The organism is Vibrio sp. 2017_1457_13, assembly GCF_030851525.1.
GTDB classification, from domain to species: domain Bacteria; phylum Pseudomonadota; class Gammaproteobacteria; order Enterobacterales; family Vibrionaceae; genus Vibrio; species Vibrio metschnikovii.
On record NZ_VHTA01000001.1, the window covers coordinates 461,373 to 519,043 of the forward strand.

General features: G+C 43.4%; 55 protein-coding genes (2 of these 55 cut by a window edge). 21 read left to right on the plus strand and 34 right to left on the minus strand.

What is annotated here, in order from left to right; genetic code table 11:
- A protein-coding gene (locus tag FKN88_RS02105; RefSeq protein WP_306687163.1) for a sigma-54 dependent transcriptional regulator crosses the window boundary here: on the minus strand, positions 1–1,255 show its 5' portion. It extends 191 nt beyond the left edge of the window; the window shows 1,255 of its 1,446 coding nt (coding positions 1–1,255); it begins with the start codon at positions 1,253–1,255; its stop codon lies beyond the left edge, outside the window.
- Positions 1,256–1,477: 222 nt separating this feature from the next.
- Between FKN88_RS02105 and FKN88_RS02110 the strand changes: the two genes are divergently transcribed.
- Genes FKN88_RS02110 through FKN88_RS02135 form a run of 6 tightly spaced genes read left to right on the plus strand, consistent with a single transcriptional unit; the run spans position 1,478 to position 6,378 of the window.
- Entirely contained in the window at positions 1,478–2,293 is an 816-nt protein-coding gene (locus tag FKN88_RS02110) for a substrate-binding domain-containing protein (protein ID WP_154168175.1), read from the plus strand.
- A gap of 6 nt (positions 2,294–2,299) precedes the next feature.
- Positions 2,300–2,998 carry an ABC transporter permease gene (locus FKN88_RS02115; protein ID WP_004395256.1) on the plus strand — a complete coding sequence of 233 codons (699 nt, stop codon included), beginning with the start codon at positions 2,300–2,302 and terminating at the stop codon, positions 2,996–2,998.
- 13 nt (positions 2,999–3,011) lie between these two features.
- Positions 3,012–3,725: an energy-coupling factor ABC transporter ATP-binding protein gene (locus FKN88_RS02120; protein ID WP_154168173.1), complete on the plus strand. Its 714-nt coding sequence runs from the start codon at positions 3,012–3,014 to the stop codon at positions 3,723–3,725.
- Positions 3,703–4,290: a molybdenum cofactor guanylyltransferase MobA gene (gene mobA / locus FKN88_RS02125; protein ID WP_154168171.1), complete on the plus strand. Its 588-nt coding sequence runs from the start codon at positions 3,703–3,705 to the stop codon at positions 4,288–4,290. The genes FKN88_RS02120 and mobA overlap by 23 nt, the downstream gene beginning before the upstream one ends.
- On the plus strand, positions 4,287–6,074 hold the full coding sequence (locus FKN88_RS02130) for a bifunctional molybdopterin-guanine dinucleotide biosynthesis adaptor protein MobB/molybdopterin molybdotransferase MoeA (RefSeq protein WP_306687164.1): 1,788 nt from the start codon (positions 4,287–4,289) through the stop codon (positions 6,072–6,074). Before mobA ends, FKN88_RS02130 begins: the two co-directional genes overlap by 4 nt.
- Before the next feature lie 28 nt (positions 6,075–6,102).
- Positions 6,103–6,378: a DUF2960 family protein gene (locus tag FKN88_RS02135; protein ID WP_154168167.1), complete on the plus strand. Its 276-nt coding sequence runs from the start codon at positions 6,103–6,105 to the stop codon at positions 6,376–6,378.
- 86 nt (positions 6,379–6,464) lie between these two features.
- On the opposite strand, the gene nagK is transcribed toward FKN88_RS02135, so the two are convergent.
- Together nagK and FKN88_RS02145 are read right to left on the minus strand one after the other, a co-directional pair.
- On the minus strand, positions 6,465–7,373 hold the full coding sequence (gene nagK / locus FKN88_RS02140; RefSeq protein WP_154168165.1) for an N-acetylglucosamine kinase: 909 nt from the start codon (positions 7,371–7,373) through the stop codon (positions 6,465–6,467).
- A 157-nt stretch (positions 7,374–7,530) separates the two neighbouring features.
- Positions 7,531–8,307, minus strand: coding sequence for a tRNA-uridine aminocarboxypropyltransferase (locus FKN88_RS02145; RefSeq protein ID WP_154168163.1), 777 nt, complete (start codon positions 8,305–8,307; stop codon positions 7,531–7,533).
- A gap of 111 nt (positions 8,308–8,418) precedes the next feature.
- On the opposite strand from FKN88_RS02145, the gene FKN88_RS02150 reads away from it, so the two are divergent.
- Both FKN88_RS02150 and FKN88_RS02155 read left to right on the plus strand, forming a co-directional pair.
- Complete coding sequence (locus FKN88_RS02150) at positions 8,419–9,204, plus strand: sterol desaturase family protein (protein WP_154168161.1); 786 nt, start codon at positions 8,419–8,421, stop codon at positions 9,202–9,204.
- A 10-nt stretch (positions 9,205–9,214) separates the two neighbouring features.
- Positions 9,215–9,697 carry an NlpC/P60 family protein gene (locus FKN88_RS02155; RefSeq protein WP_154168159.1) on the plus strand — a complete coding sequence of 161 codons (483 nt, stop codon included), beginning with the start codon at positions 9,215–9,217 and terminating at the stop codon, positions 9,695–9,697.
- A gap of 68 nt (positions 9,698–9,765) precedes the next feature.
- On the opposite strand, the gene FKN88_RS02160 is transcribed toward FKN88_RS02155, so the two are convergent.
- Positions 9,766–10,107 carry a DUF3802 family protein gene (locus FKN88_RS02160; RefSeq protein WP_154168157.1) on the minus strand — a complete coding sequence of 114 codons (342 nt, stop codon included), beginning with the start codon at positions 10,105–10,107 and terminating at the stop codon, positions 9,766–9,768.
- Between the two features lie 384 nt (positions 10,108–10,491).
- Between FKN88_RS02160 and FKN88_RS02165 the strand changes: the two genes are divergently transcribed.
- Positions 10,492–11,358, plus strand: a complete 867-nt coding sequence (locus FKN88_RS02165; protein WP_154168155.1) for a fructosamine kinase family protein — start codon at positions 10,492–10,494, stop codon at positions 11,356–11,358.
- Between the two features lie 97 nt (positions 11,359–11,455).
- On the opposite strand, the gene FKN88_RS02170 is transcribed toward FKN88_RS02165, so the two are convergent.
- On the minus strand, positions 11,456–11,770 hold the full coding sequence (locus FKN88_RS02170; protein WP_154168153.1) for a heavy metal-binding domain-containing protein: 315 nt from the start codon (positions 11,768–11,770) through the stop codon (positions 11,456–11,458).
- 95 nt (positions 11,771–11,865) lie between these two features.
- On the opposite strand from FKN88_RS02170, the gene FKN88_RS02175 reads away from it, so the two are divergent.
- Positions 11,866–13,806, plus strand: a complete 1,941-nt coding sequence (locus FKN88_RS02175; protein ID WP_187985772.1) for an ATP-binding protein — start codon at positions 11,866–11,868, stop codon at positions 13,804–13,806.
- Positions 13,807–13,910: 104 nt separating this feature from the next.
- On the opposite strand, the gene FKN88_RS02180 is transcribed toward FKN88_RS02175, so the two are convergent.
- Genes FKN88_RS02180 through FKN88_RS02190 form a run of 3 tightly spaced genes read right to left on the minus strand, consistent with a single transcriptional unit; the run spans position 13,911 to position 17,062 of the window.
- Complete coding sequence (locus tag FKN88_RS02180) at positions 13,911–14,681, minus strand: ABC transporter substrate-binding protein (RefSeq protein ID WP_187985771.1); 771 nt, start codon at positions 14,679–14,681, stop codon at positions 13,911–13,913.
- 43 nt (positions 14,682–14,724) lie between these two features.
- Positions 14,725–15,483 (minus strand): ABC transporter substrate-binding protein, encoded by a 759-nt coding sequence (locus tag FKN88_RS02185; RefSeq protein WP_187985770.1) that lies wholly within the window; start codon positions 15,481–15,483, stop codon positions 14,725–14,727.
- A gap of 31 nt (positions 15,484–15,514) precedes the next feature.
- A complete protein-coding gene (locus tag FKN88_RS02190; protein WP_187985769.1) occupies positions 15,515–17,062 on the minus strand; it encodes a DUF3369 domain-containing protein in 1,548 nt (515 codons plus the stop codon).
- 184 nt (positions 17,063–17,246) lie between these two features.
- Here FKN88_RS02190 and FKN88_RS02195 point away from each other — a divergent pair, with 184 nt between their 5' ends.
- A complete protein-coding gene (locus FKN88_RS02195; RefSeq protein ID WP_040904293.1) occupies positions 17,247–17,450 on the plus strand; it encodes a CPXCG motif-containing cysteine-rich protein in 204 nt (67 codons plus the stop codon).
- 58 nt (positions 17,451–17,508) lie between these two features.
- Here the strand turns inward: FKN88_RS02195 and FKN88_RS02200 are convergent, their stop codons facing one another.
- Positions 17,509–18,117, minus strand: a complete 609-nt coding sequence (locus FKN88_RS02200) for a riboflavin synthase subunit alpha (protein ID WP_187985768.1) — start codon at positions 18,115–18,117, stop codon at positions 17,509–17,511.
- A 142-nt stretch (positions 18,118–18,259) separates the two neighbouring features.
- Between FKN88_RS02200 and FKN88_RS02205 the strand changes: the two genes are divergently transcribed.
- Together FKN88_RS02205 and FKN88_RS02210 are read left to right on the plus strand one after the other, a co-directional pair.
- A complete protein-coding gene (locus FKN88_RS02205; protein ID WP_158143866.1) occupies positions 18,260–19,630 on the plus strand; it encodes an MATE family efflux transporter in 1,371 nt (456 codons plus the stop codon).
- A 114-nt stretch (positions 19,631–19,744) separates the two neighbouring features.
- On the plus strand, positions 19,745–20,779 hold the full coding sequence (locus FKN88_RS02210) for a DUF3080 family protein (protein WP_158138470.1): 1,035 nt from the start codon (positions 19,745–19,747) through the stop codon (positions 20,777–20,779).
- Here FKN88_RS02210 and FKN88_RS02215 read toward each other — a convergent pair.
- The 16 genes from FKN88_RS02215 to FKN88_RS02290 all read right to left on the minus strand — a co-directional run bounded on the left by FKN88_RS02215 (position 20,776) and on the right by FKN88_RS02290 (position 36,517).
- Positions 20,776–21,639, minus strand: coding sequence for a DNA ligase (locus FKN88_RS02215; protein ID WP_158138471.1), 864 nt, complete (start codon positions 21,637–21,639; stop codon positions 20,776–20,778). The two genes, FKN88_RS02210 and FKN88_RS02215, sit on opposite strands and share 4 nt — an antisense overlap.
- Positions 21,640–21,882: 243 nt before the next feature.
- On the minus strand, positions 21,883–23,076 hold the full coding sequence (locus FKN88_RS02220) for a lipopolysaccharide assembly protein LapB (RefSeq protein ID WP_158138472.1): 1,194 nt from the start codon (positions 23,074–23,076) through the stop codon (positions 21,883–21,885).
- Positions 23,073–23,693, minus strand: coding sequence for an energy transducer TonB (locus tag FKN88_RS02225; RefSeq protein WP_187985767.1), 621 nt, complete (start codon positions 23,691–23,693; stop codon positions 23,073–23,075). Before FKN88_RS02225 ends, FKN88_RS02220 begins: the two co-directional genes overlap by 4 nt.
- On the minus strand, positions 23,693–24,097 hold the full coding sequence (locus tag FKN88_RS02230; protein ID WP_158138473.1) for a biopolymer transporter ExbD: 405 nt from the start codon (positions 24,095–24,097) through the stop codon (positions 23,693–23,695). Before FKN88_RS02230 ends, FKN88_RS02225 begins: the two co-directional genes overlap by 1 nt.
- A complete protein-coding gene (locus FKN88_RS02235; protein ID WP_040904289.1) occupies positions 24,094–24,639 on the minus strand; it encodes a MotA/TolQ/ExbB proton channel family protein in 546 nt (181 codons plus the stop codon). Before FKN88_RS02235 ends, FKN88_RS02230 begins: the two co-directional genes overlap by 4 nt.
- A 9-nt stretch (positions 24,640–24,648) precedes the next feature.
- Positions 24,649–26,019 (minus strand): MotA/TolQ/ExbB proton channel family protein, encoded by a 1,371-nt coding sequence (locus FKN88_RS02240; protein ID WP_187985766.1) that lies wholly within the window; start codon positions 26,017–26,019, stop codon positions 24,649–24,651.
- Positions 26,019–26,786 (minus strand): DUF3450 domain-containing protein, encoded by a 768-nt coding sequence (locus FKN88_RS02245; protein WP_158138475.1) that lies wholly within the window; start codon positions 26,784–26,786, stop codon positions 26,019–26,021. The genes FKN88_RS02240 and FKN88_RS02245 overlap by 1 nt, the downstream gene beginning before the upstream one ends.
- Before the next feature lie 243 nt (positions 26,787–27,029).
- A complete protein-coding gene (locus FKN88_RS02250) occupies positions 27,030–28,124 on the minus strand; it encodes a chemotaxis response regulator protein-glutamate methylesterase (protein WP_004395233.1) in 1,095 nt (364 codons plus the stop codon).
- Positions 28,125–28,201: 77 nt separating this feature from the next.
- A complete protein-coding gene (locus tag FKN88_RS02255) occupies positions 28,202–29,041 on the minus strand; it encodes a protein-glutamate O-methyltransferase CheR (protein ID WP_158138476.1) in 840 nt (279 codons plus the stop codon).
- Positions 29,042–29,051: 10 nt separating this feature from the next.
- Positions 29,052–29,573: a chemotaxis protein CheW gene (locus FKN88_RS02260; protein WP_110166926.1), complete on the minus strand. Its 522-nt coding sequence runs from the start codon at positions 29,571–29,573 to the stop codon at positions 29,052–29,054.
- 9 nt (positions 29,574–29,582) lie between these two features.
- Positions 29,583–31,193 carry a methyl-accepting chemotaxis protein gene (locus tag FKN88_RS02265; protein ID WP_187985765.1) on the minus strand — a complete coding sequence of 537 codons (1,611 nt, stop codon included), beginning with the start codon at positions 31,191–31,193 and terminating at the stop codon, positions 29,583–29,585.
- A 66-nt stretch (positions 31,194–31,259) separates the two neighbouring features.
- Entirely contained in the window at positions 31,260–33,398 is a 2,139-nt protein-coding gene (locus FKN88_RS02270; RefSeq protein ID WP_306687165.1) for a chemotaxis protein CheA, read from the minus strand.
- Between the two features lie 21 nt (positions 33,399–33,419).
- Positions 33,420–33,734: an STAS domain-containing protein gene (locus FKN88_RS02275; RefSeq protein ID WP_004395228.1), complete on the minus strand. Its 315-nt coding sequence runs from the start codon at positions 33,732–33,734 to the stop codon at positions 33,420–33,422.
- Between the two features lie 10 nt (positions 33,735–33,744).
- Positions 33,745–34,113, minus strand: coding sequence for a response regulator (locus FKN88_RS02280; RefSeq protein ID WP_004395227.1), 369 nt, complete (start codon positions 34,111–34,113; stop codon positions 33,745–33,747).
- A 32-nt stretch (positions 34,114–34,145) separates the two neighbouring features.
- Positions 34,146–35,324 (minus strand): methyl-accepting chemotaxis protein, encoded by a 1,179-nt coding sequence (locus FKN88_RS02285; protein ID WP_004395226.1) that lies wholly within the window; start codon positions 35,322–35,324, stop codon positions 34,146–34,148.
- 422 nt (positions 35,325–35,746) lie between these two features.
- Entirely contained in the window at positions 35,747–36,517 is a 771-nt protein-coding gene (locus FKN88_RS02290; RefSeq protein ID WP_004395225.1) for an MBL fold metallo-hydrolase, read from the minus strand.
- A gap of 229 nt (positions 36,518–36,746) precedes the next feature.
- Between FKN88_RS02290 and FKN88_RS02295 the strand changes: the two genes are divergently transcribed.
- The 4 genes from FKN88_RS02295 (at position 36,747) to ugpC (ending at position 41,049) form a co-directional block, all read left to right on the plus strand.
- On the plus strand, positions 36,747–38,039 hold the full coding sequence (locus tag FKN88_RS02295) for an extracellular solute-binding protein (protein ID WP_158143857.1): 1,293 nt from the start codon (positions 36,747–36,749) through the stop codon (positions 38,037–38,039).
- A gap of 118 nt (positions 38,040–38,157) precedes the next feature.
- A complete protein-coding gene (locus FKN88_RS02300; RefSeq protein WP_004395223.1) occupies positions 38,158–39,039 on the plus strand; it encodes an ABC transporter permease subunit in 882 nt (293 codons plus the stop codon).
- A gap of 23 nt (positions 39,040–39,062) precedes the next feature.
- Positions 39,063–39,905, plus strand: a complete 843-nt coding sequence (gene ugpE / locus FKN88_RS02305; RefSeq protein WP_158138483.1) for a sn-glycerol-3-phosphate ABC transporter permease UgpE — start codon at positions 39,063–39,065, stop codon at positions 39,903–39,905.
- Positions 39,906–39,954: 49 nt separating this feature from the next.
- Positions 39,955–41,049 carry a sn-glycerol-3-phosphate ABC transporter ATP-binding protein UgpC gene (gene ugpC / locus FKN88_RS02310; protein ID WP_187985869.1) on the plus strand — a complete coding sequence of 365 codons (1,095 nt, stop codon included), beginning with the start codon at positions 39,955–39,957 and terminating at the stop codon, positions 41,047–41,049.
- Between the two features lie 23 nt (positions 41,050–41,072).
- Here ugpC and maiA read toward each other — a convergent pair whose 3' ends face one another.
- Genes maiA through hppD form a run of 4 tightly spaced genes read right to left on the minus strand, consistent with a single transcriptional unit; the run spans position 41,073 to position 44,936 of the window.
- On the minus strand, positions 41,073–41,711 hold the full coding sequence (gene maiA / locus FKN88_RS02315; protein WP_154168118.1) for a maleylacetoacetate isomerase: 639 nt from the start codon (positions 41,709–41,711) through the stop codon (positions 41,073–41,075).
- A gap of 3 nt (positions 41,712–41,714) precedes the next feature.
- Complete coding sequence (locus tag FKN88_RS02320; protein WP_187985763.1) at positions 41,715–42,731, minus strand: fumarylacetoacetate hydrolase family protein; 1,017 nt, start codon at positions 42,729–42,731, stop codon at positions 41,715–41,717.
- Positions 42,728–43,870: a homogentisate 1,2-dioxygenase gene (locus FKN88_RS02325; protein WP_154170643.1), complete on the minus strand. Its 1,143-nt coding sequence runs from the start codon at positions 43,868–43,870 to the stop codon at positions 42,728–42,730. The genes FKN88_RS02320 and FKN88_RS02325 overlap by 4 nt, the downstream gene beginning before the upstream one ends.
- On the minus strand, positions 43,863–44,936 hold the full coding sequence (gene hppD, locus FKN88_RS02330) for a 4-hydroxyphenylpyruvate dioxygenase (RefSeq protein ID WP_154168116.1): 1,074 nt from the start codon (positions 44,934–44,936) through the stop codon (positions 43,863–43,865). Before hppD ends, FKN88_RS02325 begins: the two co-directional genes overlap by 8 nt.
- A 503-nt stretch (positions 44,937–45,439) precedes the next feature.
- Between hppD and FKN88_RS02335 the strand changes: the two genes are divergently transcribed.
- Positions 45,440–46,933, plus strand: coding sequence for an EAL domain-containing protein (locus FKN88_RS02335; protein ID WP_154168114.1), 1,494 nt, complete (start codon positions 45,440–45,442; stop codon positions 46,931–46,933).
- A gap of 27 nt (positions 46,934–46,960) precedes the next feature.
- On the opposite strand, the gene FKN88_RS02340 is transcribed toward FKN88_RS02335, so the two are convergent.
- Both FKN88_RS02340 and FKN88_RS02345 read right to left on the minus strand, forming a co-directional pair.
- The gene (locus FKN88_RS02340; RefSeq protein ID WP_154168112.1) at positions 46,961–47,449 is read right to left on the minus strand and encodes a GNAT family N-acetyltransferase; all 489 of its coding nucleotides are present in this window, start codon (positions 47,447–47,449) and stop codon (positions 46,961–46,963) included.
- 118 nt (positions 47,450–47,567) lie between these two features.
- Entirely contained in the window at positions 47,568–48,980 is a 1,413-nt protein-coding gene (locus FKN88_RS02345; protein WP_154168110.1) for an MDR family MFS transporter, read from the minus strand.
- Between the two features lie 200 nt (positions 48,981–49,180).
- On the opposite strand from FKN88_RS02345, the gene FKN88_RS02350 reads away from it, so the two are divergent.
- A complete protein-coding gene (locus tag FKN88_RS02350; RefSeq protein WP_154170641.1) occupies positions 49,181–50,083 on the plus strand; it encodes a LysR family transcriptional regulator in 903 nt (300 codons plus the stop codon).
- Between the two features lie 106 nt (positions 50,084–50,189).
- Here FKN88_RS02350 and FKN88_RS02355 read toward each other — a convergent pair whose 3' ends face one another.
- Positions 50,190–50,669, minus strand: coding sequence for an outer membrane beta-barrel protein (locus FKN88_RS02355; RefSeq protein WP_072669170.1), 480 nt, complete (start codon positions 50,667–50,669; stop codon positions 50,190–50,192).
- Positions 50,670–50,849: 180 nt separating this feature from the next.
- Entirely contained in the window at positions 50,850–54,773 is a 3,924-nt protein-coding gene (hrpA, locus tag FKN88_RS02360; RefSeq protein ID WP_154168108.1) for an ATP-dependent RNA helicase HrpA, read from the minus strand.
- Positions 54,774–55,002: 229 nt separating this feature from the next.
- Here hrpA and FKN88_RS02365 point away from each other — a divergent pair, with 229 nt between their 5' ends.
- Together FKN88_RS02365 and FKN88_RS02370 are read left to right on the plus strand one after the other, a co-directional pair.
- Complete coding sequence (locus FKN88_RS02365) at positions 55,003–55,350, plus strand: hypothetical protein (protein ID WP_004395210.1); 348 nt, start codon at positions 55,003–55,005, stop codon at positions 55,348–55,350.
- A 134-nt stretch (positions 55,351–55,484) separates the two neighbouring features.
- A complete protein-coding gene (locus tag FKN88_RS02370) occupies positions 55,485–55,934 on the plus strand; it encodes a TerB family tellurite resistance protein (RefSeq protein ID WP_040904279.1) in 450 nt (149 codons plus the stop codon).
- Between the two features lie 137 nt (positions 55,935–56,071).
- Here the strand turns inward: FKN88_RS02370 and FKN88_RS02375 are convergent, their stop codons facing one another.
- A protein-coding gene (locus FKN88_RS02375) for a methyl-accepting chemotaxis protein (protein ID WP_154168106.1) crosses the window boundary here: on the minus strand, positions 56,072–57,671 show its 3' portion. Its footprint extends 476 nt past the window's final position; only the last 1,600 of its 2,076 coding nucleotides appear in the window; its start codon lies beyond the right edge, outside the window; it ends in the stop codon at positions 56,072–56,074.

A 57,671-nucleotide genomic window follows, 5' to 3' on the forward strand; every position in this document is an offset into this window, starting at 1 on the left:
TTGGTTCAACCCTCGCCGATGGCTTTGGTGACATCGTCACTTTATTGTCACTGTTTTGACCATCACGTGGTAATGGCTGCCAGTAATGCGCTAACGGTTGACCAATTAATAAACAGCGCTCAATGAGGTTTTTTAATTCGCGAATATTCCCCGGCCAGTCGTAATCAAACAGTGCATTAATATCTTCATGAGCCCATTTAGGCGTCGGCAGCGACAGCTCTGCACACAAGGTTTGAGTAAAAAAAGGCACCAGCTCATGCAAATCGGCTTTGCGCGCTCGTAGCGGCAAGACCTCAATTTTGAGTACATTTAATCGATAATAGAGATCGGCTCGAAAGCGGCCTTCTTCTACCTCCTGAAACAGATTTCTATTCGTCGCTGCCACAACTCGTACATCAACTGGCAGCTCTTTTTCTGAGCCAACCGGACGGATCGCTCGCTGCTCTAACACTCGCAACAAAGATGATTGCATACTCAGTGGCATCTCACCGATTTCATCTAAAAACAGAGTTCCACCATGAGCAACCCGAAAAAGGCCTTCACGATTTTTCTTAGCGCCAGTAAAAGCGCCCTGTGTATGTCCAAACAACTCACTCTCTAAAAGCTCTGGAGCAATGGCGCCACAATTCACAGGCACAAATGGCCCCTGCCTTTCACTGGCTTCATGAATGCCGCGCGCCACCAACTCTTTGCCGGTACCAGATTCGCCTTCAATCAACACAGAGGCACGAGAAGGAGCAAATTGCATAATCAATTGTTTGAGTTGCTCGGTCTGTGGCGATTGCCCCAAAATTTGGCTAACACAATGACGTTGAACGTCACGTTGTAACGCATATTGCATGCGTTGATGTAACCGCTTATCCATGCAGCGTTCAACGGCTTTGAGCATCTGTTCAAGGTTAAACGGTTTGAGAATAAAATCCGCAGCGCCTAACTGCAATGCATTGATGGCTGTTTCTAAGTCGGCGTAACCCGTCATGAAGATCACATCGGGTCGCTGATCTTGTTCAGCGAAGATCGCTTCCCATTCAATCCCCGAGCGGCCGGGTAAATTAATGTCCAAAATAATCAAATCATAATGGGTCGTTGCGCGTAGTACTTCTGCTTCATCAATGCATCCAGCACAATCTACTTTCGAAAACCACTTACGTAATGCTTTTTGTAAAATAGACTGCATGCCCGTTTCATCATCCACCACCAAGACCGAAAAAGCGTGATAGTGTTGCGCAGATTTGTGATCGCTTAAATAAGCCATAATTTCCCTTTAGTGCGTTGTAAATGGAGAGACAAAAAACCTTATCGTTTATCAGGATAAGTTGAGACATTTTGTCTTAGCTTACACAGATTGTCACGGGGTCTTAGTCAAAGGAATAGCAACTAGCTGAAATTATTGATGTTTAGTAAGCCATTTTAATACTCAATATTGGCACCGACTTTGCTTATCTACCATTCACAGCCACCAAACATTGATAGAAATATGAACCAGACTTTACTGCGCTTGCTTACTTGCTTGTTATTGTTAAGCAATAGCCACTTCACTTTCGCCGATCCTTCGCTACGCATTCGTTTAGCCACCACTACCAGTACTTATCACTCCGGTCTCTTGGACTATTTACTGGATGAATTTAAAAAAGACTCAGGCTATACAGTCGATGTTTTAGCAACAGGCACGGGAAAAGCATTAAAACTGGGTGAAAATGGAGATGTGGATCTCGTGATGACTCATGATCCAAAAGCTGAAGCGCAATTTATCGAGAAGGGTTATGGTATTTTGCCGCGTAAAGTTATGTATAACGATTTTGTTTTAGTCGGTCCTAAAAATGACCCCGCTAAAGTCAGCGAACAAGACAATATCCAACAGGCTTTTAGCGCAATTGCCGAGCATAACCATTTGTTTATTTCTCGCGGAGATGAATCAGGGACCCATAAAAAAGAACTGATGATTTGGCAAGAAAATCAAATAACGCCGATTTTTTCTCACTATCGCTCAGTGGGTCAAGGTATGGGACCTACCCTGACCATGGCATCGGAAATGCAAGCTTATACCCTAACCGATCGAGGAACGTGGCTAGCTTATCAAAATAGACTTGACCTTGTGATCCTGTATCAAGTCGATCCCTTGCTGTTTAATCCGTATCAAGTAATTTTAGTGAACCCAGAACGCTATCCAAACACCCATTATCAAGGTGCCAAAATACTCAGTGATTGGTTAGTCAATCCTAGAGGTCAGCAACTAATCAATCAATTTCGCGTCCATGGCCAAGCGCTATTTGTCGCCAATGCCAATGAGTAAGCCGTAATGAGTCTTTGGCAAACGACACTCGATGCATTAGCACTCTTGCTAAGTTTTGATGCTGATCTTTGGCACATTGTCGCGGTCTCTTTTAGTGTTTCTTTAGCGGCCGTTGGGTTAGTTTTGCTGCCTGCATTATTACTGGCTTTTGTCTTAGCCTACAGTCACTTTCCGGGCAAATGGTTACTGCTTTCGCTGATCAATACCTTACAAGCCGTCCCCACCGTGGTGATTGGTCTACTGCTGTATATGTTACTGTCTCGAGCAGGACCGCTCGGTGATTGGCAACTACTGTTTACCCAAAAAGCGATGATTTTAGGTCAAATGCTCATCTGTCTGCCAATTTTAGTGTCCATGATGCACGGCGCGTTACAATCGAGTGATCGGCGTTCAGTCGAAACCGCGATGACCCTAGGAGCATCACTACCACGGATAGCTCTGACCATGATGTGGGAAACTCGCTTTCCACTTTGTGCCGCCGTGATCGCTAGTTTTTCGCGTATTGTCACCGAAGTAGGCTGCTCGATGATGGTCGGCGGGAATATTATGGGGTTAACGCGTAATATTCCGACCGCGATTGCGATGGAAAGTCAAAAAGGCGCGTTTGCACAAGGAGTGGCACTCGGAATGGTATTACTCAGTTTAGCACTCCTTCTGAATTTTTTGCTCTCTAGCATGCGAGGTAAAGGCTATCTACGCGCATAATAAAAGAGGTCACATGCCGATATTACTCACTGCTCATCAGTTATCCATGCGTTTTAAAGAACGAGGCTTATTTCATATTCCAGCTTTAACATTAGGTCCTCATGAAGCGGTTTATCTTAAAGGTGATAATGGCGTTGGCAAAACCACGCTATTAAAGATCCTCGCAGGTTTACTGAAACCAACCACCGGTTCGGTCTCTCATCATCGTTCTTGGTGGCAACGCCTATTAGGTCGCCGTGCTGATCAGCACATCATTTATCTTCATCAAACGCCTTATTTATTTGATGATACCGTCTATCGTAATATTGCTTATGGGCTTCGTTTTTGTGCTTTATCAAGCCAAGAAAAACGTTGCCAAGTGATCACGGCCTTACGCATGGTCGGGCTAGAAAGCTTAGCGAACGAACACGTGTCTGTACTTTCTGGCGGAGAGAAACAACGTGTGGCAATGGCCAGAGCATGGATTTTAAATCCTGCGATTTTATTAATGGATGAGCCTAGCGCCTCACTGGATGAAGAATCTATCGCCAGATTGGTTATAATGGCCAACGATTTATTGAATCGTGGCTGCAGCTTGGTGATCACCAGCCATCAAAATAATCCATTAACCGAATTGTGTCATAAACAATGGTGGATAAAAGAACATCAGCTGTTTGAATCACCACGGCTACACGTTATTTCACCGATTACCAAAGAGAATTGTTATGTTACCTCCATCTCACACTAGCTGGGTCATTTTAGCCGGCGGTCAGGCTCGCCGTATGGGAGGGGAAGATAAAGGATTAATTACCCTTAATGGGCAACCATTGATTGACCATGTAATTGCAAGACTACGCCCACAGACCACGCAAATTTTTATCAATGCCAATAGAAATCAAACGCAGTATCAACAGTATGCACCGGTGATCAGTGATATCGTTAAAGACTTTCCTGGCCCACTGGGCGGGATTCATGCTGGATTAACTCATTCTCCAACCGAGTGGGTAGGCTTTGTACCTTGCGACAGCCCATTGATTAACGATGATCTGGTCGAGAGGTTCTGCGCTGCCGTCAATCAACAAAGTGAGATTTTAGTCGCCTTTGATGGCCAGCATCAACAACCTGTCTTTACTCTATTTCATCGACGAGTATTGCCTAAACTCGATACCTTTTTAGCACGCGGCGATCGCAAAATCATTTTACTCTACGATGAATGCCATACCCAACAGGTTGACTTTAGTGACTCGCCTGCCTGCTTTTTTAATTTAAATACGCCACAAGAACTGACTCAATTTGGAGCGTTAAATACATGACAACGTCACGTCCTTCTCTGCCGATACTGGGATTCGCTGCTTATTCGGGAACGGGAAAAACAACATTACTGGAAACCCTGCTCCCCCACCTTACTCAACAAGGACTGCGTATCGGAGTATTAAAACACGCTCATCACGATTTTGATGTCGATGTGCCCGGTAAAGATAGCTATCGCCTGCGTAAGGCTGGTGCATCACAAATGCTCGTTGCTTCGCGAAAACGTTACGCATTGATGACCGAAACGGTCGATGCTGAGGCAACATTTGATGACCTTTTGCAGCGTTTTGACTCACAACAACTCGACTTGATTCTGGTTGAGGGATGCAAAAACGTTGCTTTTCCCAAAATTGAACTCCATCGAGCAACACTGGCTAAACCTTGGCTCTATCCAAATGATCACAATATTATTGCCATTGCCGCCGATGAAACCGTCGATACGTTGTTACCGCAAATGAACATCAATGATATTGAAGCGATAAGTCAGTTTATTTTGCGCTATGTCTCCCATTATCAACCAGACAGTCAACCAAAGCTTACAAAACCTTCGGTAGTAAATTGCGATACCTTATCGCCCGCCTCTCTCTCGGTAGAGCAAGGTCTCGAAAAAATTCTTTCTGCCGTCTCATCTTTAAGTGACGTTGAAACCATTGCGGTCAGTGAGTCTTATGGAAGAGTCCTTGCTGAGTCAGTTTTTTCACCGGTGAACGTCCCTGCTTATCGTAATTCCGCGATGGATGGGTATGCTATCCGCAGTGATGATTTACAGCGCAAACACTATACACAGGTCGCAGAAGTGATGGCGGGCTATCGTTATACCTCCCCTTTGGCGTTAGGTGAATGTGTAAAAATCATGACTGGAGCGGCAATGCCCGATGATGCCGATACTGTGGTGATGCGTGAACAAGCGGTCGTTGAATCATCCTCTATCTCATTTCCTCACGCCTCGATTCAAGCTGGGCAACATGTGCGTCAAGCAGGGGAAGATATCGCTTTAGGCAGTCGCGTTTTTTCATCAGGACAGCGTGTTCAATCGTCCGAAATGGGCTTATTAGCCTCACTGGGTATGACCGAAGTCTCGGTGTTTCGCCGCCTCACCGTCGCAGTCTTCTCCACCGGAGATGAAGTACAAGCCCCCGGCACTCAAGCCACACCAGACACTATCTTTGATGCCAATCGGTTTACGTTGCTTGGCTTACTGACTCATCTTGGTTGTCATGTTATTGATCTTGGTATTTTCGACGATGATCAAGTACTCATAACACACGCTCTTGAGCAAGCCGCCAATCAAGCTGATGTTGTTATCACGTCTGGCGGCGTTTCTGTTGGTGACGCGGACTTTATTAAGTCAGCATTAAATGCATTAGGACACATCGATTTTTGGCGGATTAATATGCGTCCGGGTCGTCCGTTTGCTTTTGGTCATATCTCGACACGCCCTTTCTTTGGCTTACCCGGAAATCCTGTCGCGGTCATGGTTTCATTCATGCAATTTGTCGAACCTGCACTGCGTAAAATGCAGGGTGAAACGGACTGGCAACCGTTAAAAATTAAAGCCATCGCCAGCGAGATGCTACGTTCGCGGCAAGGACGCAGTGAGTTTAGCCGAGGCATTTACCATATTGACGACAATGGACAGTTAACCGTACGAACAACGGGGCAACAAGGCTCTGGAATTCTTCGCTCGATGAGTGAGGCCAACTGTTTAATTGAAATTGAACCCGCGATAGACAAGGTTAATATCGGTGAAAGCGTGACAATCATCCCACTTCAAGGCAGAATTTAGCCCATGACAATTCGTTCAAGAGCAAAACATGGTTCGTACGATCATTTATACCTATAAAGAACAGCAAAAAACCTTAACTTTTTCTTATCAAAAGCACCGTAATATTCATGAAGCGGTTGCGGAAGCCGAAGGGATTGATATCTCAGACTATTTAAAAATGGAACTGCAGCTAGAGGCGATATCGGATACTAAAGCGGTACGTAATTACCGTGATAATTATTTTAAGAAGCTCGGTTTTGGGATCATCACGTTACAAGCAAAAGAGAATCATGGCGTTGGTAAAAAGCCAAAGAAAACCAATTAGCGCTTTTGTAAAAACAACGACTCTATAAATAAAGTGGGCTTGTCGAATGACAAGCCCACTTTATTTGGATGATTAACAATCAGCAATTACTTAATGTTGAGAAAAGCAGCGCCTCTAACACCACCGGAATCACCATGTTTCGCTTTAATGATTTTTGGACATTTTGCGATGGGTAGAAGGTATTTAGGTACACGTTTAGGCATTTCTTGATAAATCAACTCAAAGTTTGAAAGGCCGCCACCCAAAGCGACAACATGCGGATCATTGGCCGTGAAAAGATTAGCGAAGCAGATAGCTAGCAGTTCCATAAAACGCTCAACATGTTCAACCGCTTTGGCTTCACCGGCTTCATTGGCATGGATAATATCGATCGCTTTTTTCTGTTCACCATAATAGTGTTGATAAAGTAACTCAAAACCACGACCAGAGAGATAACTGTCTAAACAGCCTTTTTTACCACATCCACAGCCAAGTAGTGGTGCATTGTCTCCTAGATGAAACCAAGCATCGATCGGTAGGCGCATGTGGCCTACTTCACCTGCTACATGGTTGCGACCAGAGAATATCTTACCGTCATAAACTAAACCGCCACCAAACCCCGTACCGAGAATTAATCCCATCACTGATGGTTCATTTTTCAACTCTTCGTCCCAAGCTTCAGAAAGAGCAAAACAGTTGGCATCGTTTTCAATTTTGACCGTACGCCCAATTCTTGCTTCTAAATCTGCTCGTAAAGGTTTGTTTTTTGCCGCGGGAATATTAACCGTCAATACATTCCCTGTATCGGCTTCCTCGGACCCCGGTAAGCCAAGACCAATTTTACCTTCAACCGCAAATTGAGCATCGTATTTCGCCACTAATCCAACCAGCGTATCGACCAATAAAGCGTAGTCTTCTGTCGGAGTTGCGACACGTTCTGTCGCTACGCGTTGTAAATTCTCATCAAAAGCACCAAACTCAATTTTTGTGCCACCGACATCAAAGCCGTAATACATGCTTATCTCTCCTTCAACACCCAACCTTGGGTTAAAATATCAAAAATAAAAACGCCGATATTATCCATCATAGCGATGGTTTTATCCGTGACTCACCCCCGAGTTTATCGTTTTCTGTTGCTCGTTTGCACAGGAAACCAACACACATTGTACAACGTTAGAGGCAGTTCACTTTATTATGATCAGTATCCAGTCTCATCAATACTGAACTTGAATAATCTTGCCACTGCTGCAGAGCTGGCCTTTCGCCTTTGAAGTGAATCAGGTTTTGAGATTTGCCGAGCAGATAACTCTCTTTAAATGCTTCAAACCACAGTTGTAATGTTTCTGCAGCTTGCTGATCCTCACAAAGGGAGAGCACTAAACTCGCGACTTCGGCTGTGGCAAGATATTGATCCTTACTGGCTTTACGCATTAAGTAACTAGAGACTTTTTCAGGCTCAATCGATAACAAAGGCAAGGTGGCTAAATAGGGAGATTTACGAAAAATTCGCTTGGCTTCTCGCCAACTACCATCAATAAAGATCAATAAAGGTTTACGTGTTCCTCTATTCTCGGCCACGGTAGTCAGTTGACGTTGTTTATCTTGATCGGTTTGGGCTGGAAAAACGACAATAGGAAAAAATGTCGGATCAGCCAATAATGATAGCAACTGAGGATCGGGGTCAGTTCGATGCCATTGATACACATAAGTTTCTTTCACCGTATCAGCGATCAAACGACCGGTATTACTCGGTTTAAATACTTCATTGTCAGAGACTAAAAGTATCACCGCGACTTGAGTCTCTATATTCGGTTGAAAATCACACAAACAGTATTGTTGCGCGACCTGACAAAACGAGCAACGAGAAATTTTTGAACCACGGGCAAGGAAAGGTTTGGTTGATTGCTGCAGGCGTTCCTGATACAAACGGTGAAAAGCGTGGACTCTCATAACTCGCACACAATGATAAAATAGGGGCGGCGATTTTACCGCTCACGACCATGAGCCGCTAGTCTTTTACGATAAGAACACCCAGTTTCTCACTTAAGGAGCCTCTTAAGCATGCAACCAGAAACGGTTCGTTTGATTATTTTCGGCGTCGTACTGATCAGTTGTGCGATTTGGGAAGTACTCTATCCTCGGAAAATGCTCACGCAAAATAAATGGCTACGCTGGGTCAATAACCTTGGCTTAGTTGGACTCAACGGCTTGCTGATTATGCTGTTAATGCCTATCGTCGCGTTTTCTGCAGCCCAGTGGGCACAAGAACATCAGATAGGTGTTTTCAACTACTTAGGGCTGCCTTCATGGTTGGTTATTCTGCTGTCATTACTCCTATTAGATGCGATCATTTATGGTCAGCATGTCTTATTTCATCGCGTACCTTATCTCTGGCGCTTACATCGCATGCATCACGCAGATCAAGATATTGATGTGACGACAGGCGCACGCTTCCATCCCATTGAAATATTGTTATCGATGTGGATAAAAATTGGTGCGGTGTTATTACTCGGGATTCCACCTAGCGCGGTCTTACTGTTTGAAATAATCCTTAACGCAAGTGCTATGTTTAATCACAGTAATGCTAAGCTGGCGTTAAAGGTTGACGATTGGTTACGAAAGTGGCTAGTAACACCAGATATGCATCGCGTCCATCACTCGATTATTCCTAAAGAGACTCATGCTAATTTTGGCTTTTGTTTATCAATTTGGGATCGATTATTTGGGACTTATCGCGCTCAGCCTGAACATGGGCACGATAAAATGACGATTGGCTTACCCCTTTTTCAGCAACGTAGAGAACAATGGCTGGATAAAATGCTCAGTCAGCCTTTTCGTCGTGATTAAGAGGAGTTCTATGAGATTCAAAATAGTTGGACTGATGGCCCTGTTGCTTATCAGCGGATGTGCATCACAACAAGAGCAAATAAACCAAAGCACATCGGATTGGCAACAGGCAGAGCAATGGCCTGACACTTCATTATTTAACGTGTATCAAGAGTGGCGAGGTGTCCCTTATCGATTGGGGGGAAACGGCAGAAATGGCATTGATTGCTCAGCTTTCGTACAAGTTGCCTTTCGCGATGTCTGGCAACACCATTTACCGCGCACCACATGGTTACAGAGCCAGCAAGGTAAAGCTGTCGCCTACCGCGATGCACAATACGGTGATTTGGTTTTTTTCAAAACCTCCCCGTCCACTCGCCATGTCGGGGTGTATTTAGGAAATAAAAGCTTTGTCCATGCCTCTACCTCGCAAGGCGTAACCATATCGAGATTAGATAACCCTTACTGGGCAGCAAGGTTTTGGCAAATAAGAAGAATAGAAAAGCCACTTTAGTTATCAGTGGCAAGTTGATCTCAGGTCTAGTTTATATACTCAATGCAAGTCGTTTTAAAACCATGGGGTTAATCGTACTTACTCACCGCAGTATCAAACAAGTTTTTAACTAAAGCGACATACTCATCGAGAAATAAAATTTGTTCGTTGGTCGCAGGTTTATACCAAACACTGGTCAGGACTTCGCCTAAATCATCAACCACCAAATCCGCTTCTTTTAGCAAGCGGAAACGAACACTTGAGTGTAGCTCTGGATTTTGCTCGAAAATCGCCATAATGTTACTGGCAATCATATCGGTAATGACATCTTCGACGCTCTCTTGCCCAATGTCACCATCACGGGTAAAGATATCCATGTTCATCGCCAAATGTTCGATCAGAGCTAAATAACCATCGGTTTCTACAACCACTTTTCTTCTCCGTTTACCGCTTATTGCCAGAATCAACGTTGCCTTGAGTAATATTAAGTCATGAACACGCTTTTTCACAGTCTAATGACCGAGAATCTTTGCGTTATTTCTTGCCTCATCTGAAACTGCAGGCGAGTTTTGGTGTTGATGATTGCCCAACCACAACAGCGTGGCAAGCTTTAAGATACGACATTATTGTATCTTAAAGCTGGTGTACAGTTAAATGTGCTGCGGGTTATGATTAGGAAACTTGACTGTAATCACATTTATTCCTTTTTACTTCATCCAAAGGCTAACTAAATGAAATTATGTGCATTTGAAGTCTGAAATGTTGGTTTATTTCATCTAGACTATCGGTAACTTCATCGGCATGGGAATAGCATTATGTGGCAAGCCATCACGCAACAGCTCTCAGCAACCCTAACGTTCCAATTTGATCTTGTTGAAAGAAGCAAATTAAATGCTGGTGATATTCATGATTGTTACATGATTTCTAATGGCAACGAACGCTATTTTGTCAAAGTTAATCATCGTGACAATTTGCCTCTTTATGAAGCGGAGGCAAATAGCCTGCGTCTGCTCGCGGAGAGTCAATCCGTCTTGGTTCCACAACCGATTGTCGTCGGAGTGACCAAAAATCACTCCTTTATTATCTTAGATTATTTGCCAACCAAACCATTAGATGACCTCAATAACCAATATCGATTCGGTCAACAAATGGCGAAACTTCATCAGTGGGGAGAACAAAAAGAGTACGGCTTTGATGAAGATAATTATCTCGGTGAAGTCCTTCAGCCCAACCCTTGGAATAAAAAATGGCATCTGTTCTTTGCAGAGCAGCGTATCGGCTGGCAACTACAATTACTCAAAGAAAAAGGGATATTTTTAGTTAACATTGATGAATTTGTCGATGTGATTAAACAACAACTGACCTCTCACACGCCTAAACCTTCTCTTTTACATGGTGCTCTTTGGTTTAGTAACGTTGCCCATTCCGTTACCGGCCCAATTTGTTATGATCCGGCTTGTTATTGGGGGGATCGTGAATGTGATATTGCAATGACAGAGTTAATGACTGGATTCCAAGATGAATTTTATCAAGGCTACCAAAGCCTACTTCCTCTAGACAATAAGTACCAACAACGTAAAGAGATTTATAATCTTTACCATCGTCTTAATCATTGTAATCAATTTGGTGGGCACTATTTAAATCAAGCCGATGATGCGATACAGAGAATCCTCGCTTTTTAAATTCAAGGTAGGAATAAAACCTCCCTATCTAACGAACCCACTCATCCCAACACGGCATGCTCTAAAACATACCGTGTTGCTTTTAAACCTCAAATGATCACTTTAGTTTGACCGCCGTACCAAAAGCTAATACCTCCGAAGAGCCATTCGTAATCGCACTGGTGGTAAAACGAACACCAACCACAGCATCCGCTTTGAGTTGTTTTGCTTCTATCAATAACCGCTCAATCGCTACACCGCGCGCTTCGGTAAGCAGTTCAGTATAGCCATGCAACTCACCACCAATAATGCCCTTTAAATTGGCCATAATATCTCGCCCTACATGCTTAGACTGAACGACATTGCCCATTACAACACCAAGAATGTCAACAATCTCTCGACCAGGAATGGTTTCTGTTGTGGTGTAAATCATCAAATACCTCACTATTTATCTATTTGCTTTCACACAGATTAATTAAATTTACCAGCTATACTTTATAAAGTCGCTGACTATTTGGAAGGTATGTAATGACACAACAATACACTGATGCCGTAAGCAATCCTTTTTCAAGTCGGATAGGCAGACGTATCATTATCATTATGGTGATCTTGAGTGGTATTTTAACCCTCACGACAACATTGCTACAAATCTACTGGGACTATAGACAAGAGATCAATGACATCAACCAAAAACATTATGAAGTAGAAAATGTACATTCCGAGCTTCTCGTTAGCTCACTATGGTCTTACGATTTAGCGCTATTACAACAGCATCTCGACCTATTGGTTAATCTCCCAAAAATTCAATACTTAGAAATACAGTCGGTCCAAACGGTATTAAGCGCCGGAGAAAAAGTGGAAAACTATCCAATCACCGATACTTATCCATTGGTTTATTTCAATCTACCCGATCAGAGCTTTGAAACCATTGGTACGATTTATGTTGAGTCTAATGCAGAAGAAATTTATACCGCCCTCTTTCAACAATTTTTAACGACTTTAGCGATTAACGCGTTTAAAACTCTTTTTGTGTGTGGGATATTATTAATAGTTTTCCATTCCAGCATTAACCAGAGAATATTTCAAATCGTTGAGTATTTACGCCGCTACAATCCAAGGCACCCCGATTTACCTTTACAGTTAAATAATCATAAATGGGTGATGGAAAAAAATGATGAACTTGATCTTCTTGGTTACGAAGCGAATCGTATTACGGCTAATATCACTAAGCTCTATCAAAATATCCAACAAGAAAAAGAACGACTGGCTGATTTCACACAAGTCTCATCAGATTGGCTATGGGAGACTAATCAACAAGGAGAATTAATTTATTGCTCAGAAAGCATGATAAATACCTTAAGAATCGATCTCGAACAAAAACCTACTTTTAATGACATTGACTGTTTTTCTAAAACTAATGACTTATTGATTGCTCTCGAACAACAACGAAATTTTAATCACTGTGAAGTCACTATAGAACAAGCTTCTGGAAAGCAATATCTGATGTTACAAGCCATCGCCCGTTATAAAGATGAGATTTTTATTGGTTTTCGTGGTACTGCATTAAATATTTCCTCACTCAAAAACACTCAACTTCAATTGCATGAGTTAAATGAAAGTCTTGAACAACAAGTCGCCATTAGAACTCACGATCTCGAACTGAGTATGGCGCAATTGAAAGCTACACAAAAACAACTGATTGAAGCTGAAAAATTATCAGCATTAGGAGGCTTGGTTGCCGGTGTTGCCCATGAAGTGAATACCCCTCTTGGTATCTCTGTGACAGCTGCATCCATCATCAACGAAACAGCGATAGCACTCAATCAAGCGTTTTCTAATCAAACGTTGACCAGCACTGAATTTTCAGAATTAATGCAAAGAATGACCTCAAGCGGTAAAATGCTCGAAAACAATTTAAATCGAGCGGCAAAATTGATCCGAGATTTCAAACAAACTGCGGTAGATCAAGTATCTGAAAGTCGCTGTGAGTTTGAACTTGTGCAAACCTTAGATGCTTTAATGGCCAGTTTGCATTCCGAGACTAAGAAAATCCCAGTTGAACCGGAAATTATCAGCCCTAGCGGTCCAATAAAAATGAACAGTTTACCGGGTGTGATTACGCAAATTGTCACTAATTTAGTACTCAATAGTGTCAATCATGCTTTCGAGCAGCAACCTAATGCAAAAATCTCGATTCAGTTATCAGAAATCGAGGATAGTGTATTAATTGAATATCAAGACAATGGTTGTGGCGTAGCTCCCCATTTACATCACAAGATATTTGAACCTTTCTATACCAGTAAAAGAGGTTATGGTGGTTCAGGCCTAGGGTTAAATTTAGTCTTCAACTTGGTCAAGCAAAAGTTAAACGGTGATCTTAAATTTGAATCTGAGATTAATCATGGTGTTAAATTTATTATTCGCATACCTAAAAAGCTACCATTAATTATTGATAATGGTAAAAATTAATAGTTTAAAAATATAACATATGGAAGCAAATAAATATTATTTTAAAAAATAAAATCTGGTTAAAATTATCATGCCAATTTTAACCAGATTCATTAAACCAGCCATTATTCAATATATTTCCCTATTATTCTATCAAGCTCACCAGATACTCGTAATTGTTTAATATGTTGATCAAATATAGATTTAAGCTCTAGACCATCAGGTATCGAGCGTGAAATAAGCATGTGGAATTTATCACCACTAATTCCCGGAATGCTCACGGATTTTAGTCCATTGGCGAGATGATCAATACCTTCTGAAGCTTTAAAGCCAGCCAATATTTCATGACGAGCAAGAAAAACGTCACATCGATTCGCTTCTAACATTTTCACGACCTGATCAAAGGTTCTACCATTTTTACGAACCTTACTATCGTCAACACCGAAGCCGGTATAGTTATACCCCTGTAGCCCGCAGGTTCTTAAGTAATCGAGATCTTGCGCAGTTCGGATAGGCAAACCCTCAGGATAAGTAATTGATGAATATACATAACTAGGTTGAAGAGTATAATAATAATCGGTTAAAATATAATCTCTATCCCGCTCTTCACTATAAGCAGCACTTAAAGCAATATCATATCGACCTAATTTTGTTTCACGTAAACAACGTTGCCATGGTGGTAGATCTACCGTTATCGTTAGGCCTAGTGGCGAGAAAATCGCCTCTAACACATCGATATCATAACCAATTACTTTTCTCTCTTTTTCAAAATGATAAGGTGGCCAACTTCCACCATCACCACAGACTGAAAGTGACGTTCTTACTTGCGCCATTGTGGATATGGATAAAGTTATACCAGAAAATAATATTAATACTTTTATTATTTCTCTCTTCATATCCTATATTCTCTCTAATCGTATATTTTAAGACATTTAAGTATTAAAACTGCCAATCATCATAAGGTAGATGGATCTTTTTATAAATAGCCTCTAACTCACCACTTTCTTTAAGTTTATCAATCATTCTTGTTAAATAATCATCAATCCAATCACCTTTAAGCCCTTTGGGAATGATGAATACATCCTCATGGTCATAGAAATGCTGGCGATAAATATTTGTCAGGTTTAGACTTCTTAGAGCAATATCGGCTTCTTCTTGTGCCCAAACAAACCCATCAATACGACCAGAAGATAATTTAAGTAATGATGTATTTATACTATTAGAGCGCATTACTGGAAAAGGCATATCATCAGGAAATGCCTCGATTGTATAATGATTAGGGTTAGCCCAAAGCTGATCGACGCTAAATGGTTTATCCTTATTTGTATAAAGAACAGAGGCAACCAGACCAAAAGAACGACTACTAAACCGGTAAGTCAGTTTGTCATCCGGATCATCTACTCTAACCGCTGGTAATGCAAAGTCAGCTTGACCATTCACAACACCATAAATAGCACGATGAAGTGGATAAACATGAATAATAATATTTACATTAGGATCAATTGCATCAATACGTCGTACTAAATCAACAAAAGGTCCACTACCATCAGCATTAATCAATCCCGGAATTTCACCCAAATGAGCAATAATTTCACTCCTAGAGTATTCTTTCTCTTCTGCATGAATAGAAAATAAAAGAGGAAAGAAAATAAATGATGAACATATAAAAAATCGATTGAAATCCATTAAAACACTCATAACAACACCTACGCTTAATAAGTAAAGAAACTTAATCTGGGTACTGTTCACGAATAGCGATAAAATGCTCCCAATTATCAATTAATAAAGTAACTAAAGTCGGGTCGAAATGTTTACCATTTTGGCTGATTAATTCATTTTTAATATCATCTTCCGACCAAGGCTCTTTATAACTGCGTTTTGATCCTAAAGCATCAAACACATCCGCTAACGCGGTGATACGGCCACTGATGGGTATCTGCTCGCCAGCCAATCCATTTGGATAACCGCTGCCATCCCATTTTTCATGATGACTACCTGCAATTTCTTTTGCTTTCACAATCAGTGGACGATTGGATTTACTGAGTATTTCAACACCATAGTCAACGTGCTTTTTCATGATTTCCCATTCATCAGCCGTTAATTTACCTGGTTTATGCAAAATACTATCCGGTATTGCTACTTTGCCTACATCATGCAGTGGTGAACCATTTTTTATCATGTACACCTCCTGCTCGGGCAAGCCACACAAATCGGCCAGTTTTTCAGCAATCAGTGAAACACGCTGTACGTGTGCGCCCGTTTCTTTACTTCTTGCTTCTACCGCATTAGCTAGGTTGTAAACCAACTCTTTGGACGTCTCTCGTAAATCAAGCTGTAAATTCAGGTTATTAAAAGTCAGCGCAATATTTTGCATATAGATTTCGAGCAACTGAGCATCCGCTTCTCTCAACTCTTCTAATAAGTTGATATATAATAAGTTTTCAGTCCCTCGACTATCGAGCATATAAAGAATAGCCGCATCATGAAAATTTTCAGAACGTTGGTTATTTAATACTTGCTGACATCGCCGTGCGACTTCATTGGGTAAATGTGAAAAATCACATTCACTAGAGAGATCAACAAACCCACCTATCGCCGCTAGAGTTAACGCATAAGTTGCGGTACCGTCGGCTTTCGGACGCACCACGCAATAAAAACCAGAAGCAGGTAATTTTAATAGTGACGTAAGCTGATGAAGAACCGATTCGGCATACGCTTTTAATGTTGTGGTATTTTGTACTTGTGCCGATGCTTGAATCACTCGCTTTAATCCCTGTTTTTGTTCTTCGATTAAGCATAAATCGCGATAAGAACGTAGCATCGAATACATTAAAGTACGCAATTTTTGAGTCGTTAATTCGGTTTTTTCTTTATAGTCATCAATCTCATATTGCTGAATGACTTTATCTTCTGGCGCTTGCCCTGCTTGCCCAGTACGTAACACTAAGCGGATATTTTTATTACTGCATTCTCGGCGAATGTACTCCACCAAATCCAACCCCGCGTGCTCTGTCTCCATAACAACATCAATCAGCGCTAGAGCGATGTCTGGGTTATCTTGAAGAACCTGCTTCGCTTCTTTAGCCGATAATGCAGAAAGCAGCTCTAACTTTCTGGATTGAAACGTAAAACCGGACAAAGCAATTTGCGTGATCTGATGGATTTGCTCATCATCATCGACGAGCAATACTTGCCAAGGCTTTATGCTTGCCGTAATCGGGCTTTTTTTCTCGGCACCGGAATTGTCTTGGGAACGATAATCAGCAAATAGATCCATAATAACCATCTTATTGTTTAACGACCTACTTATAGGTTTAGCACATCAACGATGATTTTATATACTCAGAATCCTTCTTAGATAAAGAAGTCTCGATGAGAGCAAACTTTGCACTTAATTTTCTGTTTTAAGCAACTTTACTGGCTAAGATTAACGGTGTGAGAGTAACAGTAAGGAAAGCGATATGAAGAATTTTACGGAGAGAGCGGTACTGTGCCCACACTGTGGGCACACCATTCGCATCACTTTAGATTCCAGTAATGGCAGCCAAGATTTTTATGATGATTGTCCTGCGTGCTGCCATGCTATTCACCTTAATATGCAAGTTAACGAACAGCAAGATTGCATTGATCTTTATATTGATGCTGATGACGAGCAGATTTTTTAATCGAGTGGCTTTACCTTGCTTAAGGGCGTGACCTTCAACACGTCCTTAACATTAATGACTAAGATTTTGTAGCCAATACGCGCTCAACAGTATCCACAATCGCTTGCGTCTGCGGATCAATTTCAAGATTAATTTTATCGCCAACTTGACGGGTCCCGAACAGCGTTCGCTGTAACGTTTCAGGGATAAGATGAACATTGAAACGGTTAGCTTCAACTTGACCAATCGTTAATGAACAACCATCAAGACCGATGTACCCTTTAGGGAGTACATATTTGATCAATGATTCAGGGACTTCAAACCACAACGTTTTATTATAATCAGAGTCGATGATATCGATTAATGTTGCCATATGGATAATATGTCCAGACATTGAATGGCCACCAATTTCATCGCCAAATTTAGCGGCTCGTTCAATATTCACCCTATCGCCTAGTTTCAGCTCCCCTAAGTTAGTTAAGCGTAGAGTTTCTTGCATCAAATCAAAAGAGACTCGGTGACCATCAATATTCGTCACCGTCAAACAACAACCGTTATGCGCCACCGAAGCGCCTATGGTTAAGCCCGTAGAGAGAGGCTCTGGAAGCTCAATAATATGAGTTTGAAATTGTGCTTTTTTATCCATAGCGACAAGTTTTGCTGTCCCTTGTACAATACCTGTAAACATAATGTGATTCCGGTAGATTTTCGTGGTGCTTAGTGTGACATTTCTTTATCATTCTCTCTAGACCCTACGTACTCGAAAGTACCCCCCTTTTTATCTCTTGAGTCACTATTTGACCTAGATTTTCCTTTTTCCGGAGAAGTGTGTGCAACGTTATAAACAAGAAGCCTCAACGTTAGTTAAACTCGCCACCCCTGTACTCATTGCCTCGATTGCCCAAACAGGGATGGGATTTGTTGATACAGTCATGGCTGGTGGCGTGAGTGCGACAGATATGGCTGCGGTGTCCATTGCAGCGAGTATTTGGCTGCCTTCTATCTTATTTGGTATCGGCTTACTAATGGCATTAGTGCCGATTGTCGCTCAACTTAATGGTTCTGGGCGTAAAGAACAGATCGCTTTTGAAATCCAGCAAGGCGCGATATTAGCGTTATGGGTATCGCTACCGATCATTTTGGTCTTATTTCAAACCAAAATCATTTTGGGCTTTATGGACGTTGAAGAGTTGATGGCACAAAAAACCATTGGCTATATGTTTGCCGTTATGTTTGCCGTTCCCGCCTTTTTGTTATTTCAAACCTTACGCAGTTTCACTGATGGAATGTCATTAACTAAACCTGCCATGGTCATCGGTTTCCTCGGTTTATTATTTAATATCCCACTCAACTGGATCTTTGTGTATGGAAAGTTTGGTGCACCGGCTCTTGGCGGTGTGGGATGTGGTGTTGCGACCACCATCGTCTACTGGATTATGTTTTTGATGTTACTGGCTTATGTCGTCACGTCGAACCGTTTAGCTCACATTAACTTATTTGCGCAATTTCATCCGCCGAAACTAAAAGCACAACTGCGCTTGTTTAAGTTAGGCTTTCCTGTTGCTGCGGCATTATTTTTTGAAGTGACGCTTTTTGCCGCTGTGGCTTTGTTAGTTGCCCCGCTTGGCTCTTTGGTGGTCGCAGCACATCAGGTCGCGTTAAGTTTTTCTTCATTGGTATTTGTGATCCCGATGAGTATTGGTGCTGCTGTATCCATCCGTGTTGGGCATACTATTGGTCAACATAACCTACCTGGTGCTGCCGTTGCATCTAATGTAGGTTTAATGGTCGGTGTCGCCGCTTCTTTGTTGACAGCGACTTTTACCCTGATCTTTCGACAAGAGATTGCTTTGCTATACACCAACAATACCGAAGTGATTACCCTAGCAATGCAGCTACTGATTCTGGCTGGTATCTATCAATGTGTCGATGCTATTCAGGTGGTTGCTGCAGGTGCTTTACGTGGTTATAAAGATATGGCGGCGATTTTTAATCGTACCTTTATTGCGTATTGGATTTTAGGCTTACCAACGGGTTATGTGTTGGCGATGACCGACTGGATTGTTGAGCCAATGGGCGCAAGTGGTTTCTGGATTGGCTTTATTGTTGGCTTAAGCTCTGCGGCTTTAATGCTTGGTTTACGTTTATATTGGATGCAAAGCCAAGATGAAGAGATACAAATGCAATTTGCTGCTAAGTAGCCAAAGACACGGTAGTTTAAAGTAGCAACAATCAAGGCCAAGTGATGACTCTAACTGAACTTGGCTTTTTTATTTTGCGTATATGGATAGAGATGGTTTCGGGAGGGGAAGTCCGTGGATCAGTACCATGTTTGGTCGATAAACAGCCATAAAACATTCACACCGTTACTGTGTGTGATTACCTTAATGATCTTACTCACTGGTTGCGATACCTCTAATCAATCACTTGAGAGTGATTTCTCTACCTACTTAACACGAATTGCCAACGTTCAACAAGCCGAGCGGTTGGCAAATCCCAAAAGGTTATCGCAAACTTTACCGGACAAACGACACATTGAGCTGACGATCACGCCACTGACTTTAGGCTTACTTGATAGTTATGAACTGAGAAAATGCCAGCTTTTTCAACTCATTGCCCAAAGAAACTCCTCCCTTGGCCGAGTCCAAGATGAATTTCGCGGTTTTGACTACGAGATACAATTATTAAACGGCATCGAACACTGTTTGCAAATAAACTCGCTTTCTCAAAGCGTTAGTACACAACTAAAAACGATGGCAGAACTTAAAGGGCAAGATCTCCATAAACATTGGTATAACTTACTCTATACCAGCGTGGCCATGCGTGCGCAGCTCACCAGCCATTCATGGTTAGCCGATAACATCGAACTCAGTGCACTCACTCAAGCGTTAAAAACCTTTACCACCGTTCATGACCATATAGTGCTTAATCAAACCTTACCCGATAGCGTTATTACTCCCTATCAAGAGGTAATTGAAAAGCAGCGTATTTTGGGGGCTCTCAAGTTTTCGCTGGATAATGCAGCCCTCTGGCTCACAGTTACGACTCAGCAATTGCAAGATAACGATAGCGCGATTGTATGTGGTCCAAATCAAGACCGTACTCGTCTCCATTATTTACAAAATGTGTTCAACCGTTATTATGTTGAACGTATTCAGCCGGCATTAACTCGGATTGATAGTGTCTATCTTCAATTAGAAGAGTTCTTCATCATTTTTGAAGCCAACGATAGTATGAAGAGCCACTTTACCGTGCAAGATAGCCACCAACAGTTTCGTGATGCCCTTGCGTCACACGTAGGCTATTGGCAGCAATTATTTCAACGCTGTTCAATCAGCGTCGGCCGTTAACATACGATTTCTCGATTACGCATAAAGCGAGCAAAACGAGGGATGCCTGAATCGGTATACCCATTGTATTGATAAGTAATTAAACAGCCTATTTTAGGTGGAGTTTGACGTAATTGATCGGTTAAACCACTGCCAATCGCAAATTCAATACCGTCATCCGTTCGCACAATCAGAGCACCGACCATACCGGTATATTTGCCTTTTCCTGGTCGATAACCAATCACGTGAGCTTCTGCATCTTGGTGTTTTTTTAACTTGAGGAGATCATCGCTGCGCCCAGCTTGATAATCGGCAGCAACTCTCCGTAGCATTAACCCTTCGCCACCCAAAGTAAACAGCGTTTCAAGATCAGCGAACAACGTCTGCTCGGATTCAATCGGCTGATGGACGATATACTGAATATGTTTCGCGCCGATATTCGTCGTTATCTCAATTAAATGTTGGTATCGTATCCGAAAATTGCCTTCCATTTCAGGCACATCAAACAACATAAAATTGATTTTTTGCCAAGCAACATCCGAAGGCTGTCTATCTAATACTGTTTGCTGAACAAGGGAAAACTGCTCGCGTCCCGCCCACAATTCACCTTCTAACGGGTAGCTGGGCAACGGTTCAGTAAACCATGAGGGCGCATGGATCGGGTAGCCATTACGAGTAGTGAGTTGTTGCCCATCCCAAATCGCACGAATACCATCCAATTTTTCACTTTGCCAATAATCACCTAACTCAATCCCTTGACGATATTCTTTTGCATAGACAATCGGCAACGGTTGATAATCGGCTGACCAAACTGGCGTAATCGTTATAGCTGGCGCTATAAGTAGTAGCGAGGCGGTAATTAACGAGATTTTATATGACATCACTTGTCCTCAAATTTTCACTCTAATGATGCGCTAAGCATCTGATTTAAAGATGAGTAAAGTATGCCGATATCAGCGTCTATTTGAGCAACAACAAAGGAGAACTAGCGAGGTATTTCACACTAATTGATGCCCTACATACACGAGATTCACTCCCCATCTGACCTAAAGGTCATCATAAAATCCAATGACACTCACGGTAGAATAGATGGGGAGCACGGTAATGATAAGGTCCGGAGAAGGTTAAGAGGCTTGATGCCTTGAGTTAATCTCGCGTAACTGGGTCAAATAATTAATCCAACCTTGAGCTTCATTATTGGAAGGTTGTAAATGCTGAGCTCTTTTGGCTTGAGCTAACGCATCATCGAGTCGATTTAACTTATAAAGGGCACGGGCACGAGCTAAAGCGACCTCAGGTTGACGCGCTTTATCAGTGACTTTATCCAGTGCGCTTAAAGCTTGTCGATATTCGCCTTGCTGATTATAAAGTAATGAGACGTTCCAATAGTACTTAGCGTCAAATTGCGCGGCTAAAGACCAAGTTTCAATCGCCCTATCCCACTCTTTGGCTCGTTGCCAATAAGATGCTCGCTCGGTGATCAAATCAAGATCACTGTCAGCATTCTCTATTGAACCAAGAATTTGAGCCGCTCGCTCAGGAATTCCATTTTGAGCGTACAGTTGGGCAAGTAATCTTAACTCTTGCTGATTCAGCTCAATACCATGTAACTTCGCTAAGCCCAAGCTACTCAAGGCTTCTTTCGGTTGTCCGGTACGTAACTCCAAACTCACCAATTGTAGCCACCAACTGCTCTTGTCACTTTCTAAAGCAATCAAGCGCTTTAAGGTTACAATCGCTGGCTGCCATCGTTCAAGCTGAAGTTGAGCACCAAGTTTCAACGATAGTGGTGTCACCTCATCGATTGACGTTAGTTGCTCATAGCGATCAATCGATGATAATGTCTTCGCCCATTGCTGCAATTGATAATGAACTTGGCTAATCCTTAACCATAATTCGCTAGTGGTTTGCTTTTCATTACCGTCTTTGATCACTTCTTTTACGAGCTGATAGTAATGCGGTAAGGCGGATTGATATTGTTGATCCATAAGTAATAAATCGGCCAACATTCGACGAGTGGCCCAGCCTTGCTCATCAACCAATTCTCCGCTACCCACCGCTTCTGTCAACGAACGTATCGCCAAAGAAAGCTGTTCATTTTGCCAATAAAAAACCCCAAGCATACGGTCGAAATACGCTTTATCGTATCCCCGGCTTACTTTGGTTTCTCTTAATAGTTCAATCGCTTCGGCAAAACGCTCTTCTTGAGCGAGTTGATTCGCTTGCAGCGCTTTATTCGCCGCATAAGGGCTGAGTTCTACCGCAAAAGAAGAAGTAGAACCAATCAGCAATAAGTAAACTATCCATCGTCTGATCATTTGGTTAACTTAAACTCCAATTTAATCGTTTGACCGGGTTGAGAAACCGCATGCCCATCCAGCAATTTAGGCTGATATTTCCAACTCCGTAAGGCTTGCATCGCTTCACGCTCAAACATTCGCCGCGGATTGGCATCGACCACCTCAATATCCGTTGGTCGTCCCGTTTCATCTATTGTAAAACGCAGTAGAACATAGCCTTCAACATTACGTTTTAAAGCACGTGCTGGATAATTAGGCTCAACACGATACAGTGGTAAAGCCTGCTGATTAGCCCCAAAATCACCAAGAGTAGGCACATTGATCGCAATACCGTTAATCGCCGTGTCGAGCCCAAGTGTTGGAATCGATGTTGAAGTTAACGTATTGGTCACTGAACTCTGTTGCTTAGACACTGGCGATTGTGGCGGAGGCTGTGGCGCTTTAGGCTGTTCAGGCACAGCGCGTTGTCGGCGCTGCACCTCTTTCTCTTGCTCAACCATTACCATGGTAAAGCTAAGTGAGTTATTTTGCGTTGGTGAGCGCAAGCCATCGTTGTTGATCATCCAAGCCATGAATGAAAATAAGCTCACTGAAATCAAAGCCGCGAAAGGCGTAGCCAGCAATAAACGTAGCATCAGCGCTTCTCCGCCGCCAATGCAATGCTTTTTACACCCGCCCCTTTCGCCGCGTCCATCACTTTGACAACGGTTCCATTGTAAGCATGCTCATCGGCTTGAATAACCAAAGCCGCATCGGGCTGCTCTAACAACAGGTGCTCTAATGTCGCCTGTACTCTTTCAACATCAATTTGCCTTTTATCGATATAAATATCGTTTGCTGAGGTAATCGCAACAAAAATACCCGCATCTTTCTGTGCCGTGACATTCGAGGCGGATGGACGATTCACCTCAACGCCAGATTCACGGACAAATGAGCTGGTTACGATAAAGAAAATCAACATAATAAACACAATATCCAACATCGAGGTTAAATCGATTTGTGCTTCATCTTGATTGGACGAACGTCGGCCCAGTCTCATCGCTGACTCCTTAAGGATTTTTCTAACTTCAATTCATATAAACGGCACGTTTTCGCCAACCGAGCATAAACAAACATCCCCGCTAAAGCAGCGACCATGCCTGCCATGGTCGGAATCGTCGCTAAAGAGATTCCCGACGCCATCAATTTGGGATTACTGCTGCCTTGAGTCGCCATCACATCAAACACCGAAATCATCCCCGTGACTGTACCGAGTAAACCTAACATCGGAAAAATGGCCACCAATACTTTAATTAGATTAAGGTATTGAGTAAGTTGAATGTGTGCTTGACCCAACCATCCTGAACGAATCGCTTGCGCATGCCATGAATGATGATCGTCACGCGCATGCCATTGTTCAATCCACTGCTTACGCTGCTTAGGAAAGGTAAATAATAAGTACATTATCCGTTCTATCACTAGCAACCAGCAGACCGCGACCACCGCGGCCAGCCACCAGAGTACTGTTCCACCCTGAGCCATAAACTCGGAAAGGGGCAGAAAGAGCTTTTGCAATGAAAATAACCCATCTGCTTGATTCATGTTCATCCCTTACGCCGCTGCGTGGTTGACGGCTTTTTTAGTATTCGCCGCTAGAGACTCACGTTCTGCTTGTTCAGCAACAAGCCCAATCCCTTGCTTCTCTAAGATGGTACGAATCGTTTCTGCTTGAGAGCTTAAGATATTATGAGCCAGCAATAGAGGCATTGCCGCGACTAGACCCAATACTGTCGTCACCAACGCCATCGAGATCCCTCCCGCCATGACTTTAGGATCGCCATTACCAAATTGCGTGATCACTTGGAAAGTCTCAATCATTCCGGTAACGGTACCAAGGAGTCCAAGCATCGGTGCTAAGGCCGCAAAAAGCTTCAGCATCGACAGTCCTTTTTCTAAACCAGCTTGTTCATCAACCACCGCTTCCAGCAAACGCAGTTCTAGCGCTTCAACACTGCGGTTTTGCTCTTTATCATAAACTGATAATACTCGGCCCAACGGGTTATTACTGCTTGGCTCAGATTGCTTAAGTTGCTGTTGAATGCGTTGTCGAGCCATCGCTAAAACGATGCCTCGATAAACAGCGATCCCTAGGCCAATCGCGAGTAATACCAAGATGATATTGCCGATCACACCACCGGCTTCAAGGCGTTGCTTCAACGTTGGAGTTAACGCCAGTTGTTCAAATAGAAGGCCTTGTGAAGGATCCAATACCAGCGATTGCATTTCTCCTTGTTTAAGATCGGTTAATGAAGAGAAACGCGCACCTTGAGCGGGCTGCTGTTGATAAGCGACCGCGTCTTGACGGCGATTATTCCAACTGACGTAACCTTGCTCAGTGACTAAAGCCATCGCACCAAGTCTAACCGCATCCACTTGTTGGGTTCTGCCTTCACCATCAATGAAAGCAATCGTATTCGTGCTGATTTCGCCACTGGCAATCACTTGCTCTTGCATTGCCTGCCATAAACCAATCAGTTGCTTCATCGAAGGTAAGGATTGTGCTGCGACAATCTGATCAACCACTGGTGCGTACTGCTGACGATCAACCCCCGTTACAGAATCACTTAGTGTCGCTTGTAACTCTTTTCCGTTTTGTCGAACGACACCAAAAATTTCACCTAAACTGCCGGTTTCCAAACGCAGCTTTTCTTCTAGACGAGCAAGACTATTTTCATTTTGGCTAAAACGGGTAGACAGCTTATCGGCTTCTACTTGTAAGCGATCTCTTTGCGCCATCAGAGCCTTTTTTTCATCGCGTAATTGCTGTTCCGTTTTTTGAAATGTTGCTTCACGCTGAACATTATGATTGCGTTGTACTCGACTCTCATTGTGTGCTTGTTCGGTCAAACCACCACTTGCATAAGCTGGAGTGAGTAATAACAGACTTAAACTCCATGCGACAAAGCCATATTTAGTGATCATTATTTTGCCTCCGCTGGAGTAAGAGAAACCGGTAGATAAAGCAGTGTCGGGGCAATTTGTTGATAGGCAAGTTGATAAGCGGTGTCAATATCCCCTTTCGATTTCATCGATAATGCTTGCCACTGTCCTTGTTTTTGATCCCAAGACCAATAGCGCGATCCATTACGATTGCGTGCTAATAATGAAACTCGGCCGACATAAAGAATATCCGCTTCAATCGTTTCTTTATCAGCTAAGGTGATTCGATCTTGGTAAACCCCTAATTTCGTGCCGTAATCCATCTCGATTTGATACGCTTCAAGAATTCGGCGATATTTCTCAGCATCACTCACATCGGAGCGTGGCATTAACTCTTTGAGTCGCTCAAGGCGCTCTTGGCGAGCGGAAAGACGTAAGGGTTTATCTTCACTGATTAAAACATCTAAACCATCGATCATTTGATACATCAAAGGCACAATCCCCTGACGAGTCTGATGAACCTCAATGATCTGCTCATCTAAACTCGTCATTTCACTTTCCTGACTGGCTACTAGCGAGAGTAAATGATCACGATAAATGGTTAAATTTTTCACTTCTTCATTTAATCGCTCAATGTCCGCTTGAAGAGATAAGGTTGCTTCTGCACTTTTATCGACGTTCTGCTGACTCACCGCTGAAGCGCGATTGGTGGTTTTTTGGATTGTTTTTGCATCATCCAGCACACTGGCATGCGCCGCTAACACGCTTAGCGCTGAAAATAAGATTAGGCTAGGTTTGGTTAAATTCATCGTTGTCATCAATTACCACATGAGAATGCTGACATGTTATTGATAAAGGCTCTCATTATCAACTGTATTTTCAATGAAAATCTGCTCTGGCTGCGATTATAAGCGTAAACAATGTAAAGATAGCCAACGCGGACAGAGATAATAAGCCTCAAAAGACTGACGTTATAAGTCGGCGGCGAGTCAATTACGCCTCATGAGGTTCGATAACGATGAAATTATGGCAACAGCCCCGAGGAAGCACGATCACTTGATGTGCTGAGTAAAACGCAGAATTTGTTTAGGAATGGCGGATAAAGGACAAATAGTCTGCACCGCACCAAGGGCAATCGCCTCTTTCGGCATACCAAAGACGACACAACTGGCTTCATCTTGCGCGACGGTTGACGCACCATGGTCAAACATCGCTTTTAACCCTCTGGCTCCATCATCGCCCATGCCAGTCATGATGATCCCGAGTACATTACTTCCGGCCTGCTGAGCTGCGGAACGAAACAACACATCGACAGCCGGTTTATGTCGATTGACTAAAGGTCCATCAAACACCTCGACTTTGTATTGAGCACCACTGCGCAACAACTTAGTGTGTTTTCCTCCAGGAGCAATCAATGCGATACCAGGCAGCACTCGATCGCCACTTTTGGCTTCACTGACCGTCATCTGACTCAATGAATTGAGGCGCTCAGCAAACATTGCGGTAAACTTTTCTGGCATATGTTGGACAATCACAATCCCCGGCGCGTGTTTCGGTAAATGGGTTAAAACGTATTCCAAGGCTTGTGTTCCGCCTGTCGAAGTGCCGATGACGACGATTTTTTCACTGCTCAATAATGAATTGATCGGTAATGAAGCTGCTGGCTGAGTCTGAAATTTATGTTCCGTGGATAATGATTTGTCAGAGTGAGATGCTGAAGCATTGAACAAATTTTTAACTTTCGCCTTCGCGGCTCCCCTTACCGCTTGCAGCACTTGATTGGCGCTATCTTCTAAAAAATCTTTTAAGCCCATTTTGGGTTTAGTAATGATCGTAACGGCACCAGCTTGTAATGCCTCTAAGGTCACTTGAGCGCCTTTTTCGGTTAATGTTGAACAGATAATTACCGGTGTTGGTCGCTCAGCCATGATTTTTTTCAAGAAGGTAATACCATCCATACGCGGCATTTCGACATCCAAAATAATCACATCTGGCCAGTTTTTTTCCATCCGTTTCATGGCAAATAGCGGGTCTGCCGCCGCAGGAAGCAAATCGATATCTGGTTGTTCAACTAATATTTGGCTAAGCACTTGCCTGACGACCGCTGAATCATCAACAATCAGGACTTGTATTTTCTTATTTGTCATTAACCTTCCCTATTGAGGCAAAGGAGGAGAGCAATCATCAACGTTAAAGTATAGTTAACCACTAGCATTTTGATTTCTTATAGTTTTTGATAAATCGACGGACTGATTAACTTTAATGGCGCTTTCATCGACTGCAACGTTTCTGCATGACCAATTAACAGGTAACCGCCTGGATTAAGCTGACGCTGAATATTATCAATCACTTTTTGTTTCGACGCTGCGTCAAAGTAGATCATCACGTTACGCAGAAAAATCAGATCAAAATGTCCAAATCGAGCCAAGCTCTCTTGCAAATTAGCCTGCTGAAAAGTGACCCGATCACGTAAAGAACGAATCACTTTGAATGTATTGGCTTTCGCACCGACGCCTTTACGGCAATATTTTTGTAAATAGTGCAACGGAATATTACTACTGCGAGATAAGGGATAAATTCCGCTACTCGCTTGTGCGAGAACTCGGCTGTTGATGTCGGTCGCTACTATCTGCCAAGGTCGTGGATTGTTATCCATTAATAGCATCGCCAGAGAGTAAGCTTCTTCCCCTGATGAGCTTGCCGCACTCCAGCAACGCAGTGTTTGGGGATAATAGTTGGGGATCACCTCTTGTTGTACGAAAGTGAAATGTGCCTCTTCGCGAAAAAAGTACGTTTCATTGGTGGTGAGTAAATCAATCACCACCTGTTGCTCTGCTTTTTTATCAGCACTATCCGGTGCTAAAGCAAAAAAATCAAAATAAGCATCAAAGCTTTTTAAGCCAAGTTGATGTAAGCGAACATTAAGACGCCCAATGACCAAGGATTTTTTCGTTACGTTAAGGGAAATCCCCGCTTTTTCATATAACCAGCGTTGGTAACGAATGAATGTCTCGTCCGATAGCTGTGGCTGACATTCTGTATACACAGATTCAAGAAAAGACATCTTACACCTCTTAGCTCTTACCGAGTTCCTTGGCTACTTTATCAACCATAGCGAGCTCATCAACCGATAGCACTTTATCTTCCGCGAGAATGATGACAAAGTTATCCTGTAACTGAGCCATCGCGCGGATAAAATCTGTCCGTATCTGACAACTAAAAGCCGGCGCAGCACGAATATCGCTCATCGGAATATCAATCACCTCTGACACGCTATCCACCAGCACCCCTAAATCTTGGCGCTGATCATCGGTATCGACTTCAATAATCACAATACAGGTTCGTTTCGTGATCGCGCGAGCCTCTATTTGAAAGCGATGTGCCAAATTAATCACTGGAACCACTTCACCACGTAAGTTGATCACCCCTTGAATGAATTTAGGCATACGAGGGATCGGGGTTACTTTTCCGTATTCGAGGATCTCTTTGACATTAAGTATCGCAAACGCATACATCTCTCCGTTCAACAGAAAGGTTAAATATTGCTGATCGTTGATACTGGTTGCCAAGTTGGGTGTCGCTAACTGTCCCATCATACGATTCTCCTAAAAACGTACATAGTCCGAATCATCATCGTCTTGAGTGACTCTTGAGGCTTCAGGCGATGATTTGGCAGAGGGTTGCTGTTTTTTACTCGCCAATTTCACTTGTCGCTCATCGGTCTTAAAGAAGGTCATCAATTGTTGTAACTGCTGAGCTTGGCTACTCATTTCTTCGGACGTGGAGGCTAACTCTTCGGATGCTGATGCACTTTGTTGCGTGACACTATTGAGTTGTTCCATCGCTTGATTAATTTGTGATGCACCAGTGGCTTGCTCCATAGATGCCGCGTTGATTTCTTGTACCAGATCAGCGGTCTTTTGGATCGAAGGGACAATCTCTTCTAACAAACTTCCGGCTTGCTCTGCCAAGGCAACGCTATTTTTCGCCACTTCACCAATCTCTTGCGAAGCCACTTGGCTGCGCTCGGCAAGTTTTCTTACTTCTGCCGCCACAACAGCAAATCCTTTACCGTGGTCACCAGCCCGAGCCGCTTCAATCGCTGCATTCAAAGCCAGCAAGTTGGTTTGATAAGCGATGTCGTCGATAATGCTGATTTTTTCTGCTATTGATTTCATTGCGGCCACTGTTTTGCCCACCGCGTTGCCGCCTTCTTGGGCTTCTAAAGCCGCTTTACTGGCAATCCCGTTAGTTACTTTGGCATTTTCAGTATTTTGGGCAATAGAGGCTGACATTTCTTCAATTGAAGAGGTGGTTTCTTCAACACTCGCCGCTTGTTCACTCGCACCCTGACTTAAGTTTTGCGCCGTCGCTGAGACTTGCTCTGACGCAGAAGCCAATGCATTACTTGCCCCATTCACTTCACCGACAATACTAGATAGCTTACGAACCATTTGCTGCATGGAATCGAGCAAACGCCCCATTTCATCTTTACTGGTTGCTTCTAGCTTGGTGGTTAAGTTGCCCTTCGCCAACTCTTGAGATAGATGGACCGCTTTTTCTAATGGGCCACAAATTCCCCGAATTAAAGCAATTCCGAAACTGAAAGCCAAAATCAGTCCAACTGCTATCGAAGAGATGGAGACCAAACGTAGCGTTTCATACAATGTACTTTCTCTATTATATTCCGCTGCTGCTTCTTGAATTTGCAAATCAACCAATAGATCCAAAGACTGAGCAACGGGGGGATATAGAGGTCGAACCCTTTCCAATGCCAATGAGGTGGCAGTTGCAATATCCCCCATTCTTAATGCAATCAATGTCGGTTCAATGGCTTGCTCAATGAAGATTTTATTGTCGCGCTGAAACTGATTGACCAAGCGAGCTTCTTCCTCGGTTAACGTCGTCGTGATGTATCGAGACCAGATTTGATCAATCACTTTTAAGTTATCTTCTACATTCTTGACTTGAGCGTTGATATTCTCATCATCGGGATACAACTGAGCAAACGCCATCGCAATCCGATTTTGTAAGAAACGAACTTTAATATCATTTAACTGACCAATCGGAATTGTTCGATCAAGATAAACCGTTCTTAAACCATCAACCATTTTGCTCATGCCATATAAGCCCGCCGAACCAACACCGATTAATAACACACCTAACAAACCAATGAGTAGGCTGAGCTTAATTTTTACTGATAGATCCTTAAACATTGCCAGATTCCTTATAGCGGTGACGCGCATTATGCGCTTAATCTGATACCTTGTGCGCTGTAGATATTAATGCAGCGCAAATTGTTGTGATTCTTGTTGAATCATTTGCTGCGTTAAACCAGGAATATCTAAAATCAAGGCAATATCCCCATTCCCTAAAATAGTAGAGCCACTGATCCCTTGGATATTCTCAAAAATAGGTCCGAGCGGTTTAATAACGGTTTGTAACTCGCCCAACAATCGGTCAACCACCAATCCAGCCATTTGCCCACCAGTTTGTACAACAACCACATTTTGCCGACGAGGCGCTTGCTTACTTAAGTTGAACTGTTTACGTAAATCAATCAGTGGTAAAACACTGCCGCGCAAATTAAGGTGACTGCTGACTTTTACCCCTTGCTTGGTCACTGGGTGATGCAGCTCAACGCACTCTTTAACTGCATCAAGAGGTACAACAAACTCTTCATCACCGACTTCAATTAAGAACCCATCGATGATCGCCAGAGTTAATGGCAAAATTAAACGGACTGTGGTGCCAATCGATAGCTCACTTTCTATCTCGACTCGACCACGTAATTCATTGATGTTTCGACGCACCACATCCATGCCAACCCCTCGTCCCGAGAGATTAGAAACCTCTTGCGCCATTGAAAAGCCCGGTTCAAAAATCAATTGATACATTTCATCTCGGGTCAATACCGAGTGCTCATCAATCAACCCTTTTTCAATGGCTTTTAAACGCAGTTTTTCAGCATCAAGTCCTTTACCATCATCGATAATTTCCAATACGATGTTGCCTGAATCATGGTAGGCATTTAAGGTGATTTGTCCTGAGTGATTTTTGCCTTGCTCTCGCCTTTTCTCAGGCATTTCAATGCCATGATCCATGGCATTACGAATCAGGTGCATCAGCGGGTCACCGATTTTCTCGACCACCGATTTATCAAGCTCAGTATCTCCGCCATGAATATCAAGTTGGATCTCTTTACCTAACTCTTTAGCAACATCGCGTACGACCCGTTGAAAACGGATAAACGTATTGCCAATCGGTACCATTCTTAACTTTAATGCCGCATCTCTGACTTCTTCTAATAGGCCATTGAGCCGAGAGACCGATTCTTGCATTGCGCTATCGGCATGACTGCTGGCTTGTAAAGCGCAGCCCGCTCCAGCGGTGACCAACTCTCCAATCAAGTTAATTAACGTGTCGAGCTTTTCTGCATCAACACGCAAGCTTTTTTGTTCGCGATTGACGGCTTCATTCGCCGCTGATTTTGCCACGGCAGCGTCCGATTTAACCGGCTTAGCTTGAGTGATCGATTGAACGGGGTCCTCTTGCACTTCAATCGGTGACTCAGCGTCAATCAACGGCTCAGACAAAAGATCCAGTTGTAAGCCACAGGCTTGAAAATGCTCAAGATTGTGCATACCTTTCTGTTGTAACTCATCAAGTAAGGCCGGAGTACACTGATTGACGGAAAATAAATACACCTCGCCTTCGTCCCGAATAAATTCGAAAACCGCTAAAATTTCCTCATCTTGAGCATCACTATTGAGCGCTATTTGCCAACTCAAGTAACAATTTTCTGAGTCAAAGTCTGTCCACTCTTGGGGCAAGCCACTGTCATCGAAAATAATCTGTTCGATTTGGCCTAATTTGGCTAAATAAGCAAAAAAGGACAGCGGATCCATCCCATCCTGTAAAGCACTTTGCGGAAACTTTACCCATAGAAAACGCTGAGCCTCTACCGTAGGTGGAGCGCTGTCTTTGATTGGTGCATCACTGGTTTTCACGTCTGGTTGCTCGCCAAGAAACGCGTTTAATTGTTCAATCAGTGTTTCACTGATTTGCTGGTTATCCGCGTGATGCTGCTGCTCAAATTGCGCTTCATCGAGCAGAGTTAGCATATGATCACGACAGCGAAACAACAGACTGATCACTTCACCAGTCAAAACCAATTGTTCTGAGCGTAACTGGTCAAGTAGGTTTTCTACTTTATGTGTAAAGTGGACAATCGCATCAAGATTAAAAATACCTGCCGAGCCTTTAACCGTATGCGCAGCACGGAAGATAGCATTGAGTCTTTCGTTTAAATCTTGATGATTACCCGCTTCAAACTCGAGTAAATCCAGCTCCATACCTTCTAATAATTCACGGCTTTCGGTGTAATAGGTTTCAAGTGCAGCCAACAGCATCGGATCCATGTTTATACTCCTATTCGCGCATTACGTATTGGGCTGCAATGCCAAATTATGGTTAAGGGCATTAACGCCTAATTTAGCCATCACTTGGATAAACAAAGGATTCTCTACCAGTAACAAACATTGCTGCTGTTGCTCTCGTTTCGCTTTATTGACCATTACTAATAATTGAATCGCGCTGGTGTCAAGATCAGTAATGCGCGTAACATCAATCAATAAATCAATCGGCTTCATAACCCATGGCGTCAAAAACTCATACATTTCCTGCGCTTGATAAATCGTTAACTCGCCGGATAACTCAATGTTGACGTGTTGATCATTTTCTTCGAGGATCTGCATACCTTAACTCCTAAGCTGGCATCAGTTTATTCACCGCCGCCAACATTTGATCTGGCACAAACGGTTTCACTACCCAAGCCTTCGCGCCCGCTAAACGGCCTTGATCTTTTTTCGAGGCTTCCGATTCCGTGGTCAACATGATCACGGGCGTGAATTTGGTCGCAGGTTGTTTTTTCAGTTCTTTTAGTAAGGTCAATCCATCCATATTGGGCATATTGACGTCACTGATCACCAAGTGGACTTTAACGCCTTGAATTTTTCTTAGCGCATCAGCACCATCAATGGCTTCAATAGTTTGGTAACCCGCGCCTTTTAGAGCAAGGCTAACAACTTGACGAATGGCTGCAGAATCATCGACAACCAAAATTGTTTTACTCATCCTCAAACCTCCTGCTTATGGTTTGCTGTTCGTTAGAAAAAGGTAATGTCAGATTGCACTTCTGGTTTACTACTATGAGTAGATTTTTTACCCGTATGAACTTGATGCTGCTCAATCATGGTGTAACTACTCTTCATTTTATCGAGCCATTTTTGCGGCGATAATTGTCCGACAATCGGATGATTTCTATCTTGTTGAACTAACGTAATGGCATCGCCTAACTCGGTTAAATTACGGGTAATTTGCTCTAAAATTTGACTCACCCTATCTTGGAACTGAAGGCGAATGATCACGTGTGTCACCGTCTCTTTGACTTGTTGGGCATCTTCAGTGAGCCCTTGAGCTTGTTCATCTAACGTTTGCACTATGTGCTGAAAATGGTTGATAACTTCATCAATGCATTGCTCGGTGTTATTCATTTGCTCAGTTTCATCTTTATTAACCTGTTCAACCATTTCACAGGCTTTCTCGATAGCAGCATTAACGCTATTCACTTGCTCTGTCATCTTGCTCGCGGTTTCTCTTGATTGTTGAGATAAACCACGCACTTCATCGGCAACCACAGCAAAGCCTCTTCCTGCTTCTCCAGCTCGCGCGGACTCAATCGCGGCATTGAGGGCTAATAAATTGGTTTTATCTGCGATACCAACCACTTCTCCAGCCATTTTTTTCAGTGATGTGGTGTATTTCATTAATTCACGCATCTCACTCAATACTTGCTGTCTTAGTGTTTGCCCAGCCCGTAGCGCATCTACCGCATTGTTAAGCATGCTACGACATTGATGGATTTCTTCCGTTACCGATTGCTCTTTACCGTGACTGTTCACTCCGGTGAGAGACAAGGTATGACTGAGCCGCTCGACCAGTTGAGAAAACTGCTGGCTCAACTCTGAAACAGAGTCTGTTAAATGTTGATTAGCAGAATCAATATGTCGTGCCCATACGGGTAATGATTCGATAAACAGGGGCTCTAACGAGTGATAGGACTCCAATTGAGACTCTTGTAACGCCGAGAGGTGTTCAATTTGTTTTTTTTGCTGTTTGACGGTTTGAATGTACGATTCATAATTCCAAGCGACGTAGCTAAGGCTGGCAATGGAAGCCAATACCAGCAACGCACTGATGTATAAAGGTAAACTCGAATAGATCACAACCATGCCCGATAACACTAGGGCAGGCATGAATAGAGGAACAAGCCTGAGCGCTAACATATGTGCAGTTATCCTATGCCGAACTAACGTAAAATTATGATTATTATTAGAGAGCTTATCTGTTACAACCAACCCATCAACACCAAAAAGCACTTAGGCGCATAACAAAATAAGGCTCAATTAAAAAGTAGCAGTCAGATATCAACTACGCAAATAATGGAATTGATTTAACATTACCAACTCGGATAAGTAGATAAAGTTATCTATTACCACTGAGAAAAGTGTGCCAGATGGGTGAATTCAGGATTGTTGTCGATGGTGTGGGTGATATGAAGATCAAACTAAAGCTCAACCCACTATACCCAAACGGCTGAAAGTTGCAGGTAGGCGGCAAGTGAGTGAATCCCCATGAGCATAGGCAAACGACGTGATTGGGGTGAACGAAGGTAGCCAACACCGCTGCTTTAAGTTGGAAGGGGATATCAACGAGGAAACAAATGAGCTAACGGGGTAAACAGAAAACGCTTAAGTTTGATTTTTACTACTCGCCAGTGGGTGGCGGGCGTGATTGGTGTGGTATCCATCAAATGTTGATAGGCATGATCATCAAGGATGGCTTCGCCACCATGAGCCAGCAATAAACGCTGCGGATTGAGCTGATATACCCGCGCAACCGAACGACGATACTGTTTGGGAAAAAAAATAGGAAAAGGAGAGATCAGCTGTTTTTTTACTTCGACGATCAAATCGGCGACATACAAAATACTTTGCTGTGGATGAAAGAGAGAGATATCTCTATCGGTGTGTCCTGTCGTTTCTAAAACTTGCCATTCAGAAAACCCAGGAATCGCTTCACCGTCCATTAATTGATGATCCGCACGTAATTTACGAGGAAACCATAAACGACGCCTTGGCTTACCTAAACGCTTTGCCATCCAATGCGCCAAAGCTAAATCAGCCCAAAACATCACAATCCCTAACCCACCTTGATACCAATGACCCACTTGCGCACCAGAGACTATCTTACAGCCGGTTTTACGCCGCAATAAGTGCGCACCACCAGCATGATCAGGATGCATATGAGTAACCACCACCACCTTAAGTTCGCTCACTGAGCGACCTAATTGAGCAGTAATGTAATCCAGTATCAGAGACACATCAGCACGACATCCTCCATCCAATAGCATTAATCTATCTGGATATTCAACCAAATATAAATTTTGGATATGGCCGCGAAGGGTATGAATTTTCACAAATACTCTAACTGGTCGGTCCTGAAGGCAAGAAGACTAACCATACCACTCAAAGAAACAATAAATAAACAAAAAATCAACAAAAATGTTATCTGTGGCGCATTACAAAAAACAAACCAGAACAAAATCAAAGTGAAACAAACATTACATTAAATTGAAATATTTGACCGCCACCCTATTCAGCGAACCACTATGTTAACTCCAACTTTATATAATTAAGGGAAATATAATGCACAAGCTATGGCTAGCGGGTCTGATGGCAACCACTTTTTCTGGACACACTCTTGCTGCGACCGAAATCACTTGGTGGCACGCAATGGGAGGGCAACTGGGAGAATCAGTCAACCAACTTGCAGCAGATTTTAATGCCGCGCAGAAGGACTATACCATCACTCCTATCTACAAAGGAGACTATACCGAAACCTTAACCGCAGGCATTGCTGCATTTCGTGCAGGTCAATCACCGCATATTCTCCAAGTGTTTGATGCGGGAGCCGCAACGATTATGAATGTCCCAGGCGTTGCAAAACCTGTACAAGATATTCTGGTTAATGCCGGTTACTCATTTAATGCTCAAGATTATCTGTCTGGTGTGCGTAATTTCTATGCGGACAATAAAGGCAAAATGGTTGGTATGCCCTTCAATAGTTCCACTCCCGTTCTGTATTACAACAAAGATATTTTAAATAAAGTTGGAGCTACGGCACCACAAACTTATGAACAACTTGAAGTCTTAGCCGAAAAACTAAAAGCAAAAGGTTACGTTACTTTTTCACAATCGCATACGCCATGGATTATGTTTGAAAACTTCAAATCTCGTCATAACTTGCCGCTCTCTGATCAGCACAATGGCTATGCCTCTCTTTCATCACAGCTGATGTTTAATTCACAAGATATGCTGATGCATTTTAATAAACTTAAAGAATGGTCAGATAAGGGCTACTTCAAATATTACGGAAGTAACTGGGATGCCAACCAAACGCCTTTTGAACGCCAAGAAGTGGCGATGTGGATGGGCTCATCAGGTTCCTTCGGTGGGCTGCGCGATAGAGTCCCGTTTGAGTTAGGTACTACCTACTTACCACATTGGGAAAAATTAAACGCTGAAGGCACTCATACTTTTATTGGCGGCGCCGCTCTGTTTGCTTTAAGTGGTCATACTAAAGAAGAAGAAAATGCCGTCGCGGCTTTTTTTACTTATCTGACTCAGCCTGAAGTACAGATGAATTGGCACACATCGACTGGTTATGTACCAGTCACCAATGCCGCTTATAGCCTAACCAAAGCCTCAGGCTATTATCAAACCTATCCCGATGCAGAAGTGGGCGTAAAACAGCTAAGCCTACCTTCCGGTGAATGGACACAAGGTTATCGCTTAGGTTTCTATCCGCAAATACGTGAAGTCATGCACCGTGAATTCGACAATATTTTTGCTGGACGCTCTTCGGTAGAAAATAGCCTTAAACGAGTCGAAGACGAAAGTAAAAATCTCCTGCAACGTTTTGCTCGCACTGTGCAATAACGCTCGTTGATTACAACAGACTTCAAACCGACGTTTCGTCGCTTGAGTCTCGCTCATTGAAGAGTACGGCGAAAATAGCCGCACTCTTCAGCACGATTTTTTATGACTGGAAATAACCGTGGAACGTCGACAACAATTTTCTCACACTCCTTTACCCTATTTGCTGTTAGCTCCGCAAATGGTGATTATCGCGATTTTCTTTCTCTATCCGGCCGCAAAAGCGATTTATCTTTCCTTTATGCTGGAAGACCCGTGGGGAATGTCCTCTACTTTTATTGGCTTTGAAAACTATCAGATGCTGTTTCAATCCCATGAATATTTGAAATCGCTGAGCTTCACTTTACTGTTTTCTATCGTGGTCTCCTTTTTATCACTCGCCATCGCTCTGCTACTGGCGGTCAAAGCAGATAACATCATTCATGGTCAAGGAGCGTACAAGGTTAGCTTAACTTGGGTTTATGCCGTCGCTCCTGCGATAGCCGGAATTATCGGTGGTTTTTTGTTTAACCCCCACATTGGCCTATTAACGGATCTTTTTGCGATGTTTGGATGGCAATTTAGCCTGCAAACCAATCCGTTTGATGCAACCTTCGCATTGATTTTGGTTTCCGTATGGAAACAGGTCTCCGTCAATTTCATCTACTTTCTCGCCGGATTACAGTCCATTTCTTATGCCGTTAAAGAAGCCTCAACACTCGATTGCGTCAGTGATGCCAAACGCTTTTGGACCATTACTTTTCCTTTGCTTGCCCCAACCGGATTTTTTCTCTTAGTGATTAACCTCACCTATGCCTTTTTCGATACGTTCGGCGTGATCGATACCATGACCAACGGCGGGCCAGGAGGTTCAACAACGTCTTTGGTTTATAAGGTATACCGTGATGGATTTGTTGGGGCGGATTTAGGCGGCAGTTCAGCACAATCTGTGATCTTATTACTGCTCGTTCTCGGGCTGACGTTTATCCAGTTCCGTGTGGTTGAAAAACGTGTTCATTATTAAGGTTTTATATCCAAGGAAGCAAAATGAAAAGTAATAACCTATTCGATCACTTAATTTTGATCACCGGAGCCTTATTTATGCTAGTGCCAATCTGGCTCATTTTTGCCAGCTCGACTCATCATCCCAACACCATCATCAGTGAAGGTTTGCAGTGGGGAATGGGCGATCAATTTTTGGCTATTTATAAAGAAGCGTGGCACAAAAGCCACGGATTTTCGGGCAATATTACCGCGCAATCGATGATCACCAATTCGATGATCATGGGGCTGGGTTTTGCGATCGGGAAAATTTTGGTTTCGATGATCGCGGCTTACGCTTTGGTCTATTTCCGGCTGCCTTATGCCAGCTTCTGGTTTTGGCTTATTTTTGTCACACTTTTATTACCGTTAGAAGTGCGAATCATCCCCTCTTATGAAGTCGTTTCAAGCCTAGGAATGCTCAATAGTTATACAGGGCTTATCTTGCCTTTGATTGCCTCGGCTACTGCAACCTTTTTCTTTCGTCAGTTTTTTAAAACGATTCCAGATGAATTGATGGAGGCAGCGCAGCTCGATAATGCTGGACCGATTCGTTTCTTCATCGACGTATTACTGCCGCTATCGAAAACCATGATCGCCGCCATTTTCATCATTATGTTTGTCGTAGGATGGAACCAGTATTTATGGCCCATCATGATGACCACCGATGAGCAATACAACACCATCGTGATGGGCATTAAACAAATTCTCAATAATATTAATGAAACTCGTTTACCACGTTATGACTACGCGTTCGCCATGGTGATTTTAGCCATGCTGCCGCCGGTATTCGTCGTGGTCATTTTCCAACGCTGGTTTGTTAAAGGATTAGTCGAAAGTGAAAAATAACTCTATGCATTTAGTCACCCCAACCTCACCACAAAAACTGGACAATGTTATGTTGGATATCAGACAGTTAGTCAAAACCTATGAAAATGGTCATCAAGCAGTTAAAGGCGTTGATTTGTCAATTAATGAGGGCGAATTCATCGTTTTAGTTGGACCATCAGGTTGTGGTAAATCGTCAATTCTACGTTCGATTGCTGGGCTTGAGCCCATCAACAGTGGAGAAATCCATCTAGCCGGTCGCCGAGTGGATAACGAAAAACCTGCGCTACGTGATATTGCGATGGTATTTCAAAACTACGCTCTTTATCCTCATATGAGCGTTTACGATAACTTGGCGTATGGCTTAAAAAATCGTGGGGTGGATAAAAAATCCATCGCTGAAAAAATTAATCACGTCGCTAAAACCCTCAAAATTGAAGAGTATTTAGATCGTAAACCCGCCAAACTGTCTGGTGGTCAACGTCAACGTGTCGCAATGGGACGCGCGATTGTCCGCGATCCGCAGCTGTTTTTATTTGATGAGCCACTATCCAACCTCGATGCGGCGTTACGCGCGCATATGCGCTTAGAGATAAAAAAACTGCAACGCAAACTCGGCGTGACCAGTGTCTATGTCACCCACGATCAAGTAGAAGCGATGACATTAGCCGATCGCATTGTGGTCTTAAACCAAGGAAAAATTGAACAAATCGGTCGCCCAAAAGAAGTTTACCACCAGCCGGCGAGTACCTTTGTGGCGAGTTTTATTGGTAGCCCAGCGATGAACTTTATCCCTGCATCATTAGATAGAGGCTATTTACAGGTTGGTCATCAAAGAATTTATCTACCGCACTATCAACAACTCAGCGCTCCATCATTAACCCTAGGTATTCGTCCTGAGCATGCTGGTCTTTCGAGCAGTGAAAACGCTCTGAATTTACGCTTACAAATCAGTGTCGTTGAACCACTTGGTCCCAATCAATTGGTGCATGGAAAAATCGCTGGGTTAACTCAACTCAGCGATTTTATTGCGGTAACACCTGAAATGGATGTAGATATTGATCAAACACTTAACCTATCGATCAACATAGATAACCTGCATCTGTTTGATGAACAAGGGAAGCGCTTATGCCCTACCTCATTAGCTCAGCGAGCTATCGCTTAATCATCCTAAGTTAAACGCTTCACTCAGCGGCAGCTTTCCGGTGCGGCTGAGTGAAAATCAGCTCGCTCACGCAGCGTATTGGTAATACGCATGATGTTTGGATAAAGGCTCATATCAACGGCAAAGCGCTCCGCGTTATACACTTGAGGTATCAGGCAGATATCCGCCAGAGAAAGTGCATCGCCGATACAATATTGCCCTGCACTTATAGTCAGCTTTTCTTCAATGGCGCGAAAACCTACCGCTATCCAATGTTGATACCACTGCGTTTTTTTGGGCTCATCCACAGCAAGGTTTTGTGATAAATATTGTAAAACCCTTAGGTTATTTAATGGATGAATATCCATTGCAATATCATGAGCTAGCGACAACACACGGTATTTTGCCTCACCTGAGACAGGAATAAGACGCGGCTGCGGGTAATGATCATCAAGATATTCAATAATCGCCAGTGATTGATTAAGAACGAAATCGCCATCAACTAACACTGGCACTAATTCACTCGCATTAAGCTGATGAAATACCTCGCTGTGTTGCTCACCACCTTGAGCGATGAGGTCAACCGGAAACTGCTGATAACTCAGCTGCTTAATTGCTAAGGCAAGACGCACCCGATACGTTGCCGATGAGCGCCAGTAGCCGTATAATTTCAGCTCACTCATCACCTATCTCCCTGATTCAATCACCGTTTGTTCAATACGACCAAATACGCTATTACCTTGATGATCGAGCATCTCAAGTTTTATCGTATCACCGACCTGCATAAAAGCGGTGCTGGGTTGCCCATCACGAATGGTTTCAATCATTCGTAACTCGGCAATACACGAATAACCGACACCCCCTTCACCGATTGAACTTCCGTACTCCGTGCCTTGCTTATTTGAGACGGTACCAGAACCAATAATCGTGCCACAGCATAAAGGGCGAGATTTCGCTGCATGGGCAATCAACTGAGGAAAATCAAAGGTCATATCGACCCCTGCATTCGGACAGCCAAACAACTGACCGTTATAGGTCGACAATAATGGTAAAGATAACTTAGCGCCGTCCCACGCATCGTTTAATTCATCAGGAGTCACTGCCACCGGAGAAAAGGCTGAGCTCGGTTTCGATTGGAAAAAGCCAAAACCTTTGGCTAATTCATTGGGAATTAACCCTCGTAGAGAGACATCATTCACCAGCATGATTAAGCGAATATGTTGCCCTGCCTGCTCCGCTGTGATCCCCATAGGGACATCATCGGTGATGACAGCCACCTCAGCTTCAAAATCTAATCCCCATTGGGGATCTACAAGTGGGATAGGTTCGTGTGGCCCCAGAAAACTGTCCGATCCCCCTTGATACATCAGCGGATCAGTCCAAAAACTCTCTGGCAATTCGGCTCCACGAGCACGTCGAACTAACTGAACATGGTTGACATAAGCTGAGCCATCTGCCCATTGAAATGCCCTTGGTAACGGCGAGGCGCAGTGATGTTCTGCAAACGGTACGGTATGAGTAAGCTGGCCGGCATTTAAAGCTTGGGAGATCTCTTGTAACGGCCCTTCCACTTTTTGCCAATCATCGAGTGCTTGTTGGAGTGTTGAAGCGAGGTGGTCAACAATCACACAGCGCTGTAAATCTCGACTGACAACTACTAATTGACCATCCCGTGTGTCATTTTTTAACGTCGCTAACTTCATGGCGTATCCTTGTGCTCTTTCCAGCTATAAACGTACTGAGGATTTTCTACTTCTTTAACCGCGTCACTAAATTGCAGGGCGTGGCGGGTATCAATCATTACCGCCACTTCATCGGTAAACGTTTTGCTGTTTTTTAATCCGGCTTGAAACGCTTTCGGATGAGGGCCATGAGTAAAGCCCGCAGGGTGAAAAGTCACCATCCCAGCTTCAATATTATCGCGACTGAAAAAGTCACCCGCGTGATAAAACAGTACTTCATCATAATCGTCATTGTTATGATAAAACGGTACTTTTAGCGCACCAGGGTCACTTTCAATCGGTCTTGGCACAAACGTACAGACCACAAATCCTTGCCCAACAAAGGTGGTATGTGCAGAGGGCGGTAGATGATAACGATGGGACATTAGCGGTCGAATATCTCGCCAATTGAGCCTCAGCACCGCCAGATCGCCATGCCACCCCACCGCATCTAGGGGATTAAAAGGATAGGTAATCACACTCACTTGATCGTGCCGTTTAACTTCAACGTGCGTGGTGCGTTCTGAGTACTGCGCCTGAAAACGTGTATTAATACTCGGCACTTCAAGCACCGCCGGGTCAAACAGAGCGTGCTGACCAACAATGCCTTTTTCTGGTAACGCATAAGCGGCATCCGTATTCTCGATCATCAACAAAAACAGCGGCTCATTAGGGTCTAAACGCCAAGTCGTTGAGCGCGGAATTAACACATAATCCCCTTCATGAATCGTCATATGGCCATAATCACAAAACAGCTCGGCACTGCCTTTATGAACAAATAATAATTCATCGCCATCCGCATTACGCACCAATTGGGTCATTGGTTGGCTAAGCTGCCAGACCCGGATTTTCACCTCTTGGTTATGCAGCAAATGAGGAACAGACCAAGGGGATAATTGTTCAGAGTGGCTCAAGTGGTTTAAATTAAATGCTCTTGGCCGTAAATCGCCCTGCCATTCGGTCCATGCGGTGGGGGGATGCTGATGATGAAAGTGACTCGCAGCGCCAAAAAAGCCACTGCGCCCAGCTTCTCGCTCATAGATCGCCTGCTCAGGAAAATCCGCATGAGCCTGTTTCGAAAACACCCCTTCGCGATGAGGAAACGTAAACGGTTTATGCATCATCTAGCACTCCACGACGAATTTGATCTTCTTCTATCGATTCAAACAAGGCTTTGAAGTTACCTTCGCCAAAACCTTGATTGCCTTTGCGCTGAATAATTTCAAAAAAGACTGGACCAATAACGGTTTGGGTAAATATTTGCAGCAAAATACCATCTTTGAGTGGCGCGCCATCAATCAATACCCGCAATTCGCGTAACTCATCAACGGATTCATGATGACCGGGAACGCGCGAATTGATTTTCTCATAGTAGGTATCTGGGGTTGGCATAAATTCCATGCCTCGCGCTCGCAACGTACGCACAGTGTGATAAATATCATTAGTGCTTAAAGCGATATGCTGAATCCCTTCGCCATTGTATTCACGCAAAAATTCTTCAATTTGTGATTTATCATCACGGGATTCATTGATCGGAATGCGAATTTTGCCACATGGTGAGGTCATCGCACGGCTAACCAAGCCAGTCAATTTCCCTTCAATATCAAAATATCGAATCTCTTTAAAGTTCGCCAACTGTTCATAAAAACCAGCCCACTTATCCATATTGCCTTGTTTTACGTTATGAGTAAGATGATCGATTTCACATAAACCAACCTGCTTATGTTGCAAACGCTGCTCTGCATCATCGTAAAACAAGAAGTCAACATCATAGATACTTTTATCACCATAGCGGTCAACAAAGTACAACAAACTGTCACCGATGCCATAAATCGCTGGAATGCTTAATTCCATCGGTCCTATTTCACCTTGATAAGCTGCGGCTCCACAACTTAAGGCATGTTGTAATGCCCCTGCTGCATCTTTAACCCGAAATGCCATTCCACACACCGATGGGCCATGCAGCTTTGCAAAATCAGCCGCTTGACTATGAGGTTGAGCATTGATGATGAAATTGATATCCCCTTGACGATATAGCCAAGCTTGTTTAGAGCGGTGCTTCGCGATTTCAGCAAAACCTAAAGAAGTGAACAGCTGTTTTAGTGCGTCAATCCCCTGTGCATCCGCTGCCGTGTATTCAACAAACTCAAAACCATCGGTACCAAGAGGGTTACTTATTGATGTCATGTCTAGGTTTCCTTTATAGGGTCGAAATCTCTATTAACCATGGCACGATTCAATAAAGTCGCAACGATCAGCAGATACCTATCTCCCTCTCTAAAAAACACTAAAAATGTAACACTTTTATTACATTAAATAACCATAATTCGTTTGCGTCCTCAGTGTCTCATCAATGTAGTGGTCATTTTGCGGGTAAACATGCTTCGAAAGAGCAGAGTTTAGTGAGTATAAATATTTATACAGGTGTAAAAAATGAAGTAGTTAACGGTCGATTAAACCTAATGAAGAGTTATTTTTTTAATGTCGCCTTAATGCCGCCAACGAATAACCGATTGGCGAAATCAATGACTGAATACTATTTTTAATTAATGAGGTTATATGTCCGCATAAAAAAAACAATATCTTCGATGAGTTATGCCTTGTACCTCAGCACGCTTGCTCTATAATGCGCAATCTATGCACAATCCGTTTCAAATTTAAGACGAAGTTAGAAATACAGGTAAAAAGCATTGCAAAATAAAAAAAGAGTCCTGCTCAAAAAAATATTATCTGCTTGTCTTATCCCTATTCCGATCGTTTTTTTTTACGCTTACTATACCAGCGTCACGAGCATTAATAGCCAGTTGAACACCATTGCCGATTCGTATGCCAAACGTATCGATAGCCTGATTGCTGATCTCCATGATGAAAATGCCAAAGCGTTATACAGCAATAAAAGCTGCGCACAGATTCAAGAAGACCTGTTATTTGAAAGTTTACTGCGTGAAATGTTGATCGTTGAAGATCAACAAATTGTTTGTTCGTCCAAACGGGGAGAGATGCAGTCAGATATCAGCGACTATTATCCCGATGGCATTGTCACCAGTAAAGAACGCTTCTTTGACTTGCAAAACGATCCAGCCATGCGCACTTTATTAGTGATTGATGCCGATAAAAACAATCCCTATCGTGGAGCCATTTCTGTTGTCGATCAAGGTTATATTCAAGCTCGTCTCGGTTATCACACCGACACTCGCATAGCTCAATTAATCGTCAAAGTCGGTAATCAATACTACCCAGCTAATAGTAAATTCATCACTAAACAACATAACGTAAAGGTCACATCGGCCAACCAACTTTTTACGTTACAAATTGTCGCTAGTGACTCTTTTGTTACTGAACAGATAACCTTTTATCTACTGAGTGCCCTTCCGGCCTCGATTGCACTTTCACTATTCATTTATGTTCTGTTTTTATTTTTCACCGGCCGGACGAGCTTATTAGATGATTTAAAGAAAGGATTAGAACGACACGAGCTGTTTTTAGTCTATCAACCTGTCATCGACAGTCAGAAACAAAATGTGGTCGGCTATGAAGCGTTACTGCGTTGGATTAACCCTAAATTAGGTTTTGTTAAACCCGATACGTTTATTCAAATTGCAGAAGAGTATGGCTTAATCAATAAAGTGACCGATTATGTGATTAACCAAGCTCAAAAAGATGCTCAGCATTTACCTAACCATCAGCAATTACACCTTGGTATCAACGTTCCACCTTGCTATCTTTCACACCAAAAGCATATTCATCGTTTAATCCTTTGTGCCAGTCATCTTGCTGCTCAAGGAATTCAGTTGGTGGTTGAAATTACTGAACGCCAACTGCTGGATAAAAAAGGACAAACTATTTTACAAGAATTACGGCAAGCTGGTGTGATGATCTCTATTGATGATTTTGGCACAGGACAAACCTCATTATCGGTCCTGCAACATATTGCTTTCGATTATTTAAAAATCGATAAATGCTTTATTGATTCAATTGGCGTGCAATCGGTTAGTGCGCCGATCTTAAATACCATTATTGAGCTGGCTCATCAGCTTAAGGTCAATATCGTCGCGGAAGGAGTGGAACATGCCGCTCAAGCCAAATACCTTGCCAACAAAGGGGTTCAATATCAACAAGGGTATTTCTACTCTAAACCTCTCGAGCTTTCGGCAATAACAAAGGGGAAATCATCCACATCCTAATGAAGACCAGCCAGAACAACACCAAGGTTACACCTTCTGTTGTGATAGGGGTTTGCGCAACCAATGTATATGTGGAACAAATCCCCCTTGCTGATAAAAATGTTGCGCCGTTTGATTAAACTCCCACACCTCAACAAACATTTCTTTGACGCCATACTCAACGAATGTCTGCTCTAAATGAGCAAGAAGTGAGGCTGCGACTCTTTGTTGACGATAACAGGGAACAACATATAGCTCATCAATACTACCCATCGGAATGGGCTGACTGACACTCGAAATTAACTCACAAAAATGCCCAGTAATAAAACCAACGATCTGAGAACCCTGTTTAGCAACGTAAACCAAACATTCCGGATCATCTAAATAACGGGCAATACTCTTCTCTTGCTCAATCTCATGAGCGGTTTTGAAATAAGCTGGACAAGCACGGTGATGCTCGTCATGTAAATCAAACATCAACTGATTGAGTACTTCTAAATCATCGACTTGAGCCGCTGATAGGATAATCGCTGACATAATGTTGCCATCACAGAAATAAAAACTCTCTGAATTCTATCCAATAAAGGTAAAAAAAAATACGCCCAACACCGATTAGTGTTAAGCGCATTGGTTAGCATCACAAAAGTGAATAGCCCTACTCTGTGGCTGGTGCCTTAACGGTTAATGCATCACGACGCAGCTTGAGAATGGTCAGCAACATGGCACAAAGCGCTAAAACACTCATCCCGATATAAACCAAGCTAAAGCCTTGAGCGAGTACATGAGTCGCGACTTGCGCTTGTTCAGCACCATGTTCACTGACTGTCACGTCTTGGGGAACTCGTAGATAGAATAACGCCGAGCAAAATGCAACCCCTAACGCTCCGCCTAGCTCACGGCCAAAATTAAATAACGACATGCCAATCCCACGATCGCGAGCAGGCAAAACACTTTGCACGACAACACTGAGTGCTGGCAAAGTTAACCCAAGTCCAATTCCTGCAAAACCTAGCGCGAAATTAACCCAAATATCATAGTGAATTTGCCATAGCGCGATCATCGCCAAAGCAAAACCTAATGCCACTAACAATTTATAGCGAGCAAACTTAGCGACCAGCTTACCGCCGACATACGCGCCCGCCGTGATACAAAACATAAAAATTACCATCACGACGCCACTTTGTGATGGAGAAAGTCCTTTCTGCCATTGCAGTTGCAAAGGTAGATAAACTAACAGCGCAAACATCAACATTTGCGATCCCATCACTAACATAATGGCGGTTAAGTAGTTGGGCAAACGCGCTAAACGAGCAGGTAAAATAGGATCACTAACGCGTTTTTCTACCAATACAAGCATGACAAGGCTAGCTAATAAAATAAACGCCCCCCAGCCATTAGGCATAAACGAGTGCGATGAAAGCAACATTAGCAACATGGTAGTGGCGATCATCAATAATCCGGCACCAAGCCAGTCAAAGCGGCTATTACGACGTTTATTCAAGTGGCTGAGGTAACGATTGACCATCCACAATGCCACCAAGCCAAGGGGTAAGTTGATTCCAAAGACCCAGCGCCACGTTAAATGGTCAGCAAAATAACCGCCTAACAGTGGCCCCGCAATACTCGATACCGCATATACCGCGGAAATATAGCCTTGATATTTACCCACTTCACGCGCTGGAATCGAATCGGCAATCACGGTAAAGGCCAGCGCAATTAAGCCACCACCGCCAATGCCTTGAATCACGCGCGCACCAATTAAACTCGGCAAATCAATCGCAAACGTACAGAGTGCTGAGCCAATCATGAAAATGACAATGCTGATATTGAGCATGCGCACCCGACCAAACAGATCGCTTAACTTACCATAAACCGGCAGTACTGCTGTCGCAGCCAATAAATAAGCGGTAATCACCCAAGTAAGGGATTTTCCAGCGGATAACTCCTGACCAATCAAAGCCAAAGGTGTGGTGACAATACTTTTTTCTAAAGAGCCTAAGGCAATCACCAGTGCGACGCTGGCAAAAATAATTTTCGGGTTGGATGAATAAGTCGAATCGGTTGACATAAATCCTCTGGTATTAAACGATACCAATACAACATAACGTTATGGGTAAGTGATCAGCGAATGAGCGCAGAGGGTGCGCCGCTTCGGTAACTCAAGATTGAAGAAAGCGCAGCCTATCGCGCATCACCATAAGATAACTGAATATCATTCTATCTAAAATAGGATAGAATGGGATCGTCAATTGCAAATATGGGATTATGATGAAATTAGACGATCTGGCGCTTTTTATTACGGTGGTACGCTGCGGCAGCTTCGCCTTAGCCGCTAAGCAAAAAGCCCTCTCCAGCAGCACTCTGAGTCGCCGAATCCAACAATTAGAGCATGATATGGGTAGCATCTTGCTGATCCGTAGTAGTAAAGAAATTGTTTTAACCAAAGAAGGGGAACAATTATTTGAAACCTATGTCGAGCTCTTCGCTGAAATCGAATCGAAACAAGAAATCGCCTTACGTGCCAAACAAGAATATCGTGGCACGATTGTCATTAATGCACCGATTATCCCCTTACGTCATCAACTGAGCCCACTTGCATTAGAATTTTGTCAGCAACATCCCAACGTTAATATCCATTTTCAAGTCGGTGCGGGCATGGATTACTTCACGCGTCACGATATTGATATCGCTTTGCGTTTTGGTCCTCAGCCACATTCCGATTGGGTCGCTCGTAAGCTAGCCAATAATCCATCGCAGCTCTGCTCGACTCCCAGTTACGCCGCTACCTTAACCTTAAATCACCCTGAACAGTTGCAAACATTACCGCTACTGACGCTGAATACCAAACAGGCTTGGGTGTTTAAACATCGGCTCACAGGAGAACAATTTCAATTTACCCCGCGAGCTCGCTTAAGTTCAGAAGAGTTAGATACGATTTTACAAGCGACACTCCTAGATATGGGAGTCGCTCGCTTACCGAAAGGATTGATTAGCCAAGAACTGACGCAGCAGCAATTAGTTCCTTTATTGCCAGAATGGGATATAGAAGGGGCTGATGTTTATTTACTGCACCCTCAACGGCGATTCTTACCAGAAAGGACCCAAGCTTTTATTGACTACATTAATGCACATTGGCCAAGAGTAGCGTTCAGTCATTGGTTAAATACATAATTGACGAGAATAAAACGCCCTTGGAGAAAAACAAAACCTCTAAGGGCGTTATCGATGGTTTATCAACTGAGCGATAAACCGATTTGACGACTAACCGCTAAAGCGATTATAGAAAATGGAAAGTCGCGTTAAAGGAAAGTACACTGACGTCTTTCTTGTCGAGAGTATAACGATGGTAACCCGCGCCTACCGAAAAAGGACCCATAATAAAATATTCAGCGCCTACGCCATACATGATATCGAAACCATCATCATCTTTACTGTTGTTGATTTCTGTTTTCCATGAATGGATACCACCACGCGCATAAATATGTAAAGGACCAAAATCAATGCTTGGCTTTAGTGCGGCATACATGGTTGAAGCAGAGGTTTCAATACCGTTAATTTTAAAATCGCCTAATTTTGTGTAACCACCTTCAACCGCAAAAAATGGCAGAATTCCGGTTCCAACATGCAAATTATAAGCCGTACTGCTATCACCACGGTAATCAGATTGGCCAACCGATGCACCAGCGTAAACCAAAGCATCTGCCATTGCTGCAGAAGAGGCTCCCAATAGCGCGAGGGCAAGTAACGTTTTTTTCATAATTAACCTTTTGATAGTTGTCTGGCCGCTGCTGCTAAGCCAATGTTATGCATTACCGGAAATTATAGAATCATCTTCACCGCACCTCAAGGAACGAAAGGACAGATAGTGAATAAAGATCAATAATATATCCGCTTATCATTTGAAGTCACCGCCTGATAGCGGTGACTTGCAGCTTGCCTAACAGGCATCAATCGCTTGTTTGACTCGTTTATCTGAAATCGGATAAGGCGTACCAAGTTGCTGAGCAAAATAACTCACTCTTAGTTCTTCGATCATCCAGCGGATCTCTTTGACCGATTCAGGCACAGCTACTCCTTTCGGAATTTTATTCAATAAGGTCTTGTATTCGTTAACCACCGATTCAATTTTCAACATATGCAAGCGATCTTTATTGGGATCAACCGGCAGTTTTTCCATCCGCCTTTCAATCGCTTTCATGTAGCGCAAAATGTCCGCCAGCTTTTTCCAACCACATTCGGTGGCAAAACCTTTAAAAATCAGCCCTTCCATTTGTGCTTTGATATCCGATAAAGCAAAAGCCATCGTGAAATCGACTTTACCTTTCAAACGCTTATTAATGTTGTAGGCGGTGGTTAAAATGGTTTCTACTTGCTGGGCAATCTCGACCACCGTATCCCCCAGTTCAGCGCGAACATATTCTTTCAGCGCTTCAAAGGCTTCTGGCTGCCAAACCATGCCCCCATGCTGCTCGATAAGCTTATCAACGCCACAAGCAATACAATCATCAATTAAATCCAGTACTTTACCGTAAGGGTTAAAATACAAGCCAAGCTTAGATTTATTAGGCAAGTTACTGTGTAAGTATTTGATCGGAGATGGCACATTAAGCAAAATTAATCGTCTTTGTCCGGCTTGCATCGCAGTTTGCTGCTCACTTTCCGTTTCAAATAGCTTAATTTCAATGCTGTCTTTATTATCCACCAACGCCGGATAGGCTTTAACCTCAAAACCGCCACGTTTTTGCTGGTAAACTTTCGGCAGCTCACCAAACGACCAAGTGTGGAGATCTTTCTGCTCAATATCATCATCCGCCACTTGCGATAAGGTTTCTTGAACCTTGGCTTTCAAGCTTTCTTTCAATGCGTATAAGTCTTTATCTTCATTGAGTTTCCGATGACGATGATCCACTACCCGATAGGTCACTTTTAAGTGATCAGGTACTTGCTGCCAATTCCAATCTTCACGCTCGATAGCCACGCCTGTCATCCGCTTAAGCTCTTTTTCCAGCGCATCCAGTAATGGCATTGCTAACGGCGTGACGCGCGCTAAAAAGGCATCAGCATAGTTTGGCGCTGGCACAAAGTTCTTACGCAGCGTTTTCGGTAGCGATTTAATCAAACTGACCACTAATTGATGACGTAAACCCGGAATTTGCCAATCAAAGCCTTGCGGCTCAATTTGGTTAAGGATCGGCAAAGGAATATGCACCGTGACACCGTCACTATCAATACCCGGTTCAAATTGATAACTGAGCTTTAATTTAATTCCGTTTTGGTGCCAGAAATTAGGATAATCGAGTTCGGTGATATGGCTGGCATCGCCTTTAACCAGCATCTCTTTTTCAAAATTGAGTAAGTCTGGATTATCATGGCTGGCTTTTTTCCACCAAGCATCAAAATGACGCCCTGAGACCACCTCCGCGCCAACTCGTTGATCATAAAATTGGAACAGCTCTTCATCATCCACCAAGATATCTCGGCGACGCGATTTATGCTCTAACTCCTCGACCTCAAGTAACAAAGCGCGATTTTGCTTAAAGAAAGCGTGTTTGGTTTGCCAATCACCTTCCACCAAAGCACTGCGAATGAAAATCTCACGGCTCAATGGCACATCAATCGCCCCATAATTGACCGCTCGTTTGGCAACGATAGGTACGCCATAAAGGGTCACTTTTTCATACGCCATCACCGCGGCACTTTTCTTCGACCAATGTGGTTCGCTATAACTACGCTTGATCAAGTGCTTAGCAAGAGGCTCAATCCATTCCGGTTGAATTTTGGCAACAATCCGCGCCCACAGTTTCGAGGTTTCGACCAGTTCTGCCGACATCACCCACTTTGGCTGTTTTTTAAATAAACCAGAAGCTGGGAAGATATTGAATCTTGCGTTACGAGCCCCTTGATACTCATTTTTTTCAGCGTCTTTACTGCCGATGTGTGACAGCAAACCCACCAAAATGGCGCTGTGCAGACTGTCATAATTTGCCGGCTGATCGTTGAGCTTATAATCCATTTCACGCATCGATTGATGAATTTGGAAATAAACGTCTTGCCACTCACGAACGCGCAAATAATTTAAATAGTCCTGTTTACATTGACGACGAAAAGCATTGCTATTCAAGGCCTTTTGCTGCTCTTGTAAGTAATGCCACAGATTGATTAAGGTAACAAAATCCGAGTCTTCATCGACAAAACGGCGATGTTTTTCATCTGAGGCTTGCTGCTTATCACTCGGCCTTTCTCTTGGGTCTTGAATCGATAACGCTGAGGCAATGATCATCACCTCTTTTAAGCAGCCGAGCCGCGGCGCTTCCAACACCATTCGCGCTAAACGTGGGTCAATCGGTAAACGAGCCAACTGACGTCCAATCGTGGTCAGGCGTTTTTTCGGGTCGCTGATCTCAGGGTTCATTGCCCCCAACTCTTCCAGCAAGCGAACGCCATCTTGGATATGGCGTTTGTCTGGCGCTTCAACAAATGGGAACGCCTCGATATCGCCTAAGCCTAGCGCAGTCATTTGTAGAATGACTGACGCTAAGTTGGTGCGCAGAATTTCTGGGGCGGTAAACTCAGGGCGAGATAAAAAGTCTTCTTCTGAGTATAGACGGATACAGATACCCTCTTCGACACGCCCACAGCGCCCTTTACGTTGGTTAGCACTGGCTTGAGAAATCGGTTCAATCGGTAAACGTTGCACCTTGGTGCGATAGCTGTAACGGCTGATCCGCGCAGTGCCCGGATCAATAACATACTTGATCCCTGGCACCGTTAACGAGGTTTCCGCCACGTTGGTGGCAAGTACGATCCGCCGGCCGCTATGGGGTTGGAAAATCTTATTTTGTTCGCCAGAGGATAAACGGGCATACAAAGGCACAATCTCTGTATCTCGTAACTTACGTTTTGCTAACGCATCGGCAGTGTCACGAATTTCCCGTTCACCATTCATGAAAATCAGGATATCCCCTAACCCCTCAAGGCACAGCTCATCCACCGCGTCAAAAATACCTTCGAGTTGATCGCGATCGCTGTCCGTTTCTGCCACTAGTGGACGATAACGCGTTTCTACCGGAAAGGTTCTGCCTGACACTTCAATGATCGGCGCATTAGCAAAGTGTTTCGAAAATCGCTCAGGGTCAATGGTTGCCGAGGTGATGACCACTTTGAGATCAGGACGACGGGGTAATAATTGGCGTAAATAACCGAGAATAAAATCAATGTTTAAACTGCGCTCGTGAGCTTCATCAATAATGATCGTGTCGTACTGATTGAGATAACGATCATGTTGAATTTCTGCCAGTAAAATACCGTCAGTCATTAATTTGATTTGGGTTTGCTCAGAGATTTGATCGTTAAAACGCACTTTATAACCGACAACGCCACCAAGCTCACACTGCATTTCTTCGGCAATGCGATTAGCCACCGAACGAGCGGCGAGTCGACGTGGTTGCGTGTGGCCAATCAGCCCATATTTACCACGTCCAAGCTCAGCACAAATTTTCGGTAACTGAGTGGTTTTACCTGAACCGGTTTCCCCAGCAACAATCACCACTTGATGCTGCTCAATTGCCCGCGCAATATCATCCCGCTTTTGACTGACCGGTAACTGTTCTGGGTAATCAATCGTGATTTTTTGCGCTTCTCGCTGTGAAACCACCATCATTGAACGAGCAATATCCAGCGCTATTTCATCAAAGACGGCTGTTCTTGCTTGTTCTTTAACAATTTTACTGGCACCGATGATCCGCTTATTGAGACGAAAACGGTCTTTTATCAAACACTGTTGCAACGCTTGTTGCAATGACTTGACGGTATTGGCTTTTGCCATCGTATTTTTTTCTGAGTGAGGCTGTGACTGAGTCAAAGCGTTACCTATTCTTTTCTTTGCATAAAATTAGCTGAATTGTATCACAAACTTGTTGGTCGATCGGTAATTCGTATTAAGCCAATCCTGCTGATTCGGCTCGTTAACCAGTAAAAAATGTATTTCGATGATTAATTGTTCGTTTATGGCCCATTGCATGCAAGAAGGTTTAGTTTTATTGTCATTTGGCCGCTAAAATAGAAAGATACCTAACTAAGTAGAAAATACTGTGAAAGCTTCTGAACTGAAACTAAGACTTGATGACCTGCCTGCTGATTGTGACCCTGAAGTCGTCATGGGAGAACTTTGGCTGCCCGAACGTTTAGTCGGTACTCAGCACGATAACGATATGCTGTTTTTACAATTTGATAATGCTCCAGAAGAAGGTGAAGGCGAGGAAGAGGGTCGCGGTTTTGTTCAGCATGAAATCAATCTGATCCGTGAGCGTATTACTCAATTACTCAATGAACCCAATCCACAGAGCGTTCAAGTTGAAGCTTTAGTCGCCCTACTGCTGCTTGCCCATGAACAAAGCAGTTCGGAGTTTGTAGAAATGATCAGTGACTGGGAACTGTAAGCGTTTAACTCTCTCAACGCTTGAATAAGCACCTTCTCTGCGCCATTTTCTACAACAATAAGGGAACTGTGGCAGCGTTTTATCCTCCAATCATTAACGTTCACTGGTACCGCATATAGAGAAAGGTATTTTTTATGTTCAATACTATTACCGCCTTATTTAAACAGCTCCTCGACGGGCACGATCTAAGTCAACCTTCTCCTAGCCCTAATTTTGCAATCGCTTGTTTATTGAGTGAGGTCGCCGGTTCAGATCAAAAAATAACCCCCACAGAACGACAAGCGAAGCTAGCCTTACTGCAACGTTTACTTGCAATAGACGACAGTGAAGCACAAGCTTTGATTAGCCGTGCTGAGCAACAAATACGTCAATCGGCATCATTGTATGAATTTACCTCTCAGCTACGAGAATTAACCCAAGGTAAACGATTTGAGTTAATAAAAGCGATGTGGGAAGTTGCCCATGCGGATGGTGAGATTGATCCACTAGAAGATGCGGTGATCCGTAAAACGGCCGAGTTACTGTACGTTGACCACAGTCAGTTTATTCGCGCAAAACTGATGGTTGTTAATCCGAAAAAATAAAGCGAAGTTCTCGAATTAACGCGACCTTCACTTGATGATTTATTTGTTTGCTGTTTTTACTTTCTTTAATGTTGAATTCCACGATGACCTTGATGGGAGCTAAGCAATACGCCCATCAAGGTCTCCAAGACCGTTCGTTAGTATTTAAACTGATTTAAACGCGAGCTCACCGCACTCACTCGATTCGCCGCATCACGACTCTCTTGATTGGCGGCACTGGCACCATGATCAATTTCATTCGCCGCATCATTAATCGCCACAATATTACGATTCACCTCTTCAGTCACCGCCGCCTGCTCTTCTGCTGCGGTGGCGATTTGGTGGGCCATGTCTTGAATACGCTCACTTTGTGCGCGCACTTCTTTTAAAGCATCGACAGCACGTTGTGATAACGCTTGGCAGTTATTACTCTGCTCGCGACTTTCATTCACCGTGGCGACCGCTTTTTTACTGCGCTGACGTAAGGTATCGATCATGGTTTGTATTTCATCGGTGGACTGCGCAGTGCGCGTGGCAAGGTTACGCACCTCGTCAGCCACTACGGCGAAGCCGCGTCCTTGATCACCAGCACGCGCCGCTTCAATCGCTGCGTTTAATGCCAATAAGTTGGTCTGCTCAGAGATGGCTCGAATGACATCCAAGATTGACCCCACTTGCTCACTTTGCGCTTCCAGCTCTTCTATCTCTTGCGCAGATTTAAGAAGATCATTAGCTAAACGTTTCAAGCCTTCGGCACTTTGTTCTACTTCGCGCTGGCTTTGGTTAATTTCTTGCTGAGCTTGAGTCACGGCGCTGGCCGTCTCTTGAGCATTGTCGGAAACACTGTGCGCAGTAGAAGACATTTCATTGGTTGCGGTTACCACTTGCTCTATTTCTGCCCGTTGATGTCTAATCTGATCGACGCCCTGTTTCGCATAAGAAGCCGAACGCTGCGTGCTTTCCGTTAAGCCATCCATTTGCTGAGCGACATCAGAGACTATCGAGCGAACATTACCGACAAAGGTATTTAAATGATGAGCCAATTGCCCGGTTTCATCACGGCGATCAATTTTAATGGTTTGGGTTAAATCACCTCCAGATTGGGTGAGTTTTTCAACCAAACCAACCAGCTTTTGAATCGGACGGCTGATTGATAATGCCATGACCCACATGGCGATAATACCTAATAAGATGAGTAAACCACCGACCCAAAGCTGACCTTGTAGATTAGCGGCAAAACCTTGATCTAATTGCTGGGAGATCACAGCGGCCTGAGCTAATGCCACAGAAACCGGTAATATCACAATCACTTCCCAGTTATCATTCACGCCATGAGCACGAAACTGCGCTGATGCGATCACTGAATTATCTTCAATCCGGCTTTGTCCAACCACCCGCTTACTGATCAACTGAGCGACACCGGTCTGTTGAAGAGCTTTACCAACATTAGCGGCTTCTGAACTATCTGCACTCACGATATTTTTCGGGCTAAGGATGAGGACTCGCGCTTGACGATCAATATGTTTTTGGGTGTCGGCAGCAATGCGTTGCAGGAAGTTTAACGAATAATCGACACCAACCATCCCCGCCGCTTTACCATTAACCATCACAGGAGAAACAAAAGAACTCAACAAGGTTTGTACACCTTGGATATCGTAACTTGCAGGATCAATCACGCAATTTCTGCCCGTTTCGATGGGGCATAAATACCATTCAGAATTACGTACGCCTGTCGAAGAAACGGTTTTATCGTACATA

Excerpts from the sequence above, each read along its gene's own strand:
- FKN88_RS02110 (WP_154168175.1), top strand. The coding sequence starts at position 1,478 with ATGAACCAGACTTTACTGCGCTTGCTTACTTGCTTGTTATTGTTAAGC.
- FKN88_RS02115 (WP_004395256.1), top strand. The coding sequence starts at position 2,300 with ATGAGTCTTTGGCAAACGACACTCGATGCATTAGCACTCTTGCTAAGT.
- FKN88_RS02120 (WP_154168173.1), top strand. The coding sequence starts at position 3,012 with ATGCCGATATTACTCACTGCTCATCAGTTATCCATGCGTTTTAAAGAA.
- mobA (WP_154168171.1), top strand. The coding sequence starts at position 3,703 with ATGTTACCTCCATCTCACACTAGCTGGGTCATTTTAGCCGGCGGTCAG.
- FKN88_RS02130 (WP_306687164.1), top strand. The coding sequence starts at position 4,287 with ATGACAACGTCACGTCCTTCTCTGCCGATACTGGGATTCGCTGCTTAT.
- FKN88_RS02135 (WP_154168167.1), top strand. The coding sequence starts at position 6,103 with ATGGTTCGTACGATCATTTATACCTATAAAGAACAGCAAAAAACCTTA.
- nagK (WP_154168165.1), bottom strand. The coding sequence starts at position 7,373 with ATGTATTACGGCTTTGATGTCGGTGGCACAAAAATTGAGTTTGGTGCT.
- FKN88_RS02145 (WP_154168163.1), bottom strand. The coding sequence starts at position 8,307 with ATGAGAGTCCACGCTTTTCACCGTTTGTATCAGGAACGCCTGCAGCAA.
- FKN88_RS02150 (WP_154168161.1), top strand. The coding sequence starts at position 8,419 with ATGCAACCAGAAACGGTTCGTTTGATTATTTTCGGCGTCGTACTGATC.
- FKN88_RS02155 (WP_154168159.1), top strand. The coding sequence starts at position 9,215 with ATGAGATTCAAAATAGTTGGACTGATGGCCCTGTTGCTTATCAGCGGA.
- FKN88_RS02165 (WP_154168155.1), top strand. The coding sequence starts at position 10,492 with ATGTGGCAAGCCATCACGCAACAGCTCTCAGCAACCCTAACGTTCCAA.
- FKN88_RS02170 (WP_154168153.1), bottom strand. The coding sequence starts at position 11,770 with ATGATTTACACCACAACAGAAACCATTCCTGGTCGAGAGATTGTTGAC.
- FKN88_RS02175 (WP_187985772.1), top strand. The coding sequence starts at position 11,866 with ATGACACAACAATACACTGATGCCGTAAGCAATCCTTTTTCAAGTCGG.
- FKN88_RS02180 (WP_187985771.1), bottom strand. The coding sequence starts at position 14,681 with ATGAAGAGAGAAATAATAAAAGTATTAATATTATTTTCTGGTATAACT.
- FKN88_RS02185 (WP_187985770.1), bottom strand. The coding sequence starts at position 15,483 with ATGAGTGTTTTAATGGATTTCAATCGATTTTTTATATGTTCATCATTT.
- FKN88_RS02190 (WP_187985769.1), bottom strand. The coding sequence starts at position 17,062 with ATGGATCTATTTGCTGATTATCGTTCCCAAGACAATTCCGGTGCCGAG.
- FKN88_RS02195 (WP_040904293.1), top strand. The coding sequence starts at position 17,247 with ATGAAGAATTTTACGGAGAGAGCGGTACTGTGCCCACACTGTGGGCAC.
- FKN88_RS02200 (WP_187985768.1), bottom strand. The coding sequence starts at position 18,117 with ATGTTTACAGGTATTGTACAAGGGACAGCAAAACTTGTCGCTATGGAT.
- FKN88_RS02215 (WP_158138471.1), bottom strand. The coding sequence starts at position 21,639 with ATGTCATATAAAATCTCGTTAATTACCGCCTCGCTACTACTTATAGCG.
- FKN88_RS02220 (WP_158138472.1), bottom strand. The coding sequence starts at position 23,076 with ATGATCAGACGATGGATAGTTTACTTATTGCTGATTGGTTCTACTTCT.
- FKN88_RS02225 (WP_187985767.1), bottom strand. The coding sequence starts at position 23,693 with ATGCTACGTTTATTGCTGGCTACGCCTTTCGCGGCTTTGATTTCAGTG.
- FKN88_RS02230 (WP_158138473.1), bottom strand. The coding sequence starts at position 24,097 with ATGAGACTGGGCCGACGTTCGTCCAATCAAGATGAAGCACAAATCGAT.
- FKN88_RS02235 (WP_040904289.1), bottom strand. The coding sequence starts at position 24,639 with ATGAATCAAGCAGATGGGTTATTTTCATTGCAAAAGCTCTTTCTGCCC.
- FKN88_RS02240 (WP_187985766.1), bottom strand. The coding sequence starts at position 26,019 with ATGATCACTAAATATGGCTTTGTCGCATGGAGTTTAAGTCTGTTATTA.
- FKN88_RS02245 (WP_158138475.1), bottom strand. The coding sequence starts at position 26,786 with ATGAATTTAACCAAACCTAGCCTAATCTTATTTTCAGCGCTAAGCGTG.
- FKN88_RS02250 (WP_004395233.1), bottom strand. The coding sequence starts at position 28,124 with ATGACAAATAAGAAAATACAAGTCCTGATTGTTGATGATTCAGCGGTC.
- FKN88_RS02255 (WP_158138476.1), bottom strand. The coding sequence starts at position 29,041 with ATGTCTTTTCTTGAATCTGTGTATACAGAATGTCAGCCACAGCTATCG.
- FKN88_RS02260 (WP_110166926.1), bottom strand. The coding sequence starts at position 29,573 with ATGATGGGACAGTTAGCGACACCCAACTTGGCAACCAGTATCAACGAT.
- FKN88_RS02265 (WP_187985765.1), bottom strand. The coding sequence starts at position 31,193 with ATGTTTAAGGATCTATCAGTAAAAATTAAGCTCAGCCTACTCATTGGT.
- FKN88_RS02270 (WP_306687165.1), bottom strand. The coding sequence starts at position 33,398 with ATGGATCCGATGCTGTTGGCTGCACTTGAAACCTATTACACCGAAAGC.
- FKN88_RS02275 (WP_004395228.1), bottom strand. The coding sequence starts at position 33,734 with ATGCAGATCCTCGAAGAAAATGATCAACACGTCAACATTGAGTTATCC.
- FKN88_RS02280 (WP_004395227.1), bottom strand. The coding sequence starts at position 34,113 with ATGAGTAAAACAATTTTGGTTGTCGATGATTCTGCAGCCATTCGTCAA.
- FKN88_RS02285 (WP_004395226.1), bottom strand. The coding sequence starts at position 35,324 with ATGTTAGCGCTCAGGCTTGTTCCTCTATTCATGCCTGCCCTAGTGTTA.
- FKN88_RS02295 (WP_158143857.1), top strand. The coding sequence starts at position 36,747 with ATGCACAAGCTATGGCTAGCGGGTCTGATGGCAACCACTTTTTCTGGA.
- ugpE (WP_158138483.1), top strand. The coding sequence starts at position 39,063 with ATGAAAAGTAATAACCTATTCGATCACTTAATTTTGATCACCGGAGCC.
- ugpC (WP_187985869.1), top strand. The coding sequence starts at position 39,955 with ATGTTGGATATCAGACAGTTAGTCAAAACCTATGAAAATGGTCATCAA.
- maiA (WP_154168118.1), bottom strand. The coding sequence starts at position 41,711 with ATGAGTGAGCTGAAATTATACGGCTACTGGCGCTCATCGGCAACGTAT.
- FKN88_RS02320 (WP_187985763.1), bottom strand. The coding sequence starts at position 42,731 with ATGAAGTTAGCGACGTTAAAAAATGACACACGGGATGGTCAATTAGTA.
- FKN88_RS02325 (WP_154170643.1), bottom strand. The coding sequence starts at position 43,870 with ATGCATAAACCGTTTACGTTTCCTCATCGCGAAGGGGTGTTTTCGAAA.
- hppD (WP_154168116.1), bottom strand. The coding sequence starts at position 44,936 with ATGACATCAATAAGTAACCCTCTTGGTACCGATGGTTTTGAGTTTGTT.
- FKN88_RS02340 (WP_154168112.1), bottom strand. The coding sequence starts at position 47,449 with ATGTCAGCGATTATCCTATCAGCGGCTCAAGTCGATGATTTAGAAGTA.
- FKN88_RS02345 (WP_154168110.1), bottom strand. The coding sequence starts at position 48,980 with ATGTCAACCGATTCGACTTATTCATCCAACCCGAAAATTATTTTTGCC.
- FKN88_RS02350 (WP_154170641.1), top strand. The coding sequence starts at position 49,181 with ATGAAATTAGACGATCTGGCGCTTTTTATTACGGTGGTACGCTGCGGC.
- FKN88_RS02355 (WP_072669170.1), bottom strand. The coding sequence starts at position 50,669 with ATGAAAAAAACGTTACTTGCCCTCGCGCTATTGGGAGCCTCTTCTGCA.
- FKN88_RS02370 (WP_040904279.1), top strand. The coding sequence starts at position 55,485 with ATGTTCAATACTATTACCGCCTTATTTAAACAGCTCCTCGACGGGCAC.